The sequence below is a fragment of the Comamonas sp. 14P8.1.4 genome (assembly GCF_057799285.1).
Genome location: NZ_JBYOKN010000001.1, coordinates 683,775 through 739,950 on the forward strand (window position 1 = coordinate 683,775; position 56,176 = coordinate 739,950).

The following is a 56,176-nucleotide window of genomic DNA, read 5'->3' on the forward strand; positions in this document are numbered from 1 at the left end:
CCCGGCAATAAAAAAGGGAGCCATGGGCTCCCTGTGTGCGGGGTGCAGCGCCATGCTGCACGCGTTGGGCTTACAGGCCCAGCTCCAGGGCCAGCAGCTCTTCCACGGTCTGGCGGCGGCGAATCAGCTGGACTTGGTCGCCATCGATCAGCACTTCTGCGGCCAGCGGGCGGGTGTTGTAGTTGCTGGACATGCTGGCACCGTACGCGCCGGTGTCGTGGATGACCAGTAGGTCGCCCACTTGCGCATCGCCCAGCGTGCGGGGCAGCACCACGCCGCCGTCGCCCTGGGTGAAGACGTCGCCGGATTCGCACAGCGGGCCTGCGACCACGCTGTCGCGTGCGGCAGGCAGGATGCCCACGCCACGGCGCTGGATGTGCATGCCGTGGTAGCTGCCGTACATGCTGGGGCGCATCAGCTCGTTAAAGCCGGTGTCTACCAGCACAAAGTGGTTGTTGCCTGCGTTCTTGGTGGCGCGCACGGTACCCAGCAGCACGCCGGATTCGGCCACCAGGAAGCGGCCAGGCTCCAGCTCCAGCGCCAGCTTGTGGCCAACGATGGCTTCGGCCTGCTTGCGCGCTTCGTCCCACAGGCCAAAGTAGTGCTCGGTGTCGATGGTGGCGTCGCCGTCCTTGTAGGGGATGGACAGACCGCCGCCGGCCGAGATGGCCTGCAGATCATGGCCATGGTCCTTAGTGCGCTTGACCAGCGCCACCATGGCGCCGCACACCTCTTGCAAGTGTGCGTAATCCACGCCCGAGCCAATGTGCATGTGCAAACCGACCAGGTGCAGGCCGCCTGCGGCGATGGCGTCCAGCGCGGCGTTGAGTTCGGTGTGCCAGATGCCGTGCTTGCTGTGCTCGCCGCCGGTATTGGTCTTGTTGCTGTGGCCGTGACCAAAGCCGGGGTTGATGCGCAACCACACATGGTGGCCGGGCGAAGCCTGGCCCAGCTGGTGCAGCATGTCGATGGAGCCGGCATTCACGGGCACTTGGTGCTCGACCACGGTGGCCAGGGTGGCGGCATCCATCACATCGGCGGTGAACACAATGTCCGAAGGCTCGCTGCCCGCCACATAGCCAGCGGCCACGGCCCGCAGGATTTCACCGCGCGAGACCGCATCCACCTTCACACCTTGCGTGCGCATCAGCTTCAGGATGTGGATGTTGGAGCAGGCCTTTTGTGCAAAGCGCACCGTGTCAAACGCCTGCAACTGGGCAATGCGTGCACGGATCACCTGGGCGTCGTACACCCACAGCGGGGTGCCAAAGTTATCGGCCAGGTTCCACAGTTGATCAGGCGAGAAGGAGCAAGACATAGCGTTTCGATTTCCATAGCTGCAAGCGCTAGTGAAATAAGCGCTCAAAGCCTGTTTGGTTAATAACTCAGTGCATCTTGCGTGATTTGAATCATCCAGTCCAATGCTTGTTTTTGAAAAGTCTATTCACATTGGATATGCTTTGCCCATGCCTGACCACATTCAGCCCCACCCGCAACGCATTGGCCACCGCCATATCGAGGTGTTCCGTGCGCTCATGCGCACCGGCAGTGCCACGGGGGCGGCGCAGATGCTGTTTACCTCCCAGCCCACCATCAGCCGTGAGCTGGCGCGGCTGGAGCAACTGCTAGGCTACGACCTGTTTGAGCGCAGCCAAAGCCGTTTGCGCCCCAATGCACGTGCGCTGCGCCTGTGGGAAGAGGTAGAGCGCAGCTGGACGGGGCTGGACCGCGTGGTGGAACATGCCATGGCGCTGGGCCAGCCGCACCAGGCCAGCCTGAGCGTGCTGTGCATGCCTGCACTCAGCCATGCGCTGCTGCCTGGCGCGCTGGCACGATTGCAGCGCAGCCACGGTGAAGTTGCGGTGAGTGTGGCCACGCAGGACGGACCGCTGCTGCAGGAGTGGATGGCGGCGCAGCGTTTTGACCTGGGCCTGAGCGAGCTGGCCGATCCGCCACCGGGCACGCGCGTGCTGCCCCTGCCCGCCATGGATGAAGTGGCGGTGCTGCCTGCCACGCACCCGCTGGCAGCGCAGGCCGTGCTTCGTCCGCAAGACTTTGAAGGCCAGGCATTCATCAGCCTGGCGCGCGACGACCCCTACCGCGTGCAGATGGATGCGGTGTTTGCCCAGGCGGGCGTGCGGCGCAAGATGCTGCTGGAGACGCTGAGCGCCGTGGCCGTCTGCGCCATGGTGCAGCACGGCCTGGGGGTGGCCATCGTGAACCCGCTGACCGCACGGGCCTGCGCGGGCGCTGACATGGTGGTCAGACCTTTGGCCTTTTCGATTCCTTTCCAGGTGCATATGCTGCTGCCATTGCACCGCCCCGCCGTGCCCGAAGTCGATTGGCTGGTGCAAGCGCTGGAACAGGAGGCTCAGCATGTACTTTGAATTTGCCGATTCCGAAGTCGCCCAATGCACCTGGGCCGATGGCCGTCTGCAGCTGCGCTTTTCAGCCGCACAGCTGCGCGATGCCAGCGATCCGCGCGCCGATGCCGTTTGGGCACCGCTGCTGCTGACGGCTGAGCAAGTGGAGCCTTGGGAGACGGCAGAACCTGCTGCCTGCATCGGACGCATGCGCCAGGGTTTTGTGCTGCACGCCAGCCAACGCATCCAGAAACTGCCTGTACCTTGCGAGCTGCAAGGCGTGGTGACCATGGAGCTGGAGTTTGCCCAGGGCAGTGTGGTGCATGTGCGCTGCCATGGCCTGTCGATCCACCCCCTGCAGGGAACGGCCACTGGCGCGTACCAGTGCTGACGAGCGCTGCATCAGCACGCTGGCGCACCAGCCTTGCCTATTGATTGCAACGTTGCAGCGCTGATCTGTGTGATGGGTATGCAGCCGGGCTGCGCTGCTGCAATTCCAGCTCACGCTCACGATCCCTCGTTTTCAGAAACTCACAGTGCCCGCCGCTGCGGACGCGGGGCGTTAGCCTTGCACCGGGCCGGTACCGGCGTTTCCTTGTGCGTGCAATTGCTGGTGCAAGCCCATGGCTGCGTCAAAACTGTGCATCAGCTGCTGCAAGGCCGGGTGCTGGTCCTGCCAGCCTTCGAGCTGGGCCAGCGCCAGTGCCCCGGCTTCAAAGCTGGAGAGCTGGCCGGCTGCCTGCGCTTTGCGGATGCTGTAGCGCCCGGGAGGCACCTCGTGCAGGGCCAGGCGCGGCAGCTGTTGCAGGGCAGGGTTCAGGTAGAGCATCTTGCGGCTTTTGCGCCAGGTACCGTCCAGCAGCACCAGGCGCAGGTTGTCGGGGGCATTCAGCCACTGCGGTGGCATTGCGGGGGGCTGCACCACCGGCAGCTGTGGGTCTGCTGGGGTTGGGGGATACAGCAGCACGGGGTGCACCACGGCATCGGCAGCCTGGCCAGGCCAGGGCGCTTGCAGCCAGTGGGTCAGCGCAGGGGGATCAAAGACTTCCCCCACTTCCAGGCGGCTGCTAGGAATGCAGCCATGCAGCAGCCGCGCCGTGTTTTTAGCGTGCCCCACCTCCAGTGGGTGCTGCAGCACCAGCAGTTGCACCCGGCTGTGTACCGGCTGCACGCAGGCACACCAGCAGGCGCGCAGGGGGCGCAGACAGGTGGGGCAGAGCGGGCGGTTGGACACGATGAATACTTTATTTGATAGCTGTTAGCGCTGATGGAATAAGCGTTAGCAGCTAATTTTGCTTGAAATTTGCTGGAGCTTGAAGGTGCGCAGTCTTTTGGTGCAGGCCGTTTTTTTGGGGAGGACGGTTGCGGTGCGGCGCACGCCATGGATAGAACGATGCCGCAATAACCCGGTTTTTTGGTGCGCCAGGCCCGCAAGAGGTATGGTTTGAGTCGTTATACGTCGGGAAAACGGGCAGCCTTGGGCTGTTCGTATTTCTGCACGATACCCCACCCAAGTCAGGAGTCCCTATGAACAGTGAGATGCAACTGCGCCCCCTTGAGCGTGACGACTTGCGATTTGTGCACAGGCTCAACAACAACGCCAATGTCATGCGTTATTGGTTCGAGGAGCCGTTTGAGACCTTCGATGAACTCAGCAGCTTGTATGAGCAGCACGTGCACGATCAAAGCGAGAGACGTTTTGTGGTGACGGATGGGCAAGAGCGGCTGGGTTTGGTGGAGCTGGTGGAGATCAACCTGATTCACCGCCGTGCGGAAATTCAAATCATCATCGACCCGCAGTTTCAAGGGCGCGGCTTGGCCTCTCAAGCCATGCGCATGGCGCTGGAGTATGGCTTCAAGGTGCTGAATTTGTACAAGGTGTATTTGTACGTCGACAAGAGCAATGACAAGGCCATACACATCTACACCAAACTGGGGTTCACGCCGGAAGGTGAATTGGTCGACGAGTTTTTTGCCAGTGGCGCATACCGCACGGCGCTACGCATGTATATGTTGCAGGCGCCGTACCTCAAGGCTTCAGCACCCTTGTAAGGCGGAATGACAGGCGCTGCGGGGAAGGCCAGGGTGCTGAAAATTTAACCCGTGCTATTCGTGCATCAAGGCGCAGGTGCGGGTTGCATTCTCCAAAATGTCGCTTCGGATAATGGCCACGGCGCTTTCAACGTCGCGGTCATCGAGTGCTTTCAAGAATTGCGAGTGAAAGTGGTTGTCCATCACAGTGGTGACGCGATGCTCTTTCAGATTGCTCAGGATGGGGCCTGCAATCACGCAAATATTTTCAACAAAATCAGCCACTTGGGGAATGCCTGACCAGCGCAAATAGTGGCCATGAAAGTCGCGATTGAAGATGAGGCCCAGACCATAGTTGCCGGTGTCCATAGCTGTGCGCTGCTTTTCGAAAATTGCCGTCAGCGAAGGCAAATCCAGCTCGCGGTCATCACTCAGAATCGTTCTGACAATCCTGACTTCTAGATCCGCGCGGATCTCAGAAAGCTGGAGGTACTGCAGCTTGTTGAACTGCTTGATGATGTAGGAGCGCGAGCCGTTTTTCTCTACGTAATCTTTTTCGGCCAGACGGATCAGTGCTTCGCGAATAGGGGTCTGGCTCACGCCCAGCTTGGGGGCGAGAACCGTCGCCTTCAACACTTCACCGGGCTTGAAATCACCTGCGGTAATTTTGTTGCGCAGAATGGCAAATGCTTGGTTTGTATAGTCGAGCGCTTCTACGCTCTCAGTCATTTGCATTCTGCATTTCCCTACTTATTAGATTTTTAGATCCAGCTTTTTGATCAGTGCGGACCAGCGCTTTTGTTCACTCAATACAAACGCAGTGAACTCTTTGTCTGTCTTCAAGACAGGGTCAGCGCCAACTTGCTTGATCGCCTTTTGGAATTCAGGCTTGGCATAGATCTTAGCAAGTGCATCGTTGATTTCTTTGACCATGGCTGGATCTGAATCCTTGGGCAGCCAGAAGCCGAACCAAGAAATGACCTGATAGTCCTTGAACCCCGCTTCGTCCATGGTTGGAACGTTGGGCGCAAAGTCGCTGCGTTTCAGGTCAGTCACCGCCAGAGCGCGTAGTTTGCCACCCTGTACCAGAGGCAAAACGCTGGAGATGTTGTCAAAAACGAAATCGATCTGACCGCCCATCAGGTCGGTGTTGGCAGGGCTGGCGCCTCGGTAAGGGATGTGGGTGGCTTTCATGCCGCTGGACATCACCATCACTTCGGACGACAGGTGTGCCGAAGAGCCGGTGCCTGCAGAGCCAAAGCTCAGCACCCGCTGCTTGCCCAGCGCAACCAAATCTTGAACGCTGTTGACGGAGGTCTTGGGGTTGACCGCCAGCATATTGGGCAGGCTCAACACCATGGCAACCGGTGTGAAATCCTTGTTCGGGTCGTACTTCAGATTGCCGTACAGATAGGGGTTGATTGCATGCGTGCTGATTGTTCCCAGGAAGAGATTCTTGGTGTTCTTGGGCAATCCAGAAAACGCGGTGGCGGCAACGCTTCCACCTGCGCCGGGCTTGTTTTCAACGATGAAAGGCACACCCAGCTCGGCGCTGAGCTCCTTGCCGACGATGCGCGCATACGAGTCGCTGGCACCACCCGGGGAGAACGGAACGGTCAAGGTGTACGCAGCGTTGGACTGGGCCACAGCAGCGCCCATGGCCAAGGTTGCTGCCAGACCCAAAATGGCTTTGATTGTTTTCATTAGGCGGCCTCTTTTTTGAATACGTTGCGCATCAGTGATTTTTTGGGTTGTGTAAACACTTCTTCCACCATGGGGGCGAAGAACTCCAGGGGGTAAAACTTCGCTTCGCTGTCAAAAGCGGGGGCGTCATATTTCTCGCAGAACTCGATCGTGGGCAGGTAGAAGTCCGCGTCCTTGAACGCTTCGCGCTTGCCTGGCTCCAGCCCGATGTGGTGGCCGTAGTAGTGCGCTTGGAAGATGCCGTGGTGCTTCACGATGTTGTAGTTCATATCGGAAACAAAGGGCTTGAGCAGCACGGCTGCGTATTCCGGATGGTTGAAGCTGGCCAGCGTGTCGCCAATGTCATGCAAAAGGGCGCAGACCACGTACTCCGTGTCACGCCCAGCGTCATAAGCCAGCGTGGCTGTTTGCAGCGAGTGGGTGAGGCGGTCCACAGGGAAGCCCGCAAAGTCACCCTTGAGTTCCATGAGGTGCGCCAGGATCCGCTCGTGCAGCTGGTACTTGTAAGGAGTGAGGACCGAAACGATCTTGTCCCAGTCTTCTTTTTGACTTTCTTGAATATTCTTGAAGTTTGTCAAAGCTTGTTTCATCGTTTTGCCTTAGGCGTTGTAGTGCAGGCAATTTGATTTCATAATTTATAAACTAATCATCGGGTAAACCCTTGAAAATACGTGGAGTCAGTGAAAACCACTAGAGGGTGCTTGGGGTGTGGTGCAGCCAAGGTGCCATCGACGCTTCGCCATCGGCTCTTGAAGGTGAGGGTGCACAGCCATGCAAAAGCACGGTGCATTCAGCACCAGCCAGAGTGCGCAGGCAGGATCCAGCGAGGTATTCCAAGCCAAGGTTTCAGCTTGGCCCGGTGTGGCGCGGGAGCCAAGCTCCCAGCCAATCGGATCGCTGAGCGGGTTGGGTGGGTGCCAGTTTTCTGTGAGGCCAGGCTGCGGCCGCGCAGCGAGGTTTGGGGCGCATCAATCCCACGCCTGCACCCGCAAAGATACGCAGCTGATTGGACTCCATTGACGGCCGGGCCGTTGGGTTAGCCGCAGGTATTGCTGTGCAGGGTGACCGTGGCCAAGCTGCTCTTGCTGTGGCTGATATCGCCTCAATCAGAGGCGCAGGGGCTGGGGGGGGGGCCACGCACAGCCTGCGGTTCGCACGCTCACGGAAAGCGCCGAGCGCTTTGCCCGGTGCTGGTCAAGGCCGCTGGCGCAAGCCCTCAGTCCACCGTGCCGCGCCGGTTGTGCGCGTCCTGCTGGTAAAAGCGCAGCTTTTCGGTGTACATGGCCTGGTCGGCCTGGTGCACCAAGGCTTCCAGCGCGATGCCTTCGTTCCCGGTTGCGCTGCCCATGGCCATGTGGATGGTTTGCCCGGGGTAGAACTGGTTGTTCAGCTCCAGCAGCGAGAGAATGCGCTCCTGCATGGCCTGGGCACCGCGCTCGTCGGTGCCGGGCATAAGCACCATGAATTCATCGCCCCCGATGCGGGCGGCGTAATCGGGCGCATCGACCGCCTTGGTCAGCACTTCGCCCATGCGGCGCAGCATGGAATCACCAGCAGCATGGCCGTGTTCGTCGTTGATGGCTTTGAGGCCATTGAGGTCGATGGCGATGGCAGAAACGGGCCAGGGGCCTTTGCGTGACAGGCGATTGAGCTCTTCCGTGTAGAAGGCGCGATTGCGCAGCTGGGTCAGGACATCGTGCTTGCCCAGGTATTCCAGGTAGGCCTCCGCCTTTTTGCGCGCGGTGATGTCAATCAATGACAGCAGCACCAACCCCCAGTCTTCGGCGTGGCTGGAAAGCACGGCAAATTCCAGGTGAAGGTGCAGTACCTCACCAGCGAGCGAGTAGTTCACCACCTCGCGCTGCTGCACCAGCTTGCCTTCCCACAGGTCTTGCAGCTGCTCGGCGAATGAGGCATACATTTCTTCGCGCAGGACGAGGCTGAGGCTGTGGGTCAGCTGCAGCTTGCTCTCTGCAGCAAACAATTTCAGCGTTTGCTGGTTCACGTCGACCACACGCACCTCCTGGATGCAGCGGTCCACAAAATCCGGGTGTACCTTCAGAAAAGTACGAAAGTCGGTGATGCCGCGCTGGCGCACCTCGTCCAGCAGGCGTTTGACTTCGCGAAAGTCTTCCACCCACAGGGAAACGGGTGAGTACTCAAACAGGTCGCGGGCGTACTGTTCGCTGGCGCGCAGCTGCTGCGTGCGCTGGACCTCGGTGGTGATGTCCTTGAGGGATACCAGCACGCGGCTCCAGCAGTCTTCGTAGCCGGGTAGCACACGTGCGGTGATCTGCACATTCAGCTTGCGACCCTGCAGGTCGTAGTTGATGGAGCGGTTTTCAAAATGGTGCTGGCCGTCCCAGAGCGCCAGCAGCTCAGGAACGATGTGGTCCAGCATTTCACCGCGAAACACTTCGTCCAACCGGCTTTGCAGCGTTTGCTGGTCGGGTGCTTTGAACAAATCCAAGGTGAACTGGTTCACGCGCAGCAGCTTGAGGGTGGTGCAGCAACGCGCCAGGCGTGCAGGGTCTTCCTGCAAAAAAGCGCGCAGATCGGTGACGCCATGGGCTCGCCATTCGGTGAACAGCAGTTTGAGCGCGCTGTAATCTTCCATCCACAGCGACACCGGGGCCAGGTTGAACATGTCTTCAAAATCCAAGCCATTGGCAAGAGAAACCGTCATCGTGAACACCTCCACTGCAAATTATTGCTGAGTTCACCGGATCTGCTGTCGCGGATGGGGGCAGAGTGCGCTGCCACAACAGGGTGCCCCACCTCGTTATGCTGTGTGCTGTATGACGGCCATCACACCTGCATTTGCTGTTCTGGACATGGGTCAACCGCTGGAGGAGGGCGCAGCGCGCCTGCGCCTGCGTTTGACCCACCCTTTGCGCGTGCTGCAGGCACACACTGCGGCGGAGCTACCGCTGCTGGTGCAGCAAGTGGAGCAGGCCGCACGCCAAGGGGGGTGGTGTGTGGGCGGGCTGCGCTATGAGGCAGCCAGCGCCTTGCAACCGACGCTGATCACACAGGCCACACCAGCTCCGCTGGCATGGTTTGCAGTGTGTGCCGCACCACTGGATGCTGCTCCTGGCATTGATGACCCACCCCAGGCTGTGCCTGGGCTGGAATGGCAAAACACCCTCAATCCGCATGCCTTTGAACGGGGCATGGCGCAGATCCATGCGGGCATTGCGGCGGGCGATTACTACCAGATCAACTACACCCAGCAGTTGCATGGCAAGGCAATGCAGCCGGTGGATGGCGCCGCGCTGTTTGCCGCCTTGCAGCAGGTGCAGCCCGGTGGCTATGCGCTGTATCTGGACATGGGCGATGAGCAGATTGCCTCCGTTTCGCCTGAGCTGTTTTTTGACTGGCACCAGCCTGCACTGGGGCTGGGTCAGATCCTCACCCGCCCGATGAAAGGCACCGCCGCCCGGGGGCGCACACCCGAAGAGGATGCGGCACAGGCGCGGGGGCTGCAGACATCGGCCAAAGAGCGCGCTGAAAACGTGATGATTGTGGATCTGCTGCGCAATGACCTGGGGCAGATTGCCGTCACGGGCAGTGTGCAGGTGCCAGTGTTGTTCAGCGTACAGGCGCTGCCCACGGTCTGGCAGATGACGTCGGACGTGCGCGCGCAACTACCGCAGGGCACGGGTTTGCTCGACGTGCTGCGCGCGCTGTTCCCTTGCGGATCGGTCACCGGAGCGCCCAAGCGTGCAGCCATGCAGGCCATTGCCACGCTGGAGCCAGAGCCTCGTGGCTGGTACTGCGGCGCTTTGGGCGTGGTGCGGCCCGATGGGGCGGGCGGTGTACGCGCTACTTTCAATGTGCCCATTCGAACCGTGGTGGTGCAAGGCAAGGCCCGGCAGGCGCTGCGCTGCGGCATTGGCAGCGGCATTACGGCGGATGCCACGGTAGCTGGGGAGTGGCAGGAATGGCGCACCAAACAGGCTTTCATTGAGAGGGTGAGTATGGGGTTTGAAGTGGTCACCACCATGGCGCTGGAAGGCGGGCAGTGGCGCCACCTGCCCTTGCATGTGCAGCGCTTGCAAGAGGCTGCCGCCCATTTCGGCTTTGCGTGGAACGATGAGGCCCTGCACCTGACGCTGCAGCAGGTGCAGCAGACCCACTCGGGCGGCTTGTGGCGCGTGCGCATTGCGCTGGCGCGCACTGGCCTGTTCGACAGCCGTGTCGAGGTGTGCCACCCCGCACCGCCTGTGGCCTATTTGCAGCTGGCAGCGGCCCCCCTGGCCGAGGCGCACAGCGAGTTCGTACGCTTTAAAACCTCCCGCCGTGCGCACTACGAGCGTTTTGCCCCGCCTGCACACATCTTTGACACGCTGCTCTGGAACGAAGCGGGCGAGATCACGGAAGGTACGCGTGGCAATGTGGCAGCACTGGTGGACGGGCAATGGGTGACGCCGGCGCTGTCTTGTGGCCTGCTCAACGGCGTGGGGCGCCAGGTGGCGCTGGCGGAGGGCCGTGTGGAGGAAGGTGTGCTGCGGGTGGCCGATGTGCACAGGGTGCAGCAGTGGGCATTCATGAACAGCTTGCGCGGCTGGGTGGCCGCGCAACTGGTGCCTGCGGGCGGTTGAGCGGTTGGTGTGCAGCAGTTTGGCGGCACGCTGTGGATGACAAGCAGATGCGGGCAATGCCCGGTTGCATGGCCTGGGTGGATGGGCTGAAATGGGCGGCACATGCTTTTTACCGGGAGGTATTCCATGGCCACTGTTGCAGAGATCCTCGCATCCAAGGCAGACCAGCAGGTCTATGCCGTTGCACCCACCGCCACTGTGCATGAGGCCTTGCGCCTGATGGCTGACCAAGGCATTGGCGCGCTGCTGATTCAGGAGGGCAGTGAGATTCAGGGCATCTTCACCGAGCGTGATTACGCCCGCAAGATTGCGTTGATGGGGCGCGATTCGGCGCACACCCGCATCTCGGAGGTCATGACCTCATCGGTGCTGTTTGTGGAGCCCAGCCAGAGCACCGAGGCCTGCATGCAGCTGATGACGGCCAAACGCCTGCGCCACCTGCCGGTGATGCAAGGCACTGCGCTGCTGGGGCTGATCTCCATTGGGGACTTGGTCAAGGGCATCATCTCGGAGCAGCAATTCACGATTGCACAGCTGGAGCATTACATCCACGGTGGTGGGCAGGCTGCCTAGACCTGGGGCGCTGATGCAAAAAAGGCCATGACCGCTGTGCGCGGACATGGCCTTGGCGTGGATACCGGCGGCGGCTGTTTTACAGCTTGCCTTTGAAGTAGCAGGGCTTGTCCATGTCCACAATGTCCACACTCAGCTGCACATCCAGGCCGCTTTGTGCCGGAATCTGTGCCTTCAGCACAGCCGCAATGCGGTCGGACAGCTCTTTTTTTACCTCGGGCGTACGCCCGGCCATCAGGCGCAGCTCCACGTGGGCGAAAGCGCGGCCTGCAGTGTTCAGGCCGATGCGGTAGTCGCTCAGGCGGGCAATGCGGGTTTTGACGTCGGCTTCGTCAGCCACGGTGGCATGGCCGCAGACAGCGCTGTTCAATGCCTCCATCAGTGCGCCTTCGTTCAGGCCTTCCAGGTTGTTGCTGTATTCCACATACATATGGGGCATAGCGGGTCTCCGGTGGACGATTTATTGATCGTCTTGGTCTTCAAAAATAGGCTCCAGCGCCGTGGTGTCCACGGGCTTGTAGGCCAGGCGCACATAGATGGGCGCGTAGGCTTCGGCCTGGGTAATCTCGATCAGGGTCTCCTTGCCCAGCTCCAGCAGGGCAATGAAGGTGACGACCAGCACGGTGCTGCCCTTGCTGGGGTCAAAAATCTTTTCAAACTCCACAAAGCGCTGGCCTTGCAGCTGTTTGAGGATCTGGCTCATGTACTCGCGCACCGACAGCTCTTCGCGCGTGATGCGGTGGTGCTGTACCAGCTTGGCGCGTTTGAGAATGTCGCGCCAGGCGGCTTGCAGCTCATTGGGGTCCACATCGGGAAAGCGCGGCTGCAGGCTTTGCTCGATGTACACCTGGGCCTTCAGGAAATCACGGCCGTACTGCGGCATTTCGTTGATTTGCTGCGCAGCCAGCTTCATCTTCTCGTACTCGAGCAGACGGCGCACCAGCTCGGCACGCGGGTCTTCGGCCTCTTCCTCGCCCTCTTTCTTCTTGGGCGGCAGCAGCATGCGCGACTTGATCTCGATCAGCATGGCGGCCATCAGCAAATACTCGGCGGCCAGCTCCAGGTTGCGGCTGCGAATCTCATCCACATAGCGCAAATACTGCTGGGTCACCGCCAACATTGGAATGTCGAGGATGTTGAAGTTTTGCTTGCGAATCAAATACAGCAACAAGTCGAGCGGGCCTTCAAACGCTTCCAAGAACACTTCCAGTGCATCGGGCGGGATGTACAGGTCATTGGGCAGTTTGAACAGCGGCTCTCCGTACAGGCGCGCCAAAGCCACCTGATCGACCACACCGGGCATCAGGCTGGGGCTGTCCGAGGCGGCCGTGACGGGCAGCTCGGCGTGGGCGGTGTCAGAAGAACTATCGCTCATGCAGCTTAAGAAAGAAGAGCGCCCAGCGCTTGCTTATCAAGGGCTGGGTCAAGAAAACACACCTAAAGTGAATCAGTTGTTGGTCTGGTACACGTAGGGCTTTTGGGCCACTTGGGCCTGGGCGGCATCGGCCTGGGCTTCGTAGTTCACCGATTTGTCCCACAGCAAAGAGCGGCCAGCGACTTGCTGGGCTGCGAGCTGGGGCTGGTCTTTTTTCATCTGGTTGATGAAATCGGTCGTATCGGATGTGTAGTGGGGACGGGCAAAGATGGACATGGACTGGTAACCTCTCTAGATCGATGATTCTAGCGGGACACTGTCCATGAACCTACTGAACCGTGTCACAGCTACTGTGGCGGCCATTGCCACCAGTGTTTTGGCCCTGGTGGGCTGCGACCAGCAAAAAATTGAGCAGCTGGAAGAAGGCCTGTCCACGGAAATTGACGTGCGCAAAGCCTTTGGGGAGCCCGAGACCATCTGGCCTGAAGCCAATGGCGCCCGCACTTTCGAGTACCCGCGCCAGCCCATGGGCAGCCGCAACTACATGATCACCATTGGCGCTGATGGCGTGATGACGGCGCTGCGCCAGGTGCTGACGCCGCATGTGTTCGAGCAAATCCAGCCCGGCATGACGCAAGAGCAGGTGCGCCGCACGCTGGGTAAACCGGCCAAGCGGATGACCTACCAGCTCAAGCAGGAAACCGATTGGGACTGGAACTGGATCGATCCACCCAACCGCGAGATGGAATTCACCGTAACCTTTGGCGCCAACGGCGCGGTCAAGCACACGGCCAGCCGCCAGAAATTGCCCCAAGGCGATCATTGATGTCGCGGTGCAGCCATAGCTTTTGCAGCGGCTGAATGTTCTAATTGCTGCGTTGCAGCAAAGATAACTGTCAGCGCCCGGTGCGGGTGCTGCGTTGTGGGCAGTGCGCCAACCAGCTTAGGTCTGTGTGGCGCACTTTTTGCTTGCAAGTTGCAGCATTGACGTTCGCGGTGTGGCCACAAGCTGGCACCGCAGAAAACCGGTATTCGCCATGAGCATGATGACCACTACCCCTCTGTCCGAGCCTGAGCTAGCGGCGCCTGCACGTTCTGCAGCAGCGGCTGCCACCCCGGCGGCCACCCCTGCCGTGGCCAGGCATGGCATGTTTGAAGATGTGCAGGCCTTGTTCTCGGGCTCGTTGTTTGTCGGCATCGCCATGATGATGTATGCCCAGGCAGGGCTGCTGACGGGCAGCACCGCGGGGCTGGCCTTTGTGTTGCACTACGCTACGGGCTGGTCGTTCGGCGCGATTTATTTTCTGATCAACATTCCGTTTTACTGGTTTGCTTGGAAGCACATTGGCAAAGAGTTCACGATCAAGACCTTTTTGTCGGTGGCGCTGCTGTCGCTGGTGACCACGTTTGGCCCGCAACTGATTCATATCGATTACCTGCATCCGGCTTTTGCAGCCATTGCCGGGGGCCTGCTGATGGGCACCGGGGTGCTGTTTCTGGCGCGGCACAAGTCCAGCCTGGGTGGGGCGACGATTGTGTCGCTCTATGTGCAGGACCGCTGGGGCATTCCGGCAGGCAAGGTGCAGATGGCCATTGACTGCGTGGTCGTGGCGCTGGCGCTGTGGATTGTGCCGTTCGAGCGCGTGGCCTGGTCGGTGTTTGCGGCGATTGTGATGGGCGTGTTTCTGGCGGTCAGTCACCGTCCCGGGCGCTACACGGGTAAGTAAAAAAAGAGAGCTGCTAGCGATTGTGCTGCTTGGCTTTGCACCATTTTTGATATTAAAAGCCCGCGGATTCAGGTCTGCGGGCTTTTTTGTGCCCTTGGCGGCAGCGCAGGGCGCGAGGGTCTCCTGTCGCCGGGCAGTGCATGGCAGAGATGGCGGACGCCGCCACAGCGAAGTTGCTGGCCGTATCGCCCTGCAATCTGTAGGATTTGGCCTGCAAAGGCTGCGGCTGCAGCCAGTGCGCAGCGATGACCCAGCAGATGAACGAGGTGAGATATGGCTACAGAGAGGGCGTGGAGGGTATGGGATAGGCACAGCGTGCGTCTGAGCGGATGGGCGGTGGCCGCCACTGTGGCATGCGCGGTGCCGACGACGCATGCCCAGCCCACACCCGAAAAAATAGCCGCAGCCCAGGCCAAGGCACGCCAGGTGGAAGCGCAGATGACCGACGACGAGCGTTTCGGCCTGATTCGCAGCCTGATGGTGAATGTGCTGGCAGAAGACTTCTCTGCCAAGCGCGACCCGCGCGTTCCTAACAGTGTGCCGCAAATTGCGGGCTGGGTGCAAGGCGTGCCCCGGCTGGGTGTACCGGATCTGCTGATGACCGATGCGGGTCTGGGCATCACCAACCCTTCAGGGGGACGCAAGGGCGATCAGGCCACAGCCTTCCCATCGGCACTGGCCATGGCTGCCACCTTCAACCCTCAGCTGGCTTATGACAGCGGCGTGATTCTGGGCAAGGAAGCCAAGGTGCGTGGTTTCAATGTGGTGCTGGGCGGTGGTATCAATCTGGCGCGTGACCCGCGCCATGGCCGCAACTTTGAATATCTGGGCGAAGACCCGTTGCTGGCTGCCGTGCTGGCGGCTGAAAGCGTCAAGGGCACGCAGGACCAGAAGGTCATCAACATCTTGAAGCACGTCTCGCTCAACAGCCAGGAGATCAACAAGTGGGCGCTGGATGCTCGCATCGACCAGGCAGCGCACCGCGAGTCGGAGATGCTGGCGTTTCAGATCGGCATTGAACGCTCCAGCCCCGGCAGCCTGATGTGTGCCTATAACAAGGTCAACGGCGATTACGCCTGCGGTAGCGATGCGTTGCTGAACCAGGATGTGAAGCAGGCCATGGGCTACAAGGGTTTCATCATGTCGGACTGGCGCGCGGTCTACGGCTGGGACTATGCCGTCAAGGGCCTGGACCAGCAAAGCGGTGCGCAGCTGGATGAAAAGGAATGGTTCGACAAGCCCCTGCGCGCAGCCTATGCGCGTGGCGACTTGCCCAAGGCGCGACTGTCGGACATGGTGCAGCGCATTCTGTTTGCCATCTATCAGGTGGATGCCGATCAGTGGCACGGCCCGCAGACCCAGGCGGCTGCCCAGCCTGATATGCAGGCGCATCTGCAAAGCGCTGTGGAAGTGGCGCGCCAGAGCACAGTGCTTCTTAAAAACGAGAGCAATCTCCTGCCTATTCGTGCCGATGTGAAGCGCATCGCCGTGATTGGCGGCTTCTCTCACCTGGGCATGCTCAGCGGCGGCGGCGGCTCCAGCCGTACCGACCCGGTGGGTGGTTTTGCGCTGGACATGCCCTTGGGTGGCACCAATATGTTTGCGCCATTGCGCCGCCTGACGGTGGCGGCACCCGCGCCCACATCCGAGCTGGCGCGCTACTTTCCCAAGGCTGAAATCATCACCGATGCGGGGGAGTCTCCTGCCGATGCCGCTTTGCAGGCGCAGCGTGCCGATGTGGCCATCGTCTTTGCCTGGAAGCACGAAAGCGAAAACCATGACCATGCCGATCTGAGCCTGCCCTGGGGTCAGGCTGCGCTGATTGATGCTGTCACGCGTGCCAACCCCAACACCATTGTTGTGCTGCAGACCGGCAATGCCGTGGACCTGGCCCCTTGGGGTGACAAGGCCAAGGCCATTGTGCAGTCGTGGTACTCCGGCAGCGCCGGTGGCCGTGCGATTGCCGAAATTCTGGCTGGCAAGGTCAATCCATCGGGTCGTTTGCCCATTACCTTTTACCAGTCCATGGAGCAGACCCCACACCCCCAATTGCCGGGCCTGGGGACGGCCATGCACACACCGACGGTGATCGACTACCACGAAGGTGCAGAAGTGGGCTACCGCTGGATGGCGCGCACGGGTCAGAAGCCTGCCTTTGCCTTTGGCCATGGGCTGAGCTATACGCAGTTTGATTACAGCAACCTGCAAGTGCAGCGCGCGGGCGACAGCCTGTCTGCCACGTTCACGGTCAAAAACACAGGGTCACGTGCGGGCGCCGATGTGCCGCAGCTGTACCTGACTGCCGCAGCGGGTGAGCAGCGCATGCGCTTGCTGGGGTTTGAGCGGCTGGAGCTGGCACCGGGCGAAAGCCGCCAGATCACCCTCAAGGCCGACCCGCGCCTGCTGGCCCGCTTTGATACCCAGGCCCAGCAGTGGCGTATTGCCGCAGGTGTGCATGACGTGGCACTGGGCCACTCGGCCAGCCACCTGGCGCTGCGCGCGCAGCTGGCGCTGCCGGCGCTGCCGGCGCGCCTGTTCGGTCGTTGATACGCATATCCATAGCAATGAGCGCTTTACCCGTCAGTGCTATAGCCTGATTCGGCACATAAAAAAGCCCCGCAAGCGAGAGCCTGCGGGGCTTTTTTGTGGGGTGGCCATCAGCTGACGGTGATGGTCTTGTTGGCGGTGAGTGTGCCGCCCCGGTCGTCTTTCCAGAGCATGGCCAGCTCGCCGCTGTGGCGTGCCTTGAAGGTGAACTCGATGTACGGGTTCTGGGAAATCGAAGTGCCCAGATCCCAGACAAAGATCAGCTTGCCCCCCAGCTTGGCCTCAAAGTGATTGACGATGTGGCGCGGACGGGGTTTGCCGGTAGCGGGGTCATTGCGCAGGCCGGTTTCCATGACGTGCTCCATCTGTGCGCGTACGCGCAGGATGTCGCCTGCCTTGGGCTTTTCGTTGCTGACCCAGACACGGGCCGGTTTGTTCATGCTCATGCCTGTGCCTCCTACATGCCGCAGCCGCTGGCGGCCACGGTCACCATTTGCTTGCCTTGCAGCACAGCACCGCTTTTCATGCGGGCCAGCACATGCACGGCCTGCGATTGGCTCAGGCGGATGCGCACCGCAGCCTCGGCCGTGCCGGTTTCAGCGGTGAACTGCATGCGGCAGGCCAGGGGCATGGGGTTGAGCTCGGCCACCACCATGATTTCCTCGCACCAGTCCTGCTCCGTGATGGGCAGCGTGACCTTGGCCTTGACCGGCACGGCGCTGGGGTTGTCTGCCAGCACCGGAATGTCCAGCTGCAGGCCTTCGGCTTGTGGCTTGGCGCTGCCGATGAACTGCTCCATGGTTTTTTTAAATTCCACGGGGTTGGGCGCCAGAGGGCCAACCAGCGGTACCGGTGGCTGGATCTGCGCCGCAGCAGGCAGGGCCCAAGTGGCCCCGGCCGCCGCTGCGCCTGCCACCAGGCGGCGGCGTGTCAGAGAGGGGAAAGGTGCAAGGTTCATGTCTTAAACAGCCAGGAAGTCCTTGAACATGCCGTTGATCCAGGCGAAATCGTCCTTGACCAGGTCATGCGTGCGAACGTCCATGTCGATTTGGGTTTGGTGCACGTTACCGGAAGCGGCATCCACTTCGTACTCAAACTTCACAGAAATTTCTTCCTGTGGATCGCCGTTGACCATCATGTAGCACAGGTTGTCGGGCAGCAAAGGTGTGACTTCCTTGCCTGCGGCGCGCTGGGCGATGTTCTTGGCAACGATCTTGCCGATGTAGTTGGCCACGTGGCCGCTCTTGGGGTAGTGACCAAACTGGGGCGAGATGGCGCCCATCAAGTCACCGACAAAGTACACGCTGTCATCGCCATTGGCAGTGAAGTAGCGGTTGTTCATGTCGGCCCAGCCGGTGGGCTTGCCATCGGGTGTCTTGCCAATCAGGTCAGCCTTCCAGACCATGTCGGCGGCCTGGTGGGGGGGCATGAGGATGGCATCGTCAAAATTGAACTCACCTGCAGCGGTCTTGATCTTCTTGTTGAAGGGGTCGACCTCTTGCACGCGTGCATTGGGCACGTGGGTGATGATGTCCGGATACAGCTCTTCGAACGCCTGCTTGTAGCCCACGCCAATGGGGGCGATCTTGGGCTTGGGGTCGAGAATCAAAATCTTGCCGGGAATCTTGTTTTTCTTGATGTGCCAGGCAATCAGACACGCGCGCTCGTACGGCGAGGGCGGGCAGCGGTGGGGTGGTGGTGGCAGCGTCATCACGATGGTGCCGCCCTTGAAGTTCTTGATCTTGTTCTTCAGTGCGTGCATTTCCTGGTTGGGGATGTACGCATTGGGGAAGTGCTTGCGCGTGTAGTCGATGGCCTTTTGGTCGTTGCCGAACCAGGCTTCGTAGTCGTTGCGGATACCGCCGGACAGAATCAGGTAGTCGTATTCCACCAGACCGTGCGCGGTGCGTACCAGCTTCTTGTCGCGCTCAAAACCGGTCACTTCGGTTTGCAGCAGCTGGTAGCCGTAGGTGTTGGCGGGGTGCAGCATGTCGCGGTTGACGAAGTCGGTGTTGACGATGTCGATCAGCCACTTGTTGCTCATGGGGCCCGACCAGAAGGTCGGGTTGCGCTCCAGCAGCACCACATCCGAGTTGGGGATCAGCTCGCGCAGATAGCGAGCGGCGGTCAGGCCGCCCCAGCCACCACCGCAAATCACAATGCGCGGGCCCTTGCCCTGGCGCGGCAGGATGCGCGATTGCGGGGTCATGATGGTGGGGGCCGCCAGCGTGGCGATCGGGGTGGCCGCAGCGGCAGCGCCCAGCGCCATAGCGGGCGGGGTCATCAGAAAGTGGCGACGTTGCATGGTGGAAACTTCCTCCGTGTCATTCATGGAAAGCCGCGCCGCCAGCATGTGCCAAGCGTCACGGCTGGCGTAAGACCAGCGCTGACCTGCAGGGCCATTGCAGCACTTGCAATGGCCAAAAGAGCAAAGGGAAGCGGGGGCATGCAATGCCTGACCGGTGGGCGAATGCCTTGGTCAGGCTTGAATGGCTCCGGCCTGTGACCGAAGCCACATCCTATGCTGTCAAACGAGCACTCAAACAAAAGACGGGCTTGAGCGTTGGTGCGTGCACTGGAAGCGGGTTCACAGGCACACAGGCATGGATGGGGAGGGAATCCCTCTTAGCCGACACGCGGCACAAGCAGAGCTGTCTGGGGCGGATTCTAGAGCAGGGTGTTGCAGCTTGATACATGCCATACCCTGAGACTGGGGCATCAGCCCCTGCGCACCCCTATTTTCAGGGCCAGCATGCTGCCCGCCAGAATGCCAATCACCGCAGGCACCGTGGCCCAGGTCAGCGTCGTGGTGCCGGTGAGCACCTGACCGATAGAGCAGCCTGCGGCCAGCAATCCGCCAAAGCCCATCAGGCCACCACCGATGGCGGACTGGGCCAGCTGCGCCGGGCTGTCAAAGCCCTCCCAGCGGGCCGTGCGGGTGAGCAGTGCTGTCAGCAGCGCACCGGCCAGCACCCCGAGCACCATGGCCGAAGCCGGGGCAAATGCGCGGCCCACGGCCACTTGCGTGTACAGCAGGGTTTCGGCGATGGGGGAGATAAAACTCAGCGAGGTGAGTTTGACGGGGTCAAACGGGTCCACCTCCACGGTGGCGCTGAGCCACCAGCCCGCAGCCACCAGCAGGCCAATCACCAGGGCTGCCAGCCATTGGGCAGGGCTGCGACGCAGCGCCGGGCGGTACAGGGCATAGCTGGCCAGCAGGGCTGCAGGAATGATAGCTAGAAGCGTATATATAGCAAGGGCTGGAAGGCTTTTGGTCATCAAGGTTTGCGAGATGCTGCCATGCTCCAGCGCCATGGGGGCCAGCCCCTGGAACCACTGGCGCACAGGGGCCAGCACCCCGGTTGCGCTGGCCTGTGCGCCCAGGCCCAGAAACAGTACGGTCACCAGCGCGCGCAGATTGCCGCCTGCCAGCAGCACCAGCGAGCGTGCGCCGCAGGCGTTGGCCAGCACCATGCCCAGGCCAAAAATGGCCCCGCCAATCAGCACGCCCACCCAGGAAAAACTGGGGCGCACGATTTGCGCCTGGCCCAGATCCACCATGCCCGCCAGCTGCAAGCCTTGCGAAGCCAGCAGGGCCACTGCCAGCGCAAGGGCAAAAGCCTGCAAGGCTGGGGCGCTGCCGCGTGGCTCGCTGCGATCCTGGCCCATGGCTTGGCGCAGGCCGCGCAGCAGGCAGAACCGCCCAAGCCGTGCGGCAATGCCAAATGCAGTGCCCAGCAAAAAAGAAAACCACAACAACATCGCAACTCCTCAAGCAGTGGGTCGGTTCAGGCGGCGTGGCCCTGGCGCGCAGCAGGCCCGCTGGGGCGGTGTGCGCAGGCCTGGTCCGCCGCCATGGTGTGAAAGCCCTGTGCGCCAAGGCCTGCAGGGCGTCCGTGCTCAGCGGTCCCAAATGTCCGTGCTGATCGCCTGGTACCAGGCGCTGCCGTAGTCGGCTTCGGCCTTGCGAAAGCGGGCATCGCCATCGGCAGGGCTGACACCGCCGGAGCCCGGCACTTCAATCAGCTTGCCGCCCTCGGCACGGTAGACCCCGGCGACGGAGATGCCGTAGTCGGTGCCCACCAGGCTGTAGCAGGTGTTGGCAAAGGCCGCTTGTGGCGCGGTCTGGCCCGTCAGCTCGGCGGCAATCACCGCCGCAGCCAGCTTGCCTTGGGTGTTGGCGGCAAAGCCGGACTTGGGCATGGGGGCGGCCTGCGTGGCATCGCCCAGCACATAAACGTCCTGGACCTGGCTGGAGGCAAAGCTCTCGGGCTTGACGGGGACCCAGCCGCTGGCATCGGTCACCCCTGCGCGCTCGGCAATCAGGCCGGCTTTTTGCGGCGGAATGACGTTCAGCACATCGGCCTTGTGCTGGGTGCCGAATGCGGTTTCCACGGTCAGGTTGCGGGCGTCCACGCGCACGACCTGGCCGTCATCCGCCTGCTTGACCCATTCGATCATGTCGCCATACAGCGCTTTGTAGCCCTGCAGGAACAGGCCCTGCTTGGAGAACGCGTCCTTGTTGTCCAGCAGCAAAATCTTGCTTTTGGGTTTGTGGTGTTTGAAGTAGTGGGCCGCCATGGCCGCGCGCTCGTAGGGGCCGGGCGGGCAGCGGAAGGGGTTGGCAGGAATGACCATCACAAAGGTGCCGCCATCGGGCATGGCTTGCAGCTGCTTTTGCAGCAGCAGGGTTTGCGCGCCAGCTTTCCAGGCGTGCGGGGCCCGCTCGGCTGCTGCTTCGTCATAGCCTTCCAAGGCGCCCCAGCGCATGTCGATGCCGGGCGACAGCACCAGCTTGTCGTACGCCAGCACCTGGCCGCTGGACAGCCGCACGCGCTTGGCGCTGCTGTCGACCTGGTCGGCGCGGGCGTGGACGACGTCAATACCGGCTTTGCGCAGTCCGTCGTAGCCGTGGCCAATGCTTTCCATGGAGCGCATGCCTGCCAGCACCAGGTTGGAGAAGGGGCAGGTGTAGAAGCGCTCAGCAGGCTCCACCAGTGTCACTCGTACCTGTGGGGCATGTGCCTTGAGGTAGCGAGCCGCCGTTGCGCCGCCAAAGCCGCCTCCGACGATCACGACATGGGCCGATGCGGCTTGCGCACGCACGATGGCTGGCAGGGCCAGTGTGGCAGCGGTGGCAACAGCGCTGCCCAGAACAGTACGGCGATGCATAGACATCAGCGGGCCTCCTTGCTGAACCATTGGGCGAGGGCTTGAATTTGGGCATCGTCATAGCCCTTCATCAGGCGGGTCATGACGGTGGCGTCGGTGGCCGTGCCGGCCTTGAAGGCCTGCATGCGGGCCAGCAGGTGGGGTTCGCCCACACCGCGCAGCGTGGGAATGCCGCCGGTGCTGCGGCCATCCGGCCCGTGGCAGTTGGCGCAGCTACTTTCCAGCAAGGCAATGTCTTGTGCGCTGAGCGGGGCGCCAGGGGGCGCCACCGTGGCCTGGGCCATGGCCGCAGGGGCAAGCAAGGCGGCAGCCAGCCATACGGCAGGTCGCAGCGCAGCGGGGGAAAACAGAGGGGGCAAGGGCATGCGGTCTCCAATCGATCGCGCACCGGTGGGGCGGCTGGGCCGCGCTCCGGCGCTTCAACGGGGGCGCTGTGGTCTGGCGGCAATCACGTGCCAGCGCAGCAGTAGGAGCGTCGGATTCTAGAGAGTGGCTTGCAACAATGGGTAATAAGTATCTGCACCCCAGGTCTCAACACCGTTGATCGGCGTCGCGCTGCCCATTCCTGCTGCAGTGTGCCAATGAAGTTGCTCGCTGCATTTATCAAAATAAATAGCTTTAAGCGTATGTTGCATAAGCGTTAGATGGCAAAAAGGCTTAACAACCGAAATCGGTTCTCAAGCCTGATGGGTCATCGTGTTGCGCGACGAAGCAGGACGTGTGCCGCGCTGTTATTCCGACGAAAGGTCTGGGTCAATCGCCGGTGCAGGCGCCGCGGCGTCATGTGCAGAGGCCACGGGCTCGTCGTCATCAAGCAAGGCATCGGCGGCTTTGCCCACCCCTTTGCCGACGATTTTGACGGTGCCCACGGCGGCATCCACCGCCAAACCCGCCACCGAGGCGGTGGCGCTGACCACGGTATAGGTGATGCAGCCCGTCAGCAGCAGGCATAAAAAAGCCCCGGCGGCAATCAGTCGCAGGGGCTGAGACACGCGCGAAGGCATTAGCCGATGCGCATGCCAGGCTGGGCACCGGGGAAGGGCTCCAGCACGTAGATGCCGGGCACGGCCTTTTCATCGGCGTGGCTGGCGGCCAGCACCATGCCCTCAGAGATACCGAACTTCATCTTGCGCGGTGCCAGGTTGGCGACCAGCACGGTCAGCTTGCCTTGCAGGTCTTCGGGCTTGTACATGCTGGCAATGCCGGAGAACACGTTGCGCATGCGGCCTTCACCGGCGTCCAGCGTCAGCTGCAGCAGCTTGGTCGAGCCTTCGACAGGCTTGCATTCCACGATTTTGGCGATGCGCAGGTCAATCTTGGCGAAGTCGTCGATGGTGATGGTGGGGGCGATTTCTTCGCCACCGGGCTTGGGCGCTTCCACCACGGGGGCTGCTGGGGGCTCAAACAGCGCGTCCAGCTGCTCCACCACCACGCGCTGCATCAGGTGCTCGTACTTGCCAATGCCGTGGCCAGCGCCCAGCAGGGCATCGGCGTCGGCAAATTGCAGGGGCTGCACGTTCAGGAAGGCTTCCACTTGCACGGCCACGGCAGGCAGCATGGGCTTGAGGTAGATGGTCAGCAGGCGGAACGCTTCGATACAGGTGCTGCACACGTCTTGCAGACGCGCATCCATGCCTTCTTGCTTGGCCAATTCCCAAGGCTTGTTGGCGTCCACATAGCTGTTGACCTTGTCGCACAGAGTCATGATGTCGCGCGCAGCACGGGCGCTGTCGCGGTTTTCGTAGGCGGCGATGATGGCGTCTTTTTGCGCACGCAGGGCGTCGAGCAGGGTCTGGCCGTCTTCGCTCACGGTGCCCAGCTTGCCGTCAAAGCGCTTGGCAATAAAGCCCGCAGCGCGCGAGGCGATGTTCACGTACTTGCCGATCAGGTCGGAGTTCACGCGCAGCATGAAGTCTTCAGCGGTGAAGTCGATGTCTTCGTTCTTGCCGTTGAGCTTGGCGCCCAGGTAGTAGCGCAGCCACTCGGGGTTCATCTTCAGGGCCAGATACTTCAGCGGGTCCAGGCCCGTGCCGCGGCTCTTGCTCATCTTCTCGCCGTTGTTCACGGTGAGGAAGCCGTGCACTGCGATCTTGGTGGGCGTCTTGCGGCCGCTGAACTTCAGCATCGCAGGCCAGAACAGCGTGTGGAAAGTCACGATGTCTTTGCCGATGAAGTGGTACTGCTCCAGATCGGGATCCGCCATGTAGGCGTCGAAGTCTTCACCGCGCTTATTTAAAAGGTTCTTCAGCGATGCCAGGTAGCCCACGGGCGCATCCAGCCACACATAGAAGTACTTGCCGGGTGCATCGGGGATTTCAATACCGAAATACGGTGCGTCGCGCGAGATGTCCCAGTCGTCCAGGCCTTCGCTGGTCGTGCCATCGGGGTTGGTGCGCACGCCAAACCATTCCTTGACCTTGGCGGCCACTTCGGGCTGCACGTGCTTGCCGTTTTGCGTCCATTCCTTCAGGAACTCAACAGCGCGTGGGTCGGAGAGCTTGAAGAAGAAATGCTCGGAGGTGCGCATTTCGGGCTTGGCACCCGACAAGGCCGAGAAAGGATTGATAAGGTCAGTCGGCGCGTAAACGGCACCACAGACTTCGCAGTTGTCGCCGTACTGGTCCTTGGCGTGGCACTTGGGGCACTCGCCTTTGATGAAGCGGTCGGGCAGGAACATGTTCTTCTCGGGGTCGAAGAACTGTTCGATGGTGCGGGTTTCAATGAAACCGGCTTGCTTCAAATCCAGATAGATTTGCTTGGACAGCTCGTGGTTTTCTGGGCTGTCGGTGTTGCTCCAGTTGTCGAAGGCAATGTGGAAGCCGTCGAGGTACTGCTTGCGGCCAGCGGCAATGTCAGCCACAAACTGCTGGGGCGTTTTGCCCGCTTTTTCAGCGGCAATCATGATGGGCGCGCCGTGCGCGTCATCGGCGCCGACGAAGTTGACCGCGTTGCCCTGCATTCGCTGCGCACGCACCCAGGTGTCGGCCTGGATGTATTCCATGATGTGGCCGATGTGGAAGTTGCCGTTGGCATACGGCAGTGCGGTGGTGGCGAAAATCTTGCGTTGGGACATGAGGGGGGTCTTCTCGTAGGCAATGGAAAGCAACCCGTGATTTTAGAAGCCCCAGCACGTCTGTGCAGCAAATGCGGCTATGCCATTGCGGGTGCTTTTATTTTTGTAGCTTCTAGCGCTTATCTGTTAAGGGTCTTGAGGCTTTTTGTGCATACATCTGCTGGTCGGCATGCTTGAGCAGGCTTTGCACGTCCTGCGCATCGTACGGGTACAGCGCAATGCCGATGCTGGCCCCCAGGTGCACCACGGTGTCCCCCGGAACGCCTTGCAGCGTGGTGAGCGGGGTGCTGATCAGCTCGGTCAGTTTGGCGCTGGTGGCGCTGGCTGCGGCCAGGCTGTCCACGCCGCGCAGCACCACCACGAACTCATCGCCACCCAGGCGGGCCACATGGTCGTCCGCACGGATGTGGCTGCGCAGACGCTGCGCCACTTCGGTCAGGGCCCGGTCCCCGTTGTCGTGGCCCCAGCGGTCATTCAGGGGCTTGAACAGGTTCAGGTCGATGAACAGCAGCGCGAAGGGGGCGGCATGGGCGGGGGGGCGGTCCATCAAGCCGGTCAGCACATGCTGCAAGGCGCTGCGGTTGGCCACGCCGGTGAGCCGGTCGGTGAACAACTCGTGGCGCATGTGGCTGAAGTTGCGCGCCAGCTCACCCACTTCATCGTTGCGCTGGGTTTCAAACGACGAGCTGATGTCGCCCTGGCCGACGCGCTTGACGGCGTTGGACAGGCCGCGCACATCGTCCGCCACACGGCCAAACAGCCGCATGCCGATGGCCAGCGCCAGCAGCAGGCACAGGGCACCCGCCAGCATGACCCATTCCACCAGGCGCGAGACGTCGGCCAGCAGCGTGGCGCGCGGCACGGCAACAGCGGCCATCCAGTCCAGGCCCGCCTCATCGGTGACGCGCACATAGGCCACATGCAAGGGGTTGCCGTCAGCATCGTGCATCTGCAGGCTGTGGACATTGGCCAGAAAGTCGGTCCGCTCGCTGTCTGCGGCAGGCGGTGGTGGGTTGAAGTCGTTGCGGATTTGCAGGTAAATGCTGTTGGCCAGCGCGTTGCCCCCGGTGTGGGTGGTCACGCGTTCAATGCGGCCGGCATCGGCAAAGCGCACATTGCGCATGCCGGAGATGGCGACCAGATCGCCACTGGGCTCGACGACAAAGGCCAGGCCCTGGATGCTGCGGCCCAGCTCGTCGACCACATCGTTGAGCGCGCGCAGCGAGACATCGGTGGCCACCACGCCTTCAAAATCGCCACGGGCATTGAGTACGCGGCGTGCGCGTGTGAGCACCAGGTCTTTGATGCCAAAGTCGATGTACACCGACGTCCAGGTGTGGTGATCAACACGGGACGCCAGCTGAAACCAGGGGCGGTTGCGCGGGTCAAACATGGCGCGTTCGGTGCGCAGAAAGCGCTGTTCCCCATCTATTTGCGGCAGGCTGTAGTAGCGCCGGTGCTGGTCGGATTCGGCGCGCACGCGCAGCTCGGCCGTGCCATCGGGCAGGCGTTTGAGCCCCACGCCCTGGCCGTTGATGTTGCCGTAGTACACATAGTTGTTGGTGCGCGGGTGCAGCGTCGTCGCGGCCCACAGGCGGCTGCGCAGGCCGCGCCAGTCGCTGCGGATGTCGGCTGGTGCGGCCATGCCGCTGGGAAAAGCGGCCTCCAGCACGGCGGCAGAGCCGCTGACGTGGTGCTGAATGTCCTGGCGCATGCGTGCCGCCATCTCGCGCAGCATGTGGTCCGAGAGGTTGGTCACCGTGCGCGCACCCGCCATATAGGTGATGCCGCCGATGATGGTGGTGAGCACCACAATCAGCGCCGCATAAGGCAGCAGAAGGCGCAGCTTCAAAGAGCGCAGTTGCAGGGATGCGGGCATGGGCAGGTGGGCGGTTGAGCAGCGACAAGGGGCCTGAACTTAGGGCTTGGCGCTTTCAAATACCTTGATGCGCATCAATAACAGTAACTGTTTGAAATATTTTGGAATAAAAAAGAGCGGCTAGCGCTGGTGAATAGTGGGTTTCAACATGTTTTGTTGCTGAAACCCAGTCTATTCAAGCGCTAGCCGCTCTTTAATTGAAAGCGTACAGCTTACTCTGGCTGCGCCATCAAAGGCTTTTGCAGCAGCGTGGCCAGCGTCAGCTGGCTGAGCACGGCAATGTGCTCGGCATCCGCAAAACGCTGCGCGGTGTCTTGTAGCGGGGCAATGCAGACATAGGCGCATTCCTGGGCCCCATGGGCTGCCATTGCCTGGTGCAGGGCGCGCAGTGGCTCCACACCGTGGGAGGCTGCTTTCCAGCGTTTGGCCGCCACCAGCGTGGTTTTGCCCTGGCGTTGCAGCACAAAGTCAGCGGCTGGATCCTGGCAGCGGCTGACGGCATAGCCCTCCACCTTCCAGGCACTCTCCAAGTGATTGGAGAATTCGCTCCAGTTTTTGCTGGCGGCATCTTCCAGCAGCGCTTGCTGCTGCAGCGGGGTGGGCTGGTCGTATTGGCGCACAAAAGCGACAAAGCCCAGCGCCCAAAACGGCAGCGAGCCGAGGATGGCCACAATCTTGTAGGGCTGTGGCACCAGGGCAGCGGCCAGCAAGGCCCAGCCGGCACCAACGATAAAGCTGATCCACCAGCGCGAGCGCAGCAGGATGGCAAACAGGGAGTTTTCGGCCATTTTGAATTTCATGGCAGGCAGATCTTTCACAGACAGGCGGGGGCGCAGCAGCGGCCCCAAATACAAGAGCCCGCACCCGGCATGGGTTGAAGGGCTTCGATAGACTAGACGGCTCATTTTCTCAGACACCGCTACAAGTAAAAATAACCATGTCCCTCACTGAACAAGGCCTGTTGGCCGCGCTGGCCAGCGTTATCGACCCCCATGCAGGCACCGATTTTGTGAGCTCCCGCGCTGTGCGTAATGTGCAGATCAGCGGTGGCGACGTGGCGTTTGATGTGGAGCTGGGTTACCCGGCCAAGAGCATCATCCCCGAGCTGCGCAAGCAATTGATCGCTGCGGCCAAGACCGTGGCAGGCGTGGAGAACGTCTCGGCCAACGTCTACACCAAGGTGCAATCGCACGCGGTGCAGCGTGGCGTGCAGCTGTTGCCTGGCGTCAAGAACATCATTGCCGTGGCATCGGGCAAGGGCGGCGTGGGCAAGTCCACCACCACGGCCAATCTGGCGCTGGCACTGGCGGCCGAAGGCGCCCGCGTAGGCGTGCTGGATGCCGATATTTACGGCCCCAGCGTGCCCATGATGTTTGGCGTGAATGGCAAGCCTGAGAGCTCTGACGGCAAGACCATGGAGCCGCTGGAGAACTATGGCGTGCAGCTGATGTCCATCGGCCTGCTGCTGAACAATCCCAACGAAGCCATGATCTGGCGCGGCCCCATGGCCACGCAGGCGCTGGAGCAGATGCTGCGTTCCACCAACTGGAAAGACCTGGATTACCTCGTCATCGACCTGCCACCAGGCACCGGCGACATTCAGCTGACGCTGAGCCAGAAGGTGCCCATGACCGGCTCGGTCATCGTGACCACACCGCAGGACATTGCGCTGCTGGACGCGCGCAAGGGCATCAAGATGTTCGAAAAGGTGGGCGTGCCCATCTTGGGCCTGGTGGAGAACATGGCCATGCACGTGTGCAGCAACTGCGGCCATGTGGAGCACATCTTTGGCCAAGATGGCGGCAAGAAGCTGGCGCAGGAATGGAATATGGACTTCCTGGGCGCGTTGCCCTTGTCCATGGAAATCCGCGAGCAGGCAGACAGCGGCAAGCCCACCGTGGTGGCTGCGCCCGACAGCGAAGCCGCACAGATCTACAAAAAGCTGGCCCGTGACGTGGCGGTGAAGATTGCCTTGAAGGCCAAGGACTTCTCGGCTAAGTTCCCCACCATCACCATCAGCAAGAACACCTGATGCGCAGCCCTGCGGGGCATGTATTTTGCAAAGAGCGGCACCTCCGATGAGCGTGCCGCTTTTTTTCGTCCATGCCCTACGATGGCGCGCTGCTTGTATTCAACGCATGGATCGACCTTTTGGAAAAAATACCCGCTATGCCCGCTTTTGATGTGGTGACACCTTTGGGGCGCAGCCTGCCCAGCATGACGGCGTTGCGCTGTCTGGATGCCAGCGCGCGCTGGTGCAGCTTCACGCGGGCGGCCCAAGAGGTGCACCTGACGCAAAGTGCGGTCAGCCACCAGATTTTGAAGCTGGAAGAAGAGCTAGGGGTGCAGCTGTTTGAGCGCAAACGCAATGGCCTGCAGCTGACCAATGCCGGTACGGCCTACTGGCGCGAGGTTTGCAGCGCCTTGCAGCAACTCGAGCGGGCCACACACAACCTGCGCATGCAGGGGGCCAAGGGCGGCATGCTCAATCTGAGCACGGCCTCAAGTTTTGGTACTTACTGGCTGATGCCCCGCCTGGCAGGGTTTCTGGCGCAGCACCCCGAAGTCACACTCAATATTTCCATGCATCTTGGCGCAGTGGATTTTGCGGCCCTGCGCCACGATGCTGCGATTGAGTACTGCAGCGGGGAAGAAGAGGGGCTGAATGCGTACAAAGTCTCTGATTTGTTGCTGCGGCCCTATGCCTCGCCCCTGTGCTTGGAGCAGCATGCACCTTGGAACTTGCCCCAACTGTTGCAAGCGGTTCCATTGATTCACCAGACCACGTTGATGGAGGCGTGGTCCGGCTGGCTGGAGCAAGCGCAGCTCAGTGAGCTGGTAGGCCCTTGGCACACCCTCAAAGGTGCACGGTATGACTTGCTCTCGATGGGGCTCAACGGCGCCATCGCAGGCCTGGGCATTGCCCTGCTGCCGGCCTATATGGCAGAAGCGGCCGTGCAGACGGGCCAGTTGCAGTGCCTGTCGCCCATCACCTGGCGCTCGCCCAAAGCCTATTACCTGCGCTTGCCTTCCTGGAAAGCCGAACAGCCTGCACTGCGCAAATTCAGCCAATGGCTGGAGCAGATGCGCCTGTCTGAGATGGCGGCTTGAGCATCGCTGCAGTGCAGCCTGGGAACGCCGCTGCGCGCTGGAAAGCCGGTAATACCCAGAAAGCATGCTGTGACCTGCAGCAATCCCCTGCATGGTGCATGAACGGTTCGCCTGTGGTGATTCATGCACCGCTGTGGTGAGGTATCAATTTAATTCATGCTGGGATGAGAATCTTTGGTTTGTCAGCGCAGGCACTTGGCCCTAAATTTTGCACTGTGGTGCTTGGCACGGATTTGGCATGAATGCCGTCTTGCCTTTGAGCAGCAACCCTTAAGTGCTATAGAAAGTGGAATTTAGATGGTGCACAGCCCTGTGTTGATGAGTGATGAAGAAATTGGCCAGTTGTTGCAGCATGCGGTGCTGGTAGATGAGCTGGATGCGGCATTGCAGGACTTGGCTGACGGTAAAGCCTGCATTCAGGCCCGGCACCGTGTGGATTGTGGCGCCGCCAAATTGAGCACCATGGGCGGTATTTGGCAGGCACGCAACGTGGCTGCCGTGAAGTCCTACACCACCGTAGAAGGGTAGTTCACATTTTTGGTCAACCTGTTTGATACGGCCACGCGCCAGCCCTTGGCGGTGATGCAGGCGAACGAGTTGACGCGCTTTCGCACCGCTGCGCTGACGCGACTGGTGGTGCGCAAAGCAACGCAGGGCGGTGCTGTGCCACGCAAGCTGGCAGTGTTTGGCGCCGGTTTGCAGGGCCGTACCCAGGCCCAGGTGCTGTGTGAGGAGCTGGCGCTGGACGAAGTGTGCTTGTCGATCCAGCAGGCGATGCAGCATGGGTGCAGTCTTTCGGGCAACAAATGCAGGTCAAGGCGCGGCTGACCACCCCGCAAGAGGCGGTACAGGGGGTGGATGTGGTGGTCACGGCTTCACGCTCCAAAGTGCCGGTGTTTGATGGGGCCTGGCTCCAACCGGGTGCCGTGGTCGTCGCCATGGGGACCAGCTTGCCCAATGGCTCGGAGCTGGACAACACCACGTTTGCACGCGCGGGTCGTTTGCTGGTGGAGTGGCGCCCCCAAAGCCTGAACGAGGCTGGCGAGGTGGTGCAAGCGTTGAGCAGCCAGACGCTGACGGACGCAGACGTGGTGGATTTGCCCGCCTTGTACCGTGGTGAGCAAGCCTGGCGACGCAGTCCTGAAGACATCGTGGTCTTCAAGTCTGTCGGTGTGGGATTGGCCGATGTCGTGGCCGCTTGCAGTGCTTGGCAGGCACGCACCACCAGCGCCTGACACTTTTTCTTTTCTCGACAGTGGCTGTGAATGCCTTGAGATGCTGCAAGTCGGCAGGGGACGCTACGCCCCGAGATGTGCTGCAAGGCCTGCTGTCTGCTTTTGAACGGCTTGATGCCGTTCTCCTTTACCCGGAGTTAACACTGTGAAAAAAACCTTTTTGCGCTCTCTGACTGGCATGGTCGTCGCGTTGACCAGCTGTGTGGCCGTTCACGCAGCAGACTGGCCCACCCGCCCGTTGACCGTGATTGTTCCTGCCGCCGCTGGTGGTAGCCCCGACATTGTGATGCGCCTGCTGTCCAATGCTTTGTCCCAGCGTTTGGGGCAGCCGGTGATTATTGAGAACAAGCCAGGCGCTGGTGGCAACATCGGTATGCAAGCGCTGGCCAAAGCCGCACCCGATGGCTATACCGTGGCCTATGGCAACAATGCCACGCTGGCCACCAACCAGTTCCTGTTCAAAACCTTGCCTTACCAGCCTGAGCAGTTGTTGCCTGTCATCGGTCTGGTGTCGACTTACAGCTTGCTCGTGGTCTCCCCCAAACTGCCTGTCAATAGCGTGCAGGAGCTGGTGGACTACGCGAAAAAATACCCTGGCAAGCTCAGCTTCGCCTCGGGTGGCAACGGGACCTCCGGACACCTTGGCGCAGAGATGTTCAAGGTGCAAGCGGGCATTGACGCTCTGCATGTTCCTTACAAAGGCGCCCCCCAGGCAATCAACGACATCGCAGCTGGCAATGCCGATGTGCTGATCGATAACATCGCCTCGGTTGGTCCCATGGCTGAGAGCCAGCGCGTCAAGGCCTTGGCCGTGACCTCCAAGACACGTTTGCCTTCAAAGCCTGATCTGGCCACGGTGGCAGAGTCTGGGCTGCCCAATTTTGAAGTTCGTGCATGGGGTGGTTTGGTTATGCCAGCTGGTGTCCCCGCCGCTGTCGTGCAGCGCCTGAACCAGGAGATGAATGCCGTGCTGTCCGACCCCAAGGTGCAGGAGCAGCTGGAAAAGATCGCGTTCAAGCCGCTGGGAGGCACTTCCGCCGCCTTCGCCAATTTGCTCACGAGCGAGCGCTCCACCTGGAAGGGCATTGTTCAGGCCAGTGGAGCCAAGATCGAATAAGCGTTGCAAGCAAGAGGGCCTTGGCCCTCTTTGTCATGGCGTTGCAGGCACCTGAGCGGGAGATGAGGAATGGACGAGAAAATGTGGGATGTGTTGATTGAAGGCGGTGAAGTCATTGACGGCAGCAAGCGCCCGCGCTTTAAGGCCGATGTAGCGATCCAGGGGGATCGCATTGTGGCCATGGGCAATCTGCAAGGCCAGCTGGCGAAAAAACATGTGGATGCGCGTGGAAAAATCGTTGCCCCCGGCTTTATTGATGCCCACACCCACGATGACCATGCCGTGCTGTGCCAGCCGGACATGGTCTTTAAAGTCTCGCAGGGGGTGACCACCGTGGTCACGGGTAACTGCGGTATCAGTCTGGCCCCCATGCGCGAGGGGCAGTCCCTGCCTGCACCCCTGAATTTGCTGGGTGACGGCAGCCTGTGCTTTCCAACCTTCAAGGGTTATGTGCAAGCCTTGCAGGCCAACCCCAGTGCCGTGAATGTGGTGCCCATGGTCGGGCACGCCAATTTGCGCGTGTTGACCATGGACGATCTGGGGCGCACGGCCAGCGAACAAGAAATAGTGGCCATGCAGCAGTTGCTGGAAGAAGCGCTGGATGCCGGTGCGGTGGGCATGTCCACGGGGACCTACTATCCGCCTTCGGCCGCAGCAAGCACCGAAGAAGTGATTGGCGTCTCACGCCCGCTGGGCGCGCGTCAGGCCTTGTATGTCAGCCACATCCGCAATGAAGCCGAAGCCTGCATGGAAGCCGTGGAGGAAACCTTCTCGATTGGCGCTGCGGTGGATACACCGGTACTGCTCTCGCACCACAAGCACATGCGTGAGGCCAACTTTGGCAAATCCACCGAGACGCTGGCGCGCATTGCGCAGCAGATGCAGTGCCAGTGTGTATCGCTGGACTGTTACCCCTACAACGCCAGCTCCACCATGCTGCACCTGGATGAGGAACGCCTGCAGGGCAAGGTGGTGATTGCCTCCAGCGCTAGCCACCCGGAGCTGCGGGGCAAAGAGCTGGCGGACATCGCCTTGGCATGGGGCGTGTCCCGGGCTGAAGCCTCCCAGCGTTTGCAGCCGGCCAGCGCGATTTACTTCAGCATGGATGAGGCCGATGTGCAGCGCATTCTGGCCTTTGAGCCCACCATGATTGGCTCTGATGGCATTCCCACGGGCGAGCAGCCACACCCGCGTCTGTGGGGCACTTTCCCACGTGTGTTGGGGCACTACAGCCGCGATGTCGGTTTGTTCCCTCTGGAAACCGCCGTATGGAAGATGACCGGATTGACGGCCCAGGTATTTGGCCTGCAGGAGCGCGGTCTGTTGGCCCCCGGGCAGTTTGCCGATGTGACCGTGTTTGACGCAGTCACCGTCCAAGACACGGCCACTTACGAGCAGCCCAAGCAGGCCGCGGCGGGGATTGAGTGCGTGCTGGTCAACGGTCAGGCAGTCTATGAAAGACAAACCTGCACGGGAGCGCGGCCCGGACAAGTGTTGCAACGCCAAGCATCCACCACTGTTTAGCACACAGCGGCCGGCAGATTTTTGCCGGATGCGGCATGCTGTGCGACTTTGTGTGTGGTGCTGGCTGTGAGGCCAGCCTTTGACCGTGCAAGATCTTCAGCCAGACAACCGCCGTGGCGCTGTGCGCCAAGCCTTCCAAGCCATGCGCCAGCGCATGGTGGTCTCTTACCAGCACCTGCGTGTGGCCATGGCGCCGCACGGGCGAGCTGCTGCGGTGCGCATGCAACCGCTGTGGCAGCGTTTGCGGGCGTGGCGCTGGCAATGGGCTGTGGCGCTGCCTGCCGCAGGTCTGCTGTATGTACTGCTGCTGATCCCGTTTACGCCCAGCATCAGCGATATTCGCAAGGCCAAGCTGGAGCAACCTGCCCAGGTGCTTTCAGCCGATGGCAAAGAACTGGCCATTTTCAAGCGCAGCAATCGCTTGTGGGTCACGCTGGACCAGGTGGCACCGGCGGTGATCAAAGGGTTGATCGCGACCGAAGACCACCGTTTCTACGAACACCATGGCATGGACTGGCGGCGCACGGCGTCTTCGGCCTTTTTTTCGCTGCAAGGGGATTTGCAGGGCGGCTCCACGCTGACGCAGCAACTGGCGCGCAATCTGTATCCCGAAGAAATTGGCCGGGCTGCCAGTTTGAACCGCAAGCTCAAGGAAGCGATCACGGCGTTCAAGATCGAGGCGCTCTACAGCAAAGAAGAAATTCTGGAGACGTACCTCAACACGGTGCCCTTTCTCTATAACGCCTGGGGCATTGAGATGGCGGCGCGCACTTACTTTGACAAGCCTGCGGCCAAGCTGTCGGTGGTTGAGGCAGCCACGCTGGTGGGCATGCTCAAAGGCACCAGCTACTACAACCCGGTGCGCAATCCGCAGCGGGCCGTGGAGCGGCGCAACACGGTGTTGGCACAGATGGTCAAGCGCGAGGTGCTGTCGCCCGAAGAGTTCGAGCGCCTGAAAAAGCGCCCACTGACCTTGGACTTTGAGCGCCAGGACGTTCCCACGGGCATTGCGCCTCACTTTGCCCAGCAAGTGCGCAAGTGGTTGATTGATTGGGCAGATGGCAACGGCTACAACATCTATACCGATGGACTGGTCGTACACACCACGCTGGATGCACGCATGCAGGCCGTGGCCAATCAGGCTGTACGCACCCACACCCAATCGCTGCAGGCGATTGCCAATACCAACTGGGGCAAGCGTGACGGTTGGCATGCGGACAACCCTCTCGTGCAGGGACTGGTGCGCGAAAGCCGCGACTATGCTGTGCTGCGCGATCAAGGGCGCAGTGCGGAGGAAGCGCTGCAAACGCTGCTGAAGGACAAAACCTTTATGCAGCAGTTGCGCCAGGACAAAACACGCATGCAGGCGGGTTTTGTGGCGATGGACCCTGAAACTGCAGCGATCCGTGCGTGGGTAGGCAGCCGTGACTTCGCGGTCGATGCCTATGACCATGTGCAGCAGGCACGCCGCCAGCCTGGTTCTACCTTCAAACCGTTCGTGTATGGCGCGGCCTTGCAGGAGGGCTTGTCGCCCGACGATGAGCGGGTGGATACCGCCGTGGAAATTGCACTGCCTGGTGGTGAAGTCTGGCGCCCGACAGATGCAGGCCCCCCTTCGGGGCAAAGCATGCCACTGCGGGATGCCCTGGCCTATTCCAAGAACACCATCACGGCCCAACTGATGCAAGAGGTGGGGCCTGCACAAGTGGCGCGCTTGGCGCGCAACCTGGGGGTGCGTGCCAGCCACCTGGATGCCGTGCCTGCCTTGGCGCTGGGGGTGAGCCCGGTGACGCTGCTGGAGATGACCAACGCTTATGGCAGCCTGGTGCGTGGCGGGCAGTACCGATCGCCGCTGATGGTCACGCGCATTGAAGATCGCCGTGGCAAGGTCTTGGCGGAGTTTGCCCCTTTTGCGGCGGAAAAGGCCATGTCGCTGGAAGACAGTTATGCGCTGGTCGATATGCTGCGTGGCGTGGTGAACAAGGGCACGGGCCGAGCCATACGCCAGCGTTTTGGCATCAAGGACGATGTGGCAGGCAAAACCGGCACCACACAGAACAATGCCGATGGATGGTTTATTTTGATGCACCCCCACCTGGTGGCGGGTGCTTGGGCGGGTTTCAATGATGCGCGGATCACGCTGCGCAGCGATTACTGGGGCCAGGGTGCACGCAGTGCATTGCCCATGGTGGGGGATTTCACCGCCCAGGTCCTGCGCCGCAAAGACCTGGAGCGCCAGGCGCGCTTCACGCAGCCCGAGTCCTCGCACTGGTGGGCCACGCTGGCTGACGGTGTGCGCAGCCGAATGAACCGCTGGTGGGGAGACGATGCTGCGCCGCAGGAAGATGCCCCCAAGGCGCCTGTGCGCCATGTGCCGCACACGCCACCGGTGGCACCGCCGCCCGCTCAGCTTTCTCCTGCTGAGCCTTCGAACGGCGCGATTGAAGAATCCACCCCGGCATTGCCTGCGCAGGCGCAGCCCAGTGCGTCAACGCCTGCGGCGCCGTCGGGCGATGAGTTGGACCGCTGGATGCAAGACTGGTCATCCCAGGGCCTGGATACAGCACCCACCACGGACTATGAGCGCCAGCCCCCCGCCGTGTTGGGGCGACCCATGGTCGCCCCTTAACTGCAGCCGCTGGCTCGTGGGTACCACCGCCAGCCACTGCAACAAAAAAGCCGCACGCCCCGGAAAGGGCATGCGGCTTTTTTATGGGCTGACCATGGCGGCGCTAGGCCGCAAGGGGTCAGTTCACCATCAGGTGGAAGGGCCAGACATAGGCTTGCAGCGTCACGAAGATGCCCATCAAGCAGGCCAGCGCGATCGAGTGGAAGAACACATAGCGCAGGATGTCGCCTTCATGGTCGAACCAGCGGGTCGCGGTCGAAGCCACCACGATGGACTGGGCATCGATCATCTTGCCCATCACGCCGCCGGAGCTGTTGGCGGCGCCCATCAGGTTGGGCGACAGGCCCAGCTGCTCGGCAGCCACCTTTTGCATGCCACCGAACAGCACGTTCGATGCCGTGTCGGAGCCGGTCAGTGCCACGCCCAGCCAGCCCATCAAAGTGCCAAAGAAGGGGTAGAGGATGCCGGTTTTGGCAAAGGCCAGACCCAGTGTGGTGTCGGTGCCGGAGTAGCGTGTCAGCGTGCCCAGGGCCAGCATCAGCACAATGGTCAGCAGCGAGTAGCGCACCAGCCAGATGGTCTTGAAGAAGGTCGCCACGATCTTGATCGGGTTGTACTTCATGACGAATGCGCTGACGATGGCGGCCAACAAGATGGCGGTACCGGTGGCCGACAGCAGGTTCAGCACGTAGACGGCACCTTCCTTGGTCGGGCCAGCCACCACTGGGGGCATCTTCTCAATCATGTTGTGCAGGCCAACCATGGGGAAGGACGGCGCGAACAGCGAGTTCAGCCAGGCCTTCACGGGAGGCATGCCCCAGATGAACACAAATACGGACAGGATGACCCAGGGCGTCCAGGCGGCAATCAGTGCGCTCTTGCTGTGCTGCACGCGGGGCTGGGCGGGCTTGATTTCCGAAGCGCTGATGTCCTTGCCGCGAATGGCGGCCGAGGTCCAGATCTTCTTGGGCTGCCAGACACGCAGAAAGCCTACCAGGGAGATCATCGACACCAGGGCCGCGATGATGTCCACCAGCTCAGGCCCCATGAAGTTGGAGACCAGGTACTGGGGAATGGCGAACGACACGCCGGCCACCAGAATGGCGGGCCAGATTTCCATCATGCCCTTGCGGCCAGCAAAGGCCCAGATCAGCCAGAACGGCACCAGCACCGAGAAGAACGGCAGCTGGCGGCCAATCATGGCGGTCACTTCCATCAAATCGTAGCCGTGCACCTTGGCCAGTGTGATCACGGGCGTACCCAGCGCGCCGAAGGCCACAGGGGCGGTATTGGCGATCAGCGACAGGCCCGAAGCGGCCAGCGGCGAAAAGCCCAGGCCGATCAGGATGGCGGCGGTCACGGCCACGGGGGTGCCGAAGCCGGCAGCACCTTCAAAGAATGCACCAAACGAGAAGGCGATCAGCAGCAACTGAATGCGGCGGTCTTCCGTGATGCCGGACAGCGAGTCCTGGAGCACCTTGAAGCTGCCGTTTTGCTCGGTCAGCTGGTGCAGGAAGATGATGTTCAGCACGATCCAGCCAATCGGCAGCAGACCGGTGAAACCACCAAACAACGCAGCGCGGCCGGCCATGTCGGCAGGCATGCTGTAGACGAAAACTGCGATCAGCAGCGCGGCGATCAAGCCTGCTCCTGCAGCGATGTGGGCTTTCATGTGCAAAAAGCCCAAGCCCACCAGCATGACCACCACAGGAATGGCGGCCAGCAATGTGGAGATCCACATATTGCCCATCGGGTCGTAGATTTGTTGCCAAACCATGGTGACTCTCTCCTCTCGATTTTTAAAAGTTATGTTGAAGGAGGGCCATCGTCGCGATGGACGTGCACGCGACATAAGGGGTTTACCCGTGAGTCGGGCGCAGGGGAAAAAATATCAAACGCATTGCAAATGATTTCAGTGCGGGTTTGCTCAAGGGTCTGCGTGGAAAGTGATAGCACCTGCATCGGTTAATGTGTCGCTCATGACGATGAGCTTTTTGCAACTGGGGTGGCGCACGCTGTGGCGCGATGCGCGTGCAGGTGAGCTGCGCCTGCTGTGGGTGGCGGTGGCCCTGGCGGTGGCAGCGCTGACATCGGTGGCATTTTTTGCCAACCGGCTGGAGGCCGGGCTGGCGCGCGATGCCCAGCAGCTGCTGGGTGGGGATGTGGTCATTGCCAGCCATGACGCGCAGTTGCAGGCCTTTGTGCAGCAGGCACAACAAGAAGGACTGCGCCATGCCACGACGCTGAGCTTTCCCACCATGGCGCGTGCCACGCCCGAGCGCGGTGGCAATGCGCGCCTGATCGCCTTGAAGGCCGTGGAGCCGGGTTACCCCCTGCGCGGGCAACTGCGTGTGGCTGCTGCTGCGGGGCAAGCGGATGCGCCCACTGATCAGATCCCCGCTGCTGGGCAGGCTTGGGTGGATGCGGCTTTGCTGGCGGCGCTGGAGTTGCAGGTGGGCGATACCTTGCTGCTGGGCGATACCAGCTTGCGCATTGCACAACTGCTGACCGCCGAGCCTGATCGGGGTGCAGGTTTCATGAGCTTTGCACCGCGCGTGATGATTCATGTCCAGGACTTGGTGGCCACAGGCCTGGTGCAGCCCGCCAGCCGCATCACCTGGCGTTTGGCGGTGGCCGGGGATCAGCCCCCCGCACTGGCGCGTTATCTGGAGTGGGCCAAAGCACAAGTTGGTGAGCATGGCCGCGGTGGCCGCCGTGTGGAAACGCTGGAAAGCGGCAGTCCCGAGATGCGCCGCACGCTTGAGCGCGGCGAGAAGTTCCTGAGTCTGGTGGCGCTGCTGGCGGCCTTGCTGTCGGCGGTGGCTGTGGCGCTGGCGGCGCGCGCGTTTGCGCAGCGCCATCTGGATACGGCGGCCATGTTGCGCGTGCTGGGCTTGAGCCAGCGCACCATCGCCGCAGCGTACACGCTGGAGTTTGCACTGGTGGGTTTATTCGCCAGTGTGCTGGGCGTGGCGTTGGGTTGGGCTGTGCACCACGGTTTTGTGTGGCTGCTGGCTGGGCTGGTGGCCGATGGTTTGCCGGCGCCCAACCTTTGGCCCGTGGGCTTTGGGGTGGGGATGGGCATGACGCTGTTGCTGGCGTTTGGCCTGCCCCCCGTGCTGCAGCTGGCACAGGTGCCGCCGCTGCGCGTGCTGCGCCGCGATGTGGGGGGAATTCGGCCTGCCTCTGCGGGTGTGTTGCTGGTGGGGGTGCTGGGCTTTGCTGCATTGCTGATGGCGGTGAGCCGCGATGCAGCGTTGGGCGGGATTGCCGTTGGAGGCTTTGCCGTGGCCACGCTGGCGTTTGCGGGACTGGCCTGGCTGGCCGTGCAACTGCTGCGCCGTGCCATGCCCAAGGCGGGTGCGCCGCGCTGGCTGCTTTTGGCCACACGCCAGCTGGCTGCAAGGCCGGGCTATGTGGTGGTGCAGGTCAGCAGCCTGGCTGTGGGGCTGCTGGCTTTGGTGCTGTTGGCGCTGCTGCGCACAGACCTGGTCAGCAGTTGGCGCCAGGCGACACCACAGGATGCGGCTAACCGCTTTGTGATCAACATCATGCCGGATCAGGCCGAGGCTTTTCAGGCGCATTTGCGCGCAGCCGGGGTGTCGCATTACGACTGGTATCCCATGATTCGCGGGCGGCTTGTCGCGGTCAATGGGCGGGCCGTATCGCCGGACGACTATGTCAATGAGCGCGCCCAGCGCATGGTCGATCGGGAGTTCAACCTCTCCAGCACGGCGCAGCTGCCTGCCAAAAACCGGGTGGTGGCTGGCGCGTGGCACAGCGGTGAGGCCGAGGGTGCCAGCGTGGAAGAAGGCATTGCCAAGACGCTGGGCCTGCAGCTGGGCGATGCCCTGGAGTTTGACATTGGCGGCATGCGCCACAGTGCGCGTGTGACCAGTCTGCGCAAGGTGGACTGGGGCAGCATGCGGGCCAATTTCTTTATTCTCTTTCCTGTGGCGCAGGTCCCGGATGTGCCCGCCACCTATATGGCGGCCTACCGCGCACCGCTACAGACTGGGTTCGACAACGCGCTGCTGCGCCAATTCCCCAATGTGACGAATGTGGATATGGACAGCACCATTGCCCAGGTGCAGCGCGTGCTCAATCAGGTGATCCGTGCGGTGGAGCTGCTGTTTGCCTTCACGCTGGTGGCTGGTCTGGTGGTGCTGTTCGCAGCGGTGACGGCCACACGCGAGGAGCGTGCGCGGGAGTACGCCATCATGCGCGCCATGGGGGCGCAAAGCCGGTTGCTGCGCCAGGTGCAGCGGGCAGAGCTGGTGGGTGTGGGCCTGCTGGCCGGTTTTTTGGCCAGCGTGGTCGCCATGGCGGTTGGCTGGGCCCTGGCGCGCTGGGTGTTTGAATTTGCCTGGACGGCCGCGTGGTGGGTGCCTTTGGCTGGTGCTCTAGCGGGGGCAACACTGGCCTGGCTGGCCGGCTGGTGGGGACTGCGTGAAGTGTTGCAGCGCCCGGTGATGCACAGTTTGCGCGCGACAGCAGAGTAGATGAATTAAAAAAGTGAGCGGCTAGCCTGCGTGATGGCTTTGTTTTGTCTATCAAACACTTTGAAGTGATTTGTGGGTAAGTGCTGGATGCTCTTCTTTTTTATCAAATCCTTGCGTTAAAGCAGGATGACGTGCACACGCGTGCTGTTCCCATTGCCACATGTGCATTGCAGGCGCATGCTGGGTTCATGAGCACATTGACACACACCCAGATCCAGGCCCTTCAAAACACCTTGCTGCAGCGTGAAAAACAATTGCTGCAAGAAATAGAAGCTGCCGACGACGAGACAGAACAGCAGGCCGAGGACGCGGAGGATTTGCCGCGTGAGCCGGATGCCAACCAGACGCGCGACACGTCCGACCGTGAAGTGCGGCACGCCGAAATCATGCGCGACCGCCAGGAGCTGCAGGATGTGCGCGCCGCGCTGCAACGCGTGGCGGACGGCAGCTATGGCGAATGCATCGATTGCGGCAAAGGCATCGCGCTGGCGCGGCTGCAGGCTTTTCCTTCGGCCAAGCGCTGCATCCAGTGCCAGACGCTGTACGAAGCCAAGAAGCCACGACGCGCTTGACGCCGCATTCGCCACGGCACAGCGGGCAGCGCACTTAACCCCAGCGCAGCGGCTGCCTTGCTGCCGCTGGCACACTGGCAGCTTCTTACGGCCTGCCATCTGGGGTGGGCCGCTTGTTGTGAGTGCTGTGTGCTATGCAGATTGAAGAAAAACCTCCCTACGACACGCCCTTTGAATGGATCGGTGGTGAAGCCCCGGTGCGCCGCCTGGTGGATCGCTTTTACGATCTGATGGATCTGGAGCCCGGCTACGCCGAGCTGCGCGCAGCCCACGGCAGCACGCTGGAGGAGGCACGCCAGAAGCTATTCTGGTTCCTGTGCGGCTGGCTGGGTGGCCCTGACTACTTTGTCGAGCGTTTTGGCCATCCACGCCTGCGCATGCGCCACATGCCTTTTTCCATCGGCATTCTGGAGCGTGACCAATGGGTGGCTTGCATGGACCAGGCCATGTGCGAAACCGAGGTGCCCGCTGCGCTGCGGACGCGCCTGAAAGCCAGTTTTATGCAAACCGCAGACTGGATGCGCAACAAAGGCGTGTGAGTCTTTTTCTCATCGTGCTTTAACATGCTCTGACTCGATAGACATCAGGAGGGCAGGCAGATGGGAACAATGGGCTGGGTCGTGTTGCTGGCGCTGGTGGCGCTGGCCTTGTGGGCGGTGGCGGTTTACAACCGGCTGCGCCAGTTGCGCAATCGTGTGGAAAACGCATGGGCACAGATTGATGTGCAGCTCAAACGCCGTTATGACCTGATCCCCAACCTGGTGGAAGTGGCGCGCGGCTATATGCAGCATGAAGCCACTACGCTGGAAGCCGTCACGCGTGCGCGTGGCCAGGCGGTGCAGGCCAGCGATGCTTTGCGCAATCATGCACGCGGCGCGCAGGAGCTGGCCGCCTTGTCAGCCGCTGAGCAGGCGCTGGGGGGCAATCTGGGCAAGCTCATGATGGTGGTGGAGAGCTACCCCGAGCTGAAGGCCGATGCACAAATGCAACGCCTTAGCGAAGAAATTTCCAGCACCGAAAACCGCATTGGTTTTGCGCGCCAGGCGTACAACGACCAGGTCATGGAATTCAACGACAAAGCTAGCCAGTTCCCGGATCTGCTGTGCGCACGCCTGCTGGGCTTTGCACACGAGGACATGCTGCAATCGACCACGAATGCGCAAGAGCGCAGCGCACCTCAGGTGCGTTTCTAAGGTTCAGCTCCCTGCATCATGCGTTTTTGGGATTGGCAAACCGATGCACGGCGCTCTACGCGCTGGCTGTTGCTGCTGTTTGGCCTCTGTGTGGTGTTGGCACTGGCCGCCGTGCACGGCGGTCTGACGCTGGCGTGGCTGCTGCTTTTCGCGCAGTTTGACTATCCCAAGGGCTTTGTCGCGGTCAATATTGGGGTGACCTTGTTTCTGATTCTGGGCGGCTGGTGGCTGACCTATGAGCAGCTCAGCGAAGGCGGGCACAAGCTGGCGCAGCGCATCGGTGCGCGTGAAGCACGGCCCGCGCAGTCACCGGCTGAACAGCAGCTTTGCAACATCGTGCAGGAAATGTGTGTGGCGGCGCAGATGCGCTCCCCCCTGGTGGTGGTGCTGGCACGTGCGGAAGCGATCAACGCTTTTGCGGCCGGCTGGACCGATGAAGACGCAGTGGTGGCCGTGACCCAGGGCGCACTGGACTATCTTTCGCGCGATGAAATGCAGGGGCTGGTGGCGCATGAGCTGTCCCACCTCAAGGAAGGCGATACGCGTCTGAATATGCAGCTGGCTGGCATGGTGAGTGGGCTGGAGCTGGTCTACCACTTTGGCGAGAGTTTGCGTGAACGCGGTGGGCTGGGCTGGTGGTTTGGCAATGCCGTGATGGCGGCTGGCTGGGTGGGCTGGTTCAGCGGCCAACTGCTCAAGGCGGCCGTTTCGCGCCAGCGCGAATACTTGGCCGATGCCCGCGCCGTACAGTGGACGCGCAGCCGCGATGCCTTGGGCGGTGTGCTGCGCAAGGTGATGACGCAGCGACGCATGGCACAGGGTTTTGCGGGTGGCTGGCAGGCCGATCACCGCAGCCACACAGGCTTGAACCACCCCTTGGTACAACACATGCTGCTGGCGGAAACGCCGCACAGCAGCAAACTGGAGCACTGGCTGGATGCGCATCCGCCGCTGGAGGCACGCGTAGCGCGTATTTATGGCCGCCCCATGCGTGGTCTGCCTTTGGCGAATGACGTGCGTGCGCCCTAGCGCTAGGCTCGAAAGTCTGACGATGTCTGCTCCCCGTTCCACCATGTCCTGGCAGTTGTTGCGTGCGGTGCCTGCTTTCGCCCACCTGGATACGGCGCGTTTGCAGGTGCTGGCACAGCAAATGCGCTGGTGTGTCCTGGAGGCAGGTGATGTCGTGAACGCGCCATTTCATGAGTCCAGGGTGCATGTGCTGCTGTCAGGGCAGTTGCAGGTGTCGTGTACCAATGTGCAGGGTAAAGAGATGCTGCTGGGGGAGCTTTTTCCGGGGCAGTTGTTTGGCAATACCCTGGAGACGGCGTCGATCCCGCGTGCCATGCGTGTGGTTGCGACGGAGCCCACGTTGCTGACCGTTCTGGATAAAACGGAGGCAGAAGCGCTGCTGCTGGTGGACTCTGTCATTGTGCTGGGTATCTTGAACAATGCCACGGACCTGTTGTGGCAGCTGGTGGAGCGTGTGGTGGATATGGGGACATTGAATGTCCGCAGCCGCCTGCACATGCGGCTGCTGGGCCTGGCACAGCGCCAAAGGGTGGTGGGCAACCAGGTGGTGCTGTCTCCGAGTCCGACACAGGCCAGTCTGGCTGCATTTTTGGGTGCCAGCCGGGAAGAGGTGGCGCGCGAGATGTCGCGCCTGGTGCGACTGGGCTTGCTGCAGCGCCAGGGGCGCAGCATTGTGCTGTGCAATGTGGATGGCTTGATTGCACTGGCCGAGGCGCAGTGAATACGGCCGCTGGGCCGCTTGGTGTATGGCGTCTTGGCATGGCTCATACCGCGCTTGCTACGGTTTTTACATCTTCAACGTGAGAAAACGCACAGACACCCGCGGCGGTGCAGCCGACACTCCTTACCCATGAAGTGCCACTGGCGTCGCCGGTGCCTTCAGGTCAGTGAAGGAGTTTTTGAATGTTTGACCGATTTTTTGCATGTGCTGTGCTGGCATTGGGTTGCAGTGCGGCAGCCCATGCGCAAAGTACCCCAACAGTTTCTGCACCCGATGCAGCCCCAGGCTTGAGCCGCGAACAAGTGCTGGCCGATTTGCAGCAGTGGCATGCAGCTGGCATGACGTTTGTGGCCAATCCCACAGGCTATAGCGACAGTGCTCAAAGCCCTGAATACCAGCGTTACCTGCAGCAAAACCGTGCATCCACGGCCACGCAGTCGTCTGCGTCGTCTGTGCCGGCTGCATCCCCAGCGGTTGCGCCGCAAGGCACCGTGTCTCGGCCTTGATGGAGATAACGATAAAAATCACAGCCCAACAGGGCATACCAGCGATGTAACGCTCTTTGAAGATTCAGGATGCACAGCCTGCCAGGCTGCTGAAAGTGACAAGGGCATACAAGTAAGGGCAAGCCATCTCACGATGACTTGCCCTTTTTTTGCGCTGGCTGTGCTGCTTACAGCGACATTTGTGCGCGGCGGATCACGTCGGTGAACTTCTTGGTCTCATCGGCCATGAATTTCTGGAACTCCGCTTCGGAGGGGAAGTAGCTTTCATAGCCGAAGGTCTGGAATTTGGGCTGAATATCCGGATCGCGCAGGGCAGTGGTCACATCCTGGCGAATCTTGGCGACCACGGCATCGGGTGTCTGGGGCGAGACGGCGAAGGCATTCCAGCCTGTGACGATGGCTTCGGCAGGACCGCCGGATTCGGCGATGGTCGGCACATCTTCATAGCCCTTGAGGCGGTGCGGAGCCATGACGGCCAGGAAGCGCAGCTTGCCAGAGCGTGCCAGGGGGCCGGCAGTGCCGGACGAGCCCAGGGCAAACGCCAGTTCGCCGTTAGCGACGCTGGTGTAGAGCTGGCTGGTTTCCTTGAAGATGACGTGTTCCATCTTGGTGCCTGTCAGCGACTCCAGCAGCGCCGAGCCCAGGTGCACGGGGTTGCCCACAGACCAAGAGCCGTAGTTCAGCAGGCCAGGCTTGGCCTTGGCATCGGCAATCAGGTCTGCCACGGTTTTGTAGGGGCTGTCATTGGCCACGCAGACAAAGAAGAAGGTGCGGAACAGGGGCAGCACGATCTTGAAGTCCTTCTGGACGTCGTAGGGCAGCTTTTTGAACAGCGCGGGGTAGGCCGCGATGTGCACATTGTCCAGCTGGATGATGTCCGTGCCATCGGTGGCACCACGCTTGAACGCATCGATGGCAATGAAGCCGTTGCCGCCAGGACGGTTTTCCACCACCACGGGGTGGTTCCACAGGCGTCCGAGCTTTTCGGACAGGATGCGCGAAGTGCCATCAGGGCCGCCACCAACCGGGAAGGGGTTGATGATGCGCACCGACTTGGTGGGCCAGTTGGTCTGGGCACGCAGGCCGCTTACGGCGCTCAGGGCCAGAGCGCCCAGGGCCATGCTGGCACTGCGGCGCGTCATTTTGGATGAAGAGAAGGTCATGTTGTCTCCAGAAGGCCTGTGGTTGTGCGGGCAAAGCCCCTTGTTGTCATGCAAACCAGGTATAGCTGTAACCGCTATTTAGACTTGGTCTAAATGGATTGTCTCAAGATAGGGCAAAATTTCCAGCAATCTCTTCGGCTAACAGGTATAACAAAGCAGCATAGCTGATTGGTGTATTCCCTAGGCTGTGCGTACAGGGCGTGCGCTCTTTCTCCGGTGTCTTGCTTACAGGCCTGAATCATGAATCTGCAGCAAATCGAAACTTTTGTGCATGTCGCGGAAACCGGCAGCTTCAGCAAGGCCGCCTTGCAGCTGGATATTGCACAGCCTGCGCTGAGCCGCCAGGTGCGTGCGCTGGAGATCGAGTTGCGCGAGACCTTGCTAATTCGTACGGGCCGTGGTGTCGCGCTGACCGATGCGGGCCGTCGTTTGCTGGAGCATGGCCACGGCATCATGCAGCGTGTGGCCTTGGCCAAAGAAGATCTGGGCAGTCACCGGGATGAGCCGGTAGGGCGCATTGTGGTGGGTTTGCCACCCAGCCTGGCGCGCAGCTTGACGCTGCCGCTGATTGATATCTTCAGCAAGGAAATGCCCAAGGCGCGGCTGGCTGTGGTGGAAGGCTTTTCCGTGCACATTGCGGAGTTGCTGATGTCCGGGCGCATGGATCTGGGTCTGGTCTATACCCCAGAGCCGAATGCGAACATCGAGGTACAGCCTTTGCTGGAGGAGGCGCTGTGCCTGATTGGCCCGGGCCCAGCACTGCAGGGGCGCGAACGGGTGCTGTTCAGTGAGTTGTCGCAGTTTCCATTGATCATGCCGCAGCACGGGCAGATCTTCCGCAAGCTGATGGAAGCCCAGGCCACGCTGTCCCAGGTCAAGCTCAATGTGGTGTGGGAGGTGTCCAGCGTTCCTACCATTCTGGATTTGGTGCGCCGTGGCTACGGCTATGCAGCGCTGACAGCCAGTGCACTGCACCACGCAGCAGGTGATGCCAGCTTGGCGGTGCTGCCGATTGTGCAACCCGGCATTGTCAGCACCTTGTGCCTGGTGCAGTCTTCCAAAAAACAGGCCACACCGTTGATGAAGCACACGGCCGAAGTGCTGCGCAAGCTGAGCCAGCGGGCCAAGGTGTAGCCGAAGCGGCGTACGGCTGCGGCAGCGTTCAGCGAGGCCTACAGCATCGGCCGCAAATCGCGGGCGGCTTCTTGCAGCAGTGGCAGCAACTCTTGCTGCATACGCTGCATGCTCATGCGTTGCGGATGGCACACCACATTCAAGGCCGCCAGTGTGTGGCCCATGCTGTTGCGCAGTGGAACAGCCAGGGCCTGCACGCCCAGTTCATGCTCTTCACGGGCTGCCGCAAAGTCTTGCTGGCGCACGGCATACAGCAGCGATTGCAATTGTTGTGCGGAGGTGACGGTATGCGCTGTCAGCCGTGGCAGGGTGTGGCTGCGCAGCCATTGCTCCAGCGTTCCATCATCCATGCTGGCGAGCAGCACCCGGCCCGTGGATGTGGCGTGTACCGGCAGCCGGCTGCCCAGGTGCAGGCCGTGGGCCAGGCGCCGTTCGGCTTGCTCAGATGTGGCGCTGCGCGCCACGATCACGATTTCATCGCCGTCCAGCACCACCGCAGAGCACGACAGTCCGGTCTGCACGGCCAGCCGCGTCAGTGTGGGCTGCACGGTGCGTGGCAGGCGGGCAGAGGCCAGGTAGCTGCCCGATAGGCGCAGCACCTTGGGGGCCAGCCAGAAATGTTGGCCATCGCTTTCCAAGTAGCCCAGGTGTGCCAGTGTCAGCAGGTGGCGCCGCGCTGCTGCCCGTGTGATGCCAGCGCGTTGCGCGGCCTGCGTGGCATTCAGGCGCTGGCGCTCGGTGTCAAAACTCTCCAGCACGGCCAAGCCTTTGGCCAAGCCAGCAATGTAATCCGCGTGGGCGATGTCAGGCATGCGAGATGAATCCGATGTTTTGCGCGATCATCGCACAAGCTGCGCGATGATCGCGCAAAGCACATGGGGAGTGCATGGTGCTTGATGTGCCGCAAAACTAGGCTTGGGGCTTCGGAATTCAAAAGAACATACGGAGACATCCCATGCACACCCCCGTTGCCATCATTGGTGCAGGCCCTGCCGGTCTGCTGCTCGGTCAGCTGCTGTACAAGGCGGGCATTGACAACATCATCTTGGAGCAGCGCAGCGCCGACTATGTGCTGGGCCGTATCCGCGCCGGGGTGCTGGAGCAGGTGAGTGTGGATTTGCTGGAGGCGGCTGGTGCGGCCGAGCGCATGCATGCCGAAGGTCTACCGCACGAGGGTATTGAGCTGCTGTTCGAGGGGCAGCGCCACCGCATTGACCTGCATGCTTTGACCGGCGGCAAGAGCGTGATGGTCTATGGGCAGACCGAGGTCACGCGTGACCTGATGGCGGCACGTGCGGCGGCGGGATTGACCACGGTCTATGAGGCAGCCCATGTGCAGCCCTTGGGCTTTGACGGGGAGCAGCCGCGCGTGACCTATGAAAAAGACGGCGTCCAGCACACGCTGGAATGCGACTTTATTGCCGGTTGTGATGGCTTTCATGGCGTGTGCCGCGCAAGCGTCCCGCCAGACCAGATCAAGACCTTTGAAAAAATCTACCCCTTTGGCTGGCTGGGACTGTTGTCGGACACGCCGCCTGTCTCGGACGAGCTGATCTATGCCCACACCGAACGTGGCTTTGCCCTGTGCAGCCAGCGCAGCCGCACGCGAAGCCGCTATTACCTGCAGGTGCCGCTGACCGACAAGGTCGAGGACTGGAGCGATGCGCGTTTCTGGGAGGAGCTCAAGTTGCGCCTGGACCCGCAAGCGCGCGCCAATCTGGTCACAGGTCCTTCGCTCGAGAAAAGCATTGCCCCGCTGCGCAGCTTTGTGACCGAACCCATGCGCTTTGGCCGCATGTTTTTGGCGGGAGATGCGGCCCACATCGTGCCGCCCACGGGTGCCAAGGGGCTGAATCTGGCGGCGTCTGACGTGGGCTATCTGCACCAGGCGCTGGTGCAGTTCTACCAGCAAGGATCGGGCGAAGGGATTGCACTGTATTCGGAGCGCTGTCTGCGGCGCATCTGGAATGCCGAGCGCTTCTCGTGGTGGATGACATCGATGCTGCACCACTTTCCGGAAAACGGCGACTTCGGCGCCAAGATGCAGCAGGCCGAGCTGGGCTACACCGTGCGTTCGCGGGCAGCGGCCACGGCGTTGGCAGAGAACTACGTCGGTCTGGCGCTGTAAGAGGCAGCAGGTCAGTCTAGCTATGCCTTGTGGGCATAGCTGTTAGCCCGGCTTGTGCCTAGTCATACAGCGGTTCGCTCTTCACAATGGATGAAAAGCCTGTAGCACGCCCCATAAGGGCTATGCCAATTAGTAACAGCTTGAATCGATTGGAGACGTCGGCGTGAATACCGCAATCAAAGGCATTTCTTCCATGGCCACCCGCCTGGTGCTGGCGCAGCTGGCCCAGGACTGGCAGGCGCAAGGCGGTGCCGCGCTGGCGCTGGAATCTGTGGGGGGGGTGGATGCGGCCCAGCGCGTGCAGGCCGGTGAAGCCCTGGATGTGGTGTTTCTGGCGTCGGATGCGATTGACAAGCTGATTGCCAGCGGCCACGCCGTGGCAGGCAGCAAGGTGGATTTGATGCTGTCTACCACCGCCGTGGCGGTGCCTGCGGGTGCAGCCCTGCCGGATATCAGCACTGAAACCGCGCTGTGTGCGGCCGTGCTGGCGGCGCCCCGCATCGGTTACTCAACCGGGCCCAGCGGCGTGGCGCTGCAAAAACTGTTTCAACGCTGGGGCATGGCTGAGCTGCTGCAGCCCCGTCTGGTGCAGGCCCGGCCTGGTGTACCGGTGGCGCGCCTGGTGGCCGACGGGGAAGTGGCGCTGGGCTTTCAGCAGCTGAGTGAGCTGATTCATGTGTCCGGCATCACCATCGTGGGCAATTTGCCCGCCGCCGTGGCGATTGACACCATTTTCTCCGGGGCTGTGGTGCGTGGCTCTGCCCAGGCGCAAGCCGTGCAGGCACTGCTGGCCTTCATGGCCGCGCCGCAAGCCGATGCCGCCAAGCGCGCGCAAGGCATGGCAGCGGCCTGATCCATTTCATGCACCGGCGCACAGCGGGTGCCGTTTTTATTCAAGGGGACGACATGATCATCGACGTACACGGTCACTACACCACGGCACCGGCTGCGCTGGGCGCATGGCGCGATTTGCAGATTGCGGGCCTGAAAGACCCAAGCCAGGCTCCCAAGGCCAGCGATTTGAAGATCAGCGATGATGAGATCCGCGAGACCATCGAAACCAACCAGCTGCGCCTGATGAAAGAGCGCGGCTCGGACCTGACCATCTTCAGCCCACGCGCTTCGTTCATGGCCCACCACATTGGCGGGTTTGAGACGTCCAGCACCTGGGCGGCCATCTGCAATGAGTTGTGCTACCGCGTCAGCGAGCTGTTTCCGGACCACTTCATTCCTGCCGCCATGCTGCCGCAGTCGCCGGGCGTGGACCCCAAGACCTGCATTCCTGAGCTGGTCAAGTGCGTGGAGCAGTACGGTAACGTGGGTATCAACCTGAACCCTGATCCATCGGGCGGCCACTGGACGTCGCCCCCGCTGTCTGACAAGAGTTGGTACCCCATCTACGAAAAGATGGTGGAGTACGACATCCCCGCGATGATCCATGTCTCCACCAGCTGCAACAGCTGCTTCCACACCACGGGCAGCCACTACCTGAACGCCGACACCACGGCCTTCATGCAGTGCCTGACCTCCGATCTGTTCAAGGACTTCCCCACCCTGAAGTTCCTGATTCCCCATGGCGGCGGCGCTGTGCCTTACCACTGGGGCCGTTTCCGTGGTCTGGCGCAGGAGATGAAAAAGCCGCTGCTCGAAGAGCACCTGCTCAACAACATCTACTTCGACACCTGCGTGTACCACCAGCCCGGCATCAACCTGCTGACGGAAGTGATCCCCACCAAGAACATTCTGTTCGCCAGCGAAATGATCGGCGCCGTGCGCGGTATCGACCCGCAGACCGGCCACTACTACGACGACACCAAGCGCTACATCGAGGCTACGCAGAACCTGACGGCCGATGAAAAGCACGCCGTGTACGAAGGCAATGCCCGCCGCGTGTTCACGCGTCTGGATGCCGCGCTGAAGGCCAAGGGTAAATAACGCGCTGGCAGAAAAAAGAGTGCCTAGCGCTCGTCCCGCAAGGACTTCCATATGTTTTTATATGAAGTCTTAGGAAATTCGAGCGCTAGCAGCTCACTTTTTAAATGAATGAGGAGAGCACCATGTACGAACTGGGTGTGGTCTATCGCAATATCCAACGTGCCGACCGTGCGGCCGCCGATGGTCTGGGCGCTTTGGGCTCGGCCACGGTGCACGAGGCCATGGGCCGTGTCGGTCTGCTCAAGCCCTATATGCGCCCCATCTACGCGGGCCAGCAGGTATCGGGCACGGCCGTCACCGTGATGCTGCACCCGGGTGACAACTGGATGATGCATGTGGTGGCTGAGCAGATTCAGCCCGGCGACATCGTCGTGGCCGCCATCACGGCCGAGTGCACCGATGGCTACTTCGGTGATTTGCTGGCCACCAGCTTTCAGTCACGCGGCGCACGTGCGCTGATCATCGACGCCGGTGTGCGCGATGTGAAGACGCTGCAGGAGATGAACTTCCCGGTCTGGAGTAAGGCCATCTCGTCCAAGGGCTGCATCAAAGCCACGCTGGGCTCGGTGAACATTCCCGTCGTGTGTGCCGGCCAGATCATCACCCCCGGTGATGTCATCGTGGCCGACGACGACGGCGTGGTCTGCGTGCCTGCTGCCAAGGCTGCCGAAGTGCTGGCAGCCGCCCAAAAGCGTGAGAGCTTTGAGGGTGAAAAGCGCGCCAAGCTGGCCAGCGGCGTGCTGGGCCTGGATATGTACAAGATGCGCGAGCCTTTGGCGCAAGCGGGTCTGCGCTACATCGATTGATAGCAAAAAACACAACAACGCCAACACTACAAGGGACAGAACATGATTCACCAACCATTGATGCACTTGCGCCGCCAGGTTCTGGCTTGCGGGGTGGCCGTACTGGCCATGGGCGCTGCCACCGTGCAGGCCCAGGACAACTACCCGAACAAACCCGTGCGGGTGGTGGTCGGCTACGCGGCAGGCGGCGCCGTGGACATCATTGCGCGTACCGTCGGCCAGAGCATGGGCACCCGCATGGGCCAGCCGGTGGTGGTGGAAAACAAGCCCGGCGCTGGCACCAATATTGCCGTCAAGTCGGTGATTGATGCAGCTCCAGATGGCTACACCCTGATGCTGGCGGCCAATGCGCTGGCCGCCAATATGGCGCTGTACAAGCCCGCCCCGTTTGATGCAGAGCGTGACCTGGTGCCGATTGCCCAGGTCGGGCGCGTGCCGGTGGTGATTGCGGCCAACCCTTCGGTGCCATTCAGCTCCATTGCAGAGCTGGTGACGGCAGCCAAGGCCAAGCCGCAGGCCATTGCTTTTGCCAGCCCCGGCAATGGCGCGACACCGCATATGGCGGTGGAGCTGTTTGCCAAGGCCGCCGGTATTGAGCTGCAGCACATTCCCTACCGCGGCGGCGCGCCCGCCATCACCGACACCATTGGTGGCCAGGTGCAGCTGGTGGCTGTGAACGCGCTGGAAGCGCTGCCCCACGTCAAGTCGGGCAAGCTGAAAGTGCTGGCTGCGCTGAGCGCGAGCCGCACCAGCATCTTCCCGGATGTGCCCACGATTGCGGAATCGGGCTACCCCGGTTTTGAAGCTTCGGTTTGGTATGGCTTTGTAGCGCCCAAGAACACGCCCCAGTCCATCGTCGACAAGCTGCATGCCGAAGTGCAACAGGCCCTGGCTACCCCCGAAGTGCGCCAGCGCATGTCGGCGGTGGGTGGTGAGGTGACGCCTGGCAGCCGCGCACAGTTTGCCGATCTGATTCGCTCCGAGCGTCAGCGCTACCAGAAGCTGGTGGACCAGACCGGTATCAAGCCTGATTAAGAACCACGACAGGGCTGCCACATACGGTGTGGTGGCCTGCAGGAGACCGCGCAATGAGTGCTTTTGAAAAGACCCCCGGCTGGCTGGATTGGTACAACGGCTCCGCCAAACCCAAGTTCCAGCTGCCTGCTGGCGCTGTGGATGCCCACTGCCATGTGTTTGGCCCGGGCGATGCATTTCCGTTTGCGCCCGAGCGCAAATACACCCCTTGCGATGCCAGCAAGCAGCAGCTGTTTGCACTGCGCGATCATCTGGGTTTTGCCCGCAATGTGATTGTGCAAGCCACCTGCCACGGTGCAGACAACCGCGCCATGGTGGATGCCTGCCAGTCGTCCGGCGGCAAGGCGCGTGGCGTAGCGACCGTCAAGCGCAGCGTGACGGATGAGGAGCTGCAAGCGCTGCATGCAGCCGGTGTGCGCGGTGTGCGCTTTAACTTCGTCAAGCGCCTGGTGGATTTCACGCCCAAGGATGAGTTGTTGGAAATTGCGGGCCGCATTGCCAAGCTGGGCTGGCATGTCGTCATCTATTTTGAAGCCGTGGATCTGCCGGAGCTGTGGGACTTTTTCACCGCGTTGCCCACGACCGTGGTGGTGGACCACATGGGTCGCCCTAACGTGGAAAAAGGCGTGGACAGCGAAGAATTCGCGCTGTTCATGAAGTTCATGCGTGAGCACAAGAACGTGTGGAGCAAGGTGTCGTGCCCTGAGCGTTTGTCCGTCTCCGGCCCCAAGGCGTTGGATGGTGAACAGAACGCCTACCGCGACGTCGTACCTTTTGCGCGCCGCGTGGTGCAAGAGTTTCCCGATCGCGTCTTGTGGGGCACCGATTGGCCACACCCCAACTTGAAGGATCACATGCCTGACGATGGCTTGCTGGTGGACTTCATTCCGCACATTGCACCGACTGCCGAGTTGCAGCGCAAGCTGCTGGTGGATAACCCGATGCGCCTGTACTGGCCGGAAGAAGCATGACCCCCTGAGCCGCCTGCGGCGTCTTCCCCCAGGAAGGCGCAGGATCCTCGCCGCGGGGCGGCCCTTGCTGGATGCCTCTGGCTTGCAGAGCGCCAGTGGTGAGGTGCGCGGCGGCATTAGACAGTTGAACAAGGAGACAAGCATGGCACTCGACAAACCCTATCTCGACGTTCCCGGGACCACCATTTTTGACGCCGAACAAAGCCGTAAAGGCTACTGGCTCAATCAGTTCTGCATGAGCCTGATGAAGGCGGAGAACCGTGCCCGCTTCAAGGCAGATGAGAAGGCCTATCTGGCTGACTGGCCAATGACGGACGAGCAAAAGTCCGCTGTCTTGGCGCGCGATCTGAACTGGATGATGCGCACCGGCGGCAATATCTACTTTCTGTCCAAGCTGGGTGCGACTGATGGCCTGAGTTTTCAGCAGATGGCAGGCTCCATGACCGGGATGACGGAGCAGTCGTACCGCGAAATGATGCTGGCAGGTGGCCGCTCGGCCGAAGGCAACCGCGTGGTGGGGGAGGGCGGTAACGCCCAAGGCCCCATGTCCATGTCGGCGGCCTGGAAAGAGTGGGAAGAAACGCAGTCCCAACTGGCACTGGCAGAAGCTGTCCAGGGGGCGCAAGGCCAGCAGGCTGCAGGCCAGGCGAAGATCACCGCATCGGTGTTTACCTCGCATGTGCCAGCGATTGGCGCTGCGGTAGACCAGGGCAAGACGCAGGACGATTACTGGAAGCCCTTGTTCAAGGGCTATGAATTCTCGAAAAAGTGGATCAAGGACAACCTGCCGGATGTGATTTTCTTGGTCTACAACGACCATGCGACTTCGTTTGACTTGGGGGTGATCCCCACGTTTGCGATCGGCACGGCGGCAGAGTTTGAACCGGCTGACGAAGGCTACGGCCCCCGTCCTGTGCCAAAAGTGCAGGGCCACCCGGATCTGGCGGCGCACATTGCGCAGTCGGTGATTCAGCAGGACTTTGACCTGACACTGGTGAATGCGTTGAAGGTCGATCACGGACTGACTGTGCCCTTGACGCTGATGTTCGGTCAGCCGGAAAACTGGCCCTGCAAGGTCATTCCTTTTCACGTGAACGTGGTGCAATACCCCGTGCCATCGGGTAAGCGCTGTTTTGAGCTGGGTCAGGCGATTCGCAAGGCGATTGAGAGCTATGACCAGCCATTGAACGTGCAAATTTGGGGCACTGGCGGTATGAGCCATCAGTTGCAAGGCCCACGTGCGGGGCTGATCAATGCCGAGTGGGACAACCGTTTCCTGGATCGCTTGATTGCCGATCCCGCGGATCTGTCCACCATGCCCCACATCGACTATGTCCGTGAAGCGGGCAGCGAAGGCATTGAGCTGGTGATGTGGCTGATTGCGCGCGGCGCCATGGCCGATGTAGCAGGCGGCCCGGCCCCCAAGCTGGCACATCGCTTTTTCCATGTGCCTGCCTCGAATACGGCCGTAGGCCATCTGATTTTGGAGAATCAATAAATGAGCAAAACCATCAAAGTGGCGCTGGCGGGCGCTGGCGCATTCGGTATCAAGCACCTGGATGGTATTCGGAACATCGACGGCGTGGAAGTGGTGTCCCTGGTGGGGCGCCGTCTGGAGCCAACCCAGGAAGTGGCTGCCAAGTACGGGATCGGGCACGTGACCACCGATCTGGCTGAAGCCTTGGCACTGCCCGAGGTGGATGCCGTGATTTTGTGCACCCCCACACAAATGCACGCCGCGCAGGCCATTCAATGCATGAAGGCCGGTAAGCACGTGCAGGTGGAAATTCCTTTGGCGGACAGCTGGGCCCAGGCCC

The 56,176-nt window shown here is 61.3% G+C and carries 54 protein-coding genes and 1 pseudogene (1 of these 55 running past the window's edge); 33 read left to right on the top strand and 22 right to left on the bottom strand.

Annotated features, from left to right (window positions below):
* Positions 1-70: 70 nt before the first annotated feature.
* Entirely contained in the window at positions 71-1,318 is a 1,248-nt protein-coding gene (gene lysA / locus AC27VO_RS03160; RefSeq protein WP_488665246.1) for a diaminopimelate decarboxylase, read from the bottom strand.
* Between the two features lie 148 nt (positions 1,319-1,466).
* Between lysA and AC27VO_RS03165 the strand changes: the two genes are divergently transcribed.
* Together AC27VO_RS03165 and AC27VO_RS03170 are read left to right on the top strand one after the other, a co-directional pair.
* Positions 1,467-2,387 (top strand): LysR family transcriptional regulator, encoded by a 921-nt coding sequence (locus tag AC27VO_RS03165; protein ID WP_488665247.1) that lies wholly within the window; start codon positions 1,467-1,469, stop codon positions 2,385-2,387.
* The gene (locus tag AC27VO_RS03170) at positions 2,377-2,754 is read left to right on the top strand and encodes a hypothetical protein (protein ID WP_488665248.1); all 378 of its coding nucleotides are present in this window, start codon (positions 2,377-2,379) and stop codon (positions 2,752-2,754) included. Before AC27VO_RS03165 ends, AC27VO_RS03170 begins: the two co-directional genes overlap by 11 nt.
* A gap of 171 nt (positions 2,755-2,925) precedes the next feature.
* On the opposite strand, the gene AC27VO_RS03175 is transcribed toward AC27VO_RS03170, so the two are convergent.
* Positions 2,926-3,597 carry a tRNA-uridine aminocarboxypropyltransferase gene (locus AC27VO_RS03175; RefSeq protein WP_488665249.1) on the bottom strand — a complete coding sequence of 224 codons (672 nt, stop codon included), beginning with the start codon at positions 3,595-3,597 and terminating at the stop codon, positions 2,926-2,928.
* Between the two features lie 293 nt (positions 3,598-3,890).
* Here AC27VO_RS03175 and speG point away from each other — a divergent pair, with 293 nt between their 5' ends.
* Positions 3,891-4,415 carry a spermidine N1-acetyltransferase gene (gene speG, locus AC27VO_RS03180; RefSeq protein WP_488665250.1) on the top strand — a complete coding sequence of 175 codons (525 nt, stop codon included), beginning with the start codon at positions 3,891-3,893 and terminating at the stop codon, positions 4,413-4,415.
* Between the two features lie 54 nt (positions 4,416-4,469).
* On the opposite strand, the gene AC27VO_RS03185 is transcribed toward speG, so the two are convergent.
* The 4 genes from AC27VO_RS03185 to AC27VO_RS03200 form a co-directional block, all read right to left on the bottom strand.
* Entirely contained in the window at positions 4,470-5,129 is a 660-nt protein-coding gene (locus tag AC27VO_RS03185) for a GntR family transcriptional regulator (RefSeq protein ID WP_488665251.1), read from the bottom strand.
* Positions 5,130-5,147: 18 nt separating this feature from the next.
* Positions 5,148-6,098, bottom strand: coding sequence for a Bug family tripartite tricarboxylate transporter substrate binding protein (locus AC27VO_RS03190; protein ID WP_488665252.1), 951 nt, complete (start codon positions 6,096-6,098; stop codon positions 5,148-5,150).
* The gene (locus AC27VO_RS03195) at positions 6,098-6,688 is read right to left on the bottom strand and encodes an HD domain-containing protein (RefSeq protein WP_488665253.1); all 591 of its coding nucleotides are present in this window, start codon (positions 6,686-6,688) and stop codon (positions 6,098-6,100) included. Before AC27VO_RS03195 ends, AC27VO_RS03190 begins: the two co-directional genes overlap by 1 nt.
* Positions 6,689-7,314: 626 nt before the next feature.
* Positions 7,315-8,784 (bottom strand): sensor domain-containing diguanylate cyclase, encoded by a 1,470-nt coding sequence (locus tag AC27VO_RS03200; RefSeq protein ID WP_488665254.1) that lies wholly within the window; start codon positions 8,782-8,784, stop codon positions 7,315-7,317.
* 112 nt (positions 8,785-8,896) lie between these two features.
* On the opposite strand from AC27VO_RS03200, the gene AC27VO_RS03205 reads away from it, so the two are divergent.
* Positions 8,897-10,702: a chorismate-binding protein gene (locus AC27VO_RS03205; RefSeq protein WP_488665255.1), complete on the top strand. Its 1,806-nt coding sequence runs from the start codon at positions 8,897-8,899 to the stop codon at positions 10,700-10,702.
* Positions 10,703-10,828: 126 nt separating this feature from the next.
* Positions 10,829-11,275, top strand: coding sequence for a CBS domain-containing protein (locus tag AC27VO_RS03210; protein ID WP_488665256.1), 447 nt, complete (start codon positions 10,829-10,831; stop codon positions 11,273-11,275).
* A gap of 79 nt (positions 11,276-11,354) precedes the next feature.
* Here AC27VO_RS03210 and AC27VO_RS03215 read toward each other — a convergent pair whose 3' ends face one another.
* From AC27VO_RS03215 to AC27VO_RS03225, 3 genes are all read right to left on the bottom strand, one after another.
* On the bottom strand, positions 11,355-11,714 hold the full coding sequence (locus tag AC27VO_RS03215; protein WP_488665257.1) for a 5-carboxymethyl-2-hydroxymuconate Delta-isomerase: 360 nt from the start codon (positions 11,712-11,714) through the stop codon (positions 11,355-11,357).
* 21 nt (positions 11,715-11,735) lie between these two features.
* Entirely contained in the window at positions 11,736-12,578 is an 843-nt protein-coding gene (locus AC27VO_RS03220; RefSeq protein WP_488665527.1) for a segregation and condensation protein A, read from the bottom strand.
* Positions 12,579-12,722: 144 nt separating this feature from the next.
* Positions 12,723-12,926, bottom strand: coding sequence for a DUF3460 family protein (locus tag AC27VO_RS03225; protein ID WP_488665258.1), 204 nt, complete (start codon positions 12,924-12,926; stop codon positions 12,723-12,725).
* A 46-nt stretch (positions 12,927-12,972) separates the two neighbouring features.
* Between AC27VO_RS03225 and bamE the strand changes: the two genes are divergently transcribed.
* From bamE to AC27VO_RS03240, 3 genes are all read left to right on the top strand, one after another.
* A complete protein-coding gene (bamE, locus tag AC27VO_RS03230) occupies positions 12,973-13,476 on the top strand; it encodes an outer membrane protein assembly factor BamE domain-containing protein (protein WP_488665259.1) in 504 nt (167 codons plus the stop codon).
* A gap of 220 nt (positions 13,477-13,696) precedes the next feature.
* On the top strand, positions 13,697-14,377 hold the full coding sequence (locus tag AC27VO_RS03235) for a YitT family protein (RefSeq protein WP_488665528.1): 681 nt from the start codon (positions 13,697-13,699) through the stop codon (positions 14,375-14,377).
* A gap of 315 nt (positions 14,378-14,692) precedes the next feature.
* Positions 14,693-16,924, top strand: coding sequence for a beta-glucosidase family protein (locus AC27VO_RS03240; RefSeq protein ID WP_488665260.1), 2,232 nt, complete (start codon positions 14,693-14,695; stop codon positions 16,922-16,924).
* A gap of 110 nt (positions 16,925-17,034) precedes the next feature.
* Here AC27VO_RS03240 and soxZ read toward each other — a convergent pair whose 3' ends face one another.
* The 10 genes from soxZ to AC27VO_RS03290 form a co-directional block, all read right to left on the bottom strand.
* Positions 17,035-17,370, bottom strand: a complete 336-nt coding sequence (soxZ, locus tag AC27VO_RS03245) for a thiosulfate oxidation carrier complex protein SoxZ (RefSeq protein ID WP_488665261.1) — start codon at positions 17,368-17,370, stop codon at positions 17,035-17,037.
* Between the two features lie 11 nt (positions 17,371-17,381).
* Positions 17,382-17,882: a thiosulfate oxidation carrier protein SoxY gene (locus AC27VO_RS03250; protein ID WP_488665262.1), complete on the bottom strand. Its 501-nt coding sequence runs from the start codon at positions 17,880-17,882 to the stop codon at positions 17,382-17,384.
* Between the two features lie 3 nt (positions 17,883-17,885).
* A complete protein-coding gene (locus tag AC27VO_RS03255; RefSeq protein WP_488665263.1) occupies positions 17,886-19,229 on the bottom strand; it encodes an FAD-dependent oxidoreductase in 1,344 nt (447 codons plus the stop codon).
* 413 nt (positions 19,230-19,642) lie between these two features.
* Positions 19,643-20,686: a YeeE/YedE thiosulfate transporter family protein gene (locus AC27VO_RS03260; RefSeq protein WP_488665264.1), complete on the bottom strand. Its 1,044-nt coding sequence runs from the start codon at positions 20,684-20,686 to the stop codon at positions 19,643-19,645.
* A 138-nt stretch (positions 20,687-20,824) separates the two neighbouring features.
* Positions 20,825-22,102: an FCSD flavin-binding domain-containing protein gene (locus AC27VO_RS03265; protein ID WP_488665265.1), complete on the bottom strand. Its 1,278-nt coding sequence runs from the start codon at positions 22,100-22,102 to the stop codon at positions 20,825-20,827.
* Positions 22,102-22,461, bottom strand: coding sequence for a c-type cytochrome (locus tag AC27VO_RS03270; protein WP_488665266.1), 360 nt, complete (start codon positions 22,459-22,461; stop codon positions 22,102-22,104). The genes AC27VO_RS03265 and AC27VO_RS03270 overlap by 1 nt, the downstream gene beginning before the upstream one ends.
* Positions 22,462-22,827: 366 nt before the next feature.
* The gene (locus AC27VO_RS03275) at positions 22,828-23,100 is read right to left on the bottom strand and encodes a hypothetical protein (RefSeq protein WP_488665267.1); all 273 of its coding nucleotides are present in this window, start codon (positions 23,098-23,100) and stop codon (positions 22,828-22,830) included.
* Positions 23,100-25,169 carry a methionine--tRNA ligase gene (metG, locus tag AC27VO_RS03280; RefSeq protein WP_488665268.1) on the bottom strand — a complete coding sequence of 690 codons (2,070 nt, stop codon included), beginning with the start codon at positions 25,167-25,169 and terminating at the stop codon, positions 23,100-23,102. The genes AC27VO_RS03275 and metG overlap by 1 nt, the downstream gene beginning before the upstream one ends.
* A 112-nt stretch (positions 25,170-25,281) precedes the next feature.
* Positions 25,282-27,048, bottom strand: coding sequence for a diguanylate cyclase domain-containing protein (locus tag AC27VO_RS03285; protein ID WP_488665269.1), 1,767 nt, complete (start codon positions 27,046-27,048; stop codon positions 25,282-25,284).
* Positions 27,049-27,260: 212 nt separating this feature from the next.
* Positions 27,261-27,848 carry a restriction endonuclease gene (locus tag AC27VO_RS03290; RefSeq protein WP_488665270.1) on the bottom strand — a complete coding sequence of 196 codons (588 nt, stop codon included), beginning with the start codon at positions 27,846-27,848 and terminating at the stop codon, positions 27,261-27,263.
* Between the two features lie 137 nt (positions 27,849-27,985).
* Between AC27VO_RS03290 and apbC the strand changes: the two genes are divergently transcribed.
* From apbC to AC27VO_RS03330, 8 genes are all read left to right on the top strand, one after another.
* The gene (apbC, locus tag AC27VO_RS03295) at positions 27,986-29,080 is read left to right on the top strand and encodes an iron-sulfur cluster carrier protein ApbC (RefSeq protein WP_488665271.1); all 1,095 of its coding nucleotides are present in this window, start codon (positions 27,986-27,988) and stop codon (positions 29,078-29,080) included.
* Between the two features lie 137 nt (positions 29,081-29,217).
* Positions 29,218-30,159, top strand: coding sequence for a LysR substrate-binding domain-containing protein (locus tag AC27VO_RS03300; RefSeq protein ID WP_488665272.1), 942 nt, complete (start codon positions 29,218-29,220; stop codon positions 30,157-30,159).
* A gap of 297 nt (positions 30,160-30,456) precedes the next feature.
* Positions 30,457-30,687, top strand: a complete 231-nt coding sequence (locus AC27VO_RS03305; RefSeq protein WP_488665273.1) for a hypothetical protein — start codon at positions 30,457-30,459, stop codon at positions 30,685-30,687.
* A 9-nt stretch (positions 30,688-30,696) separates the two neighbouring features.
* Positions 30,697-30,987, top strand: coding sequence for a hypothetical protein (locus AC27VO_RS03310; RefSeq protein WP_488665274.1), 291 nt, complete (start codon positions 30,697-30,699; stop codon positions 30,985-30,987).
* Positions 30,945-31,394 carry a hypothetical protein gene (locus AC27VO_RS03315; RefSeq protein ID WP_488665275.1) on the top strand — a complete coding sequence of 150 codons (450 nt, stop codon included), beginning with the start codon at positions 30,945-30,947 and terminating at the stop codon, positions 31,392-31,394. Before AC27VO_RS03310 ends, AC27VO_RS03315 begins: the two co-directional genes overlap by 43 nt.
* A 145-nt stretch (positions 31,395-31,539) precedes the next feature.
* Positions 31,540-32,511, top strand: coding sequence for a Bug family tripartite tricarboxylate transporter substrate binding protein (locus tag AC27VO_RS03320; RefSeq protein WP_488665276.1), 972 nt, complete (start codon positions 31,540-31,542; stop codon positions 32,509-32,511).
* A gap of 69 nt (positions 32,512-32,580) precedes the next feature.
* Positions 32,581-34,035: an N-acyl-D-amino-acid deacylase family protein gene (locus AC27VO_RS03325; RefSeq protein WP_488665277.1), complete on the top strand. Its 1,455-nt coding sequence runs from the start codon at positions 32,581-32,583 to the stop codon at positions 34,033-34,035.
* A 121-nt stretch (positions 34,036-34,156) separates the two neighbouring features.
* Entirely contained in the window at positions 34,157-36,664 is a 2,508-nt protein-coding gene (locus tag AC27VO_RS03330; protein ID WP_488665529.1) for a penicillin-binding protein 1A, read from the top strand.
* 118 nt (positions 36,665-36,782) lie between these two features.
* On the opposite strand, the gene AC27VO_RS03335 is transcribed toward AC27VO_RS03330, so the two are convergent.
* Positions 36,783-38,441: an L-lactate permease gene (locus AC27VO_RS03335; protein ID WP_488665278.1), complete on the bottom strand. Its 1,659-nt coding sequence runs from the start codon at positions 38,439-38,441 to the stop codon at positions 36,783-36,785.
* 202 nt (positions 38,442-38,643) lie between these two features.
* On the opposite strand from AC27VO_RS03335, the gene AC27VO_RS03340 reads away from it, so the two are divergent.
* The 7 genes from AC27VO_RS03340 (at position 38,644) to AC27VO_RS03370 (ending at position 45,187) form a co-directional block, all read left to right on the top strand.
* On the top strand, positions 38,644-41,166 hold the full coding sequence (locus AC27VO_RS03340) for an ABC transporter permease (protein ID WP_488665279.1): 2,523 nt from the start codon (positions 38,644-38,646) through the stop codon (positions 41,164-41,166).
* A gap of 188 nt (positions 41,167-41,354) precedes the next feature.
* Positions 41,355-41,738 carry a TraR/DksA family transcriptional regulator gene (locus AC27VO_RS03345; RefSeq protein WP_488665280.1) on the top strand — a complete coding sequence of 128 codons (384 nt, stop codon included), beginning with the start codon at positions 41,355-41,357 and terminating at the stop codon, positions 41,736-41,738.
* Positions 41,739-41,872: 134 nt separating this feature from the next.
* The gene (locus AC27VO_RS03350; protein WP_488665281.1) at positions 41,873-42,277 is read left to right on the top strand and encodes a group II truncated hemoglobin; all 405 of its coding nucleotides are present in this window, start codon (positions 41,873-41,875) and stop codon (positions 42,275-42,277) included.
* Between the two features lie 60 nt (positions 42,278-42,337).
* Positions 42,338-42,931: a LemA family protein gene (locus AC27VO_RS03355; RefSeq protein WP_488665282.1), complete on the top strand. Its 594-nt coding sequence runs from the start codon at positions 42,338-42,340 to the stop codon at positions 42,929-42,931.
* 18 nt (positions 42,932-42,949) lie between these two features.
* Complete coding sequence (locus tag AC27VO_RS03360; RefSeq protein WP_488665283.1) at positions 42,950-43,960, top strand: M48 family metalloprotease; 1,011 nt, start codon at positions 42,950-42,952, stop codon at positions 43,958-43,960.
* A 22-nt stretch (positions 43,961-43,982) separates the two neighbouring features.
* Positions 43,983-44,681 (top strand): Crp/Fnr family transcriptional regulator, encoded by a 699-nt coding sequence (locus AC27VO_RS03365; RefSeq protein WP_488665284.1) that lies wholly within the window; start codon positions 43,983-43,985, stop codon positions 44,679-44,681.
* Between the two features lie 182 nt (positions 44,682-44,863).
* Positions 44,864-45,187, top strand: coding sequence for a DUF4148 domain-containing protein (locus tag AC27VO_RS03370; RefSeq protein WP_488665285.1), 324 nt, complete (start codon positions 44,864-44,866; stop codon positions 45,185-45,187).
* Between the two features lie 167 nt (positions 45,188-45,354).
* Here AC27VO_RS03370 and AC27VO_RS03375 read toward each other — a convergent pair whose 3' ends face one another.
* On the bottom strand, positions 45,355-46,350 hold the full coding sequence (locus tag AC27VO_RS03375) for a Bug family tripartite tricarboxylate transporter substrate binding protein (protein ID WP_488665286.1): 996 nt from the start codon (positions 46,348-46,350) through the stop codon (positions 45,355-45,357).
* Between the two features lie 240 nt (positions 46,351-46,590).
* Here AC27VO_RS03375 and AC27VO_RS03380 point away from each other — a divergent pair, with 240 nt between their 5' ends.
* Entirely contained in the window at positions 46,591-47,484 is an 894-nt protein-coding gene (locus tag AC27VO_RS03380; protein ID WP_488665287.1) for a LysR family transcriptional regulator, read from the top strand.
* A 38-nt stretch (positions 47,485-47,522) separates the two neighbouring features.
* Here AC27VO_RS03380 and AC27VO_RS03385 read toward each other — a convergent pair whose 3' ends face one another.
* Positions 47,523-48,296, bottom strand: a complete 774-nt coding sequence (locus tag AC27VO_RS03385; RefSeq protein WP_488665288.1) for an IclR family transcriptional regulator domain-containing protein — start codon at positions 48,294-48,296, stop codon at positions 47,523-47,525.
* Positions 48,297-48,439: 143 nt separating this feature from the next.
* Here AC27VO_RS03385 and pobA point away from each other — a divergent pair, with 143 nt between their 5' ends.
* From pobA to AC27VO_RS03430, 9 genes and pseudogenes are all read left to right on the top strand, one after another.
* On the top strand, positions 48,440-49,612 hold the full coding sequence (gene pobA / locus AC27VO_RS03390) for a 4-hydroxybenzoate 3-monooxygenase (RefSeq protein WP_488665289.1): 1,173 nt from the start codon (positions 48,440-48,442) through the stop codon (positions 49,610-49,612).
* Between the two features lie 163 nt (positions 49,613-49,775).
* Positions 49,776-50,465, top strand: a complete 690-nt coding sequence (locus AC27VO_RS03395) for a substrate-binding domain-containing protein (protein WP_488665290.1) — start codon at positions 49,776-49,778, stop codon at positions 50,463-50,465.
* Positions 50,466-50,518: 53 nt separating this feature from the next.
* Positions 50,519-51,547, top strand: coding sequence for an amidohydrolase family protein (locus AC27VO_RS03400; RefSeq protein ID WP_488665291.1), 1,029 nt, complete (start codon positions 50,519-50,521; stop codon positions 51,545-51,547).
* A gap of 122 nt (positions 51,548-51,669) precedes the next feature.
* Positions 51,670-52,353 (top strand): 4-carboxy-4-hydroxy-2-oxoadipate aldolase/oxaloacetate decarboxylase, encoded by a 684-nt coding sequence (gene ligK / locus AC27VO_RS03405; RefSeq protein WP_488665292.1) that lies wholly within the window; start codon positions 51,670-51,672, stop codon positions 52,351-52,353.
* 42 nt (positions 52,354-52,395) lie between these two features.
* Positions 52,396-53,388: a Bug family tripartite tricarboxylate transporter substrate binding protein gene (locus AC27VO_RS03410; RefSeq protein ID WP_488665293.1), complete on the top strand. Its 993-nt coding sequence runs from the start codon at positions 52,396-52,398 to the stop codon at positions 53,386-53,388.
* A gap of 53 nt (positions 53,389-53,441) precedes the next feature.
* A complete protein-coding gene (locus AC27VO_RS03415) occupies positions 53,442-54,359 on the top strand; it encodes an amidohydrolase family protein (RefSeq protein ID WP_488665294.1) in 918 nt (305 codons plus the stop codon).
* A 142-nt stretch (positions 54,360-54,501) separates the two neighbouring features.
* Positions 54,502-54,870, top strand: a pseudogene (ligA, locus tag AC27VO_RS03420) (protocatechuate 4,5-dioxygenase subunit alpha); the annotation flags it as partial.
* A gap of 87 nt (positions 54,871-54,957) precedes the next feature.
* Positions 54,958-55,857: a class III extradiol dioxygenase subunit beta gene (locus AC27VO_RS03425; protein WP_488665530.1), complete on the top strand. Its 900-nt coding sequence runs from the start codon at positions 54,958-54,960 to the stop codon at positions 55,855-55,857.
* Positions 55,858-56,176, top strand: partial view of a Gfo/Idh/MocA family oxidoreductase gene (locus AC27VO_RS03430; RefSeq protein ID WP_488665295.1) — the beginning only. The gene runs 641 nt beyond the window's last position; 319 of the gene's 960 nt are visible here — the first part of the coding sequence; it begins with the start codon at positions 55,858-55,860; the stop codon falls past the right edge of the window. It abuts the gene before it with no gap.

Bases quoted from the DNA above. Each gene is read 5' to 3' on its own strand.
- lysA (WP_488665246.1), bottom strand. From the start codon at position 1,318: ATGTCTTGCTCCTTCTCGCCTGATCAACTGTGGAACCTGGCCGATAAC.
- AC27VO_RS03165 (WP_488665247.1), top strand. From the start codon at position 1,467: ATGCCTGACCACATTCAGCCCCACCCGCAACGCATTGGCCACCGCCAT.
- AC27VO_RS03170 (WP_488665248.1), top strand. From the start codon at position 2,377: ATGTACTTTGAATTTGCCGATTCCGAAGTCGCCCAATGCACCTGGGCC.
- speG (WP_488665250.1), top strand. From the start codon at position 3,891: ATGAACAGTGAGATGCAACTGCGCCCCCTTGAGCGTGACGACTTGCGA.
- AC27VO_RS03185 (WP_488665251.1), bottom strand. From the start codon at position 5,129: ATGCAAATGACTGAGAGCGTAGAAGCGCTCGACTATACAAACCAAGCA.
- AC27VO_RS03190 (WP_488665252.1), bottom strand. From the start codon at position 6,098: ATGAAAACAATCAAAGCCATTTTGGGTCTGGCAGCAACCTTGGCCATG.
- AC27VO_RS03195 (WP_488665253.1), bottom strand. From the start codon at position 6,688: ATGAAACAAGCTTTGACAAACTTCAAGAATATTCAAGAAAGTCAAAAA.
- AC27VO_RS03200 (WP_488665254.1), bottom strand. From the start codon at position 8,784: ATGACGGTTTCTCTTGCCAATGGCTTGGATTTTGAAGACATGTTCAAC.
- AC27VO_RS03205 (WP_488665255.1), top strand. From the start codon at position 8,897: ATGACGGCCATCACACCTGCATTTGCTGTTCTGGACATGGGTCAACCG.
- AC27VO_RS03210 (WP_488665256.1), top strand. From the start codon at position 10,829: ATGGCCACTGTTGCAGAGATCCTCGCATCCAAGGCAGACCAGCAGGTC.
- AC27VO_RS03215 (WP_488665257.1), bottom strand. From the start codon at position 11,714: ATGCCCCATATGTATGTGGAATACAGCAACAACCTGGAAGGCCTGAAC.
- AC27VO_RS03220 (WP_488665527.1), bottom strand. From the start codon at position 12,578: ATGCCCGGTGTGGTCGATCAGGTGGCTTTGGCGCGCCTGTACGGAGAG.
- AC27VO_RS03225 (WP_488665258.1), bottom strand. From the start codon at position 12,926: ATGTCCATCTTTGCCCGTCCCCACTACACATCCGATACGACCGATTTC.
- bamE (WP_488665259.1), top strand. From the start codon at position 12,973: ATGAACCTACTGAACCGTGTCACAGCTACTGTGGCGGCCATTGCCACC.
- AC27VO_RS03235 (WP_488665528.1), top strand. From the start codon at position 13,697: ATGACCACTACCCCTCTGTCCGAGCCTGAGCTAGCGGCGCCTGCACGT.
- soxZ (WP_488665261.1), bottom strand. From the start codon at position 17,370: ATGAGCATGAACAAACCGGCCCGTGTCTGGGTCAGCAACGAAAAGCCC.
- AC27VO_RS03250 (WP_488665262.1), bottom strand. From the start codon at position 17,882: ATGAACCTTGCACCTTTCCCCTCTCTGACACGCCGCCGCCTGGTGGCA.
- AC27VO_RS03255 (WP_488665263.1), bottom strand. From the start codon at position 19,229: ATGCAACGTCGCCACTTTCTGATGACCCCGCCCGCTATGGCGCTGGGC.
- AC27VO_RS03260 (WP_488665264.1), bottom strand. From the start codon at position 20,686: ATGTTGTTGTGGTTTTCTTTTTTGCTGGGCACTGCATTTGGCATTGCC.
- AC27VO_RS03265 (WP_488665265.1), bottom strand. From the start codon at position 22,102: ATGTCTATGCATCGCCGTACTGTTCTGGGCAGCGCTGTTGCCACCGCT.
- AC27VO_RS03270 (WP_488665266.1), bottom strand. From the start codon at position 22,461: ATGCCCTTGCCCCCTCTGTTTTCCCCCGCTGCGCTGCGACCTGCCGTA.
- AC27VO_RS03275 (WP_488665267.1), bottom strand. From the start codon at position 23,100: ATGCCTTCGCGCGTGTCTCAGCCCCTGCGACTGATTGCCGCCGGGGCT.
- metG (WP_488665268.1), bottom strand. From the start codon at position 25,169: ATGTCCCAACGCAAGATTTTCGCCACCACCGCACTGCCGTATGCCAAC.
- AC27VO_RS03285 (WP_488665269.1), bottom strand. From the start codon at position 27,048: ATGCCCGCATCCCTGCAACTGCGCTCTTTGAAGCTGCGCCTTCTGCTG.
- AC27VO_RS03290 (WP_488665270.1), bottom strand. From the start codon at position 27,848: ATGAAATTCAAAATGGCCGAAAACTCCCTGTTTGCCATCCTGCTGCGC.
- apbC (WP_488665271.1), top strand. From the start codon at position 27,986: ATGTCCCTCACTGAACAAGGCCTGTTGGCCGCGCTGGCCAGCGTTATC.
- AC27VO_RS03300 (WP_488665272.1), top strand. From the start codon at position 29,218: ATGCCCGCTTTTGATGTGGTGACACCTTTGGGGCGCAGCCTGCCCAGC.
- AC27VO_RS03305 (WP_488665273.1), top strand. From the start codon at position 30,457: ATGGTGCACAGCCCTGTGTTGATGAGTGATGAAGAAATTGGCCAGTTG.
- AC27VO_RS03325 (WP_488665277.1), top strand. From the start codon at position 32,581: ATGGACGAGAAAATGTGGGATGTGTTGATTGAAGGCGGTGAAGTCATT.
- AC27VO_RS03335 (WP_488665278.1), bottom strand. From the start codon at position 38,441: ATGGTTTGGCAACAAATCTACGACCCGATGGGCAATATGTGGATCTCC.
- AC27VO_RS03340 (WP_488665279.1), top strand. From the start codon at position 38,644: ATGACGATGAGCTTTTTGCAACTGGGGTGGCGCACGCTGTGGCGCGAT.
- AC27VO_RS03345 (WP_488665280.1), top strand. From the start codon at position 41,355: ATGAGCACATTGACACACACCCAGATCCAGGCCCTTCAAAACACCTTG.
- AC27VO_RS03350 (WP_488665281.1), top strand. From the start codon at position 41,873: ATGCAGATTGAAGAAAAACCTCCCTACGACACGCCCTTTGAATGGATC.
- AC27VO_RS03355 (WP_488665282.1), top strand. From the start codon at position 42,338: ATGGGAACAATGGGCTGGGTCGTGTTGCTGGCGCTGGTGGCGCTGGCC.
- AC27VO_RS03360 (WP_488665283.1), top strand. From the start codon at position 42,950: ATGCGTTTTTGGGATTGGCAAACCGATGCACGGCGCTCTACGCGCTGG.
- AC27VO_RS03365 (WP_488665284.1), top strand. From the start codon at position 43,983: ATGTCTGCTCCCCGTTCCACCATGTCCTGGCAGTTGTTGCGTGCGGTG.
- AC27VO_RS03370 (WP_488665285.1), top strand. From the start codon at position 44,864: ATGTTTGACCGATTTTTTGCATGTGCTGTGCTGGCATTGGGTTGCAGT.
- AC27VO_RS03375 (WP_488665286.1), bottom strand. From the start codon at position 46,350: ATGACCTTCTCTTCATCCAAAATGACGCGCCGCAGTGCCAGCATGGCC.
- AC27VO_RS03380 (WP_488665287.1), top strand. From the start codon at position 46,591: ATGAATCTGCAGCAAATCGAAACTTTTGTGCATGTCGCGGAAACCGGC.
- AC27VO_RS03385 (WP_488665288.1), bottom strand. From the start codon at position 48,296: ATGCCTGACATCGCCCACGCGGATTACATTGCTGGCTTGGCCAAAGGC.
- pobA (WP_488665289.1), top strand. From the start codon at position 48,440: ATGCACACCCCCGTTGCCATCATTGGTGCAGGCCCTGCCGGTCTGCTG.
- AC27VO_RS03400 (WP_488665291.1), top strand. From the start codon at position 50,519: ATGATCATCGACGTACACGGTCACTACACCACGGCACCGGCTGCGCTG.
- ligK (WP_488665292.1), top strand. From the start codon at position 51,670: ATGTACGAACTGGGTGTGGTCTATCGCAATATCCAACGTGCCGACCGT.
- AC27VO_RS03410 (WP_488665293.1), top strand. From the start codon at position 52,396: ATGATTCACCAACCATTGATGCACTTGCGCCGCCAGGTTCTGGCTTGC.
- AC27VO_RS03415 (WP_488665294.1), top strand. From the start codon at position 53,442: ATGAGTGCTTTTGAAAAGACCCCCGGCTGGCTGGATTGGTACAACGGC.